Origin of the sequence: Lactiplantibacillus sp. YT640, assembly GCF_049745435.1 — a bacterium.
GTDB classification, from domain to species: Bacteria; Bacillota; Bacilli; order Lactobacillales; family Lactobacillaceae; genus Lactiplantibacillus; species Lactiplantibacillus plantarum.
In genome coordinates this window covers 1-57671 of record NZ_JBMNVY010000012.1, presented here as the reverse complement: position 1 = coordinate 57671, position 57671 = coordinate 1, and the positions used below count along the sequence as shown (strand labels likewise).

The following is a 57671-nucleotide window of genomic DNA, read 5'->3' as shown; positions in this document are numbered from 1 at the left end:
CCCCTCACACTCTAATAAAAAAGCCCAAGACATCCGTCTTAGGCCGTTAGCGTTGTTGATTAATCCGCGCGGTAAACGACTTCAAAAACTTCACTGACCATCGGTGTGTCCGATGAGAGGTTTTTGCCGTGTTCTTCTAACGTCGGGGTGAATTCTGCCGTCTTACGCTTGCGCCAATCACCAATTGTGCGATCACCATCGCCTTCATGGTAAGCGTGTTCTGCCGAGATGCGATAAAACGGAATGAGTTCAGACACCACCGTTTTCAGAATCGCGACCGGTTTCATGTCACCATTTAGCAAGACGTTGTAGTCGCCAACTTGTGGAATGGCAATTTGTTCCGCGGTATAACTGTCCAGCGGCGTGGTTGTCGCTGTCTTCGTCCCAGCCAGAATTGCGTCGGCTAAAGCAGTCACTTCGGCAGGGTTATTTTGTTGACCGAACCAACGTGTTTGATAAGAAGCCCCGTTTGTGTCGGTGCTTTCGTTATAAGCATGCCATAATTGTTCTGCTGATTGAGCGGGCATAAAGGTCACCTAATTTCGATTAGAATTATTGAATTCGAATGCATGTAACCGAATTCACAATTCAAGTATAGCATGACATTTCTGAAAACGACACGTTCGACACTGGTTTTTCGGGGAAAATTAAGTTAGTCAACTATTGACCGACATTTGCTATAATATACGTACGAATTGGAGGGCGAAAATCAATGGAAATTACACCTGTTAAAATGCTGGATTTACCACAAATCATGGCGATCGAAAAATCTGGTTTTTCAGAAGCAGAGGCTGGCAGCGAGGCTGCTTATCGCGAACGCATTGAGAAATTAGCGGATACTTTTCTGGTCGCCCGCGATGGTGCAGTCGTACTTGGCTTTATCGTGGGACCAGCTGTCGGTGCCCGCTATATTGAAGATGAGATGTTTGTAGAGACACCGACTAACTTACCACGTGGCGGCCATCAGCTGGTTTTCACGTTGGCAGTTTCGCCACTAGCACGTCACCAACAGATCGGTAGTCAATTATTGACCGCGCTAGCTGAGAAGGCTCAAGCAGACGGGCGGACAAGCATGGCGTTGACTTGTTTGGAACGACTAATTCCGTTTTATGAACGTAATGGTTTTATTAATCAAGGTGTGGCGAACTCCGAACATGCTGGTGAAACTTGGTATAATTTAGAGAAAGTCTGGGATTGAATCATGAAATTAGCAACATTACAAGCACAATTACCGGATTTTGAGATCCGATTACTAACTTTAGCTGACCAGGAAGCATTGCTAGAGCTGGAACAAAGTAATCCGCGCTATCATCAATATTTCTCACCGGAACCACTAACGATGACTGAGGTACAACATGATTTGACGGCCCACCCGGACGAGTTAGCGGCGGCACAAAAACAGGTTTTTGGTTTTTACTTAGCACACCGTTTAGTAGCCGTTTTAGATGTACTCAATCAGTATCCACAAGAACAATTTTTATTCGTTGGATTACTCATGGTCAATAAGGCTTACCAACGTAAATCAGTGGGCCGAGTTATTGTAACCGGACTGATGCAAGCGGCACTTCAAGCGAATATAACGGCGATCCAACTAACGCGCGTTACTGCTGATGAAGGGGTCGCAAGCTTCTGGCAGAAACTCGGTTTTGAAGCTGGTAACCAGCTGTTCTTACCTTTAAAAGCCGGTGGTCGGTTAGCGGTGACGACGATGACACGGCTACTCCAATAGAATTCTCATGGAACTCTTAGCAATAAGGCCTAGTAAGCGATATCAGACATGTTAAACTCGTGATGACTAATAAATAGAAATGAGGTTAACACGATGATTAAGCATTGGGGAAAGGCCGAAACTGGCATGTTGATTGCAGCCGTATTGTTATTAATGGTAATTTTTACCTTTTTTGAAATTACGGCTAGTTTAACAGTTAGTGTCATTGCTTTTCCGATTAGTTTGATTGTGTTGATGGCGATTATGGAATTCGCCGCAACGGAATTACGGCGCAAGTAAGTGACTCGCAGATAGATCGTAACCTAATATCGTGCTTGTTTAGCAGGAGCATGTATATATAGAAGCCCGTATTTACCACGATTGGCAGATACGGGCTTTTTTCGTGACGGCTGAGGACTATTCCTACTAGGTCTAAAGGACACTGTTTGGACTGTACAAGTGGCCTGATTTTAACGTTTTCTTAGCTTGTTTATAACTGTACTATACTGTACTATTTAACGTAAGCGAAGTAACGACTGTGTATTAAATGGAGGTGGGCCATGCAAATTGATCATGGAAGCCGACAACCGTATTACGCTCAGATAGTAACCGGTATTGAACAAGATATTGCTCATGGTGTGTTACAAAGTGGTGAACAACTGCCGTCGGTGCGTGAAATGGCTCGTCAACACTTGCTGAATCCGAATACGGTCAGTAAAGCCTATAAGCGACTGGAGACACAGCAAATTATCGAGACGGTTCCGGGAAAAGGCACGTACGTTAAAGTGGTGGATTCAACGCTGTTCCGACAAGAATTACGGGAACAGTTTACACAAATTGTCAGGCTAGCGGGTCAAAGAGGCGTCAGTATTGCTGAATTGCATGGCTGGCTTGATCAAATGGGGGAAAAATAATGAGTTTAGTGATTAATCAGTTAAGTAAGCGCATTGACCATCACCAGACGTTAGATGGCATTAGTTTTGAGATTGGACTTGGTCAAATCGTCGGTGTTGTTGGCCGTAACGGGGTTGGGAAAACAACCCTTTTTCGGACAATCAATGGGCAGTACCTCACGGATCATGGTCAGGTCCTGGTTGATGGGCAAGAGGTTGTTGATCAACCGGAAATGCGGACGCAACTGTGTTTTATTGATCCACTGGCAAATTTTTTTAAAGGCGCGACGATTGCGCAAATCCAGTGGTATTATCAAGCTGCTTACCCGGACTTTGATAATGCCGAATTTGCGCAATTGTTAGACCGTTATCATCTGACGTCCAAACAAAAATTACGCCATTTCTCTAAGGGAATGTTTGGTTTGTTTACAATCATTCTCAGTGTTGCGACGCAAGCGCCGTATCTCTTTTTGGATGAGCCGCTAGATGGTTTGGATGTCCTAATTCGAAAAAACATTCTTGGTATTCTAATTGATGAAGTGGCTACGGGAAACCGTTCAATCGTGATTGCGTCACATAATTTGGCTGAATTAGAGGGGGTTATTGACCGCGCGTTGATGCTTAAACACGGTCGCATTGTCAATGACTATCAATTAGAAGCCATGCGACGAAGTGCACGAAAAGTTCAATTAGTGTATCGTGACAAGCAGATTCCAGCCGTTGTTAAACAATTAGGCCATATTGTACACGTTTCTGGTCGGGTTATCGTGGTAGTGTTTGAAGATTATAATGCTGAGGTCCAGGCGCAATTAGCGACAACTAACCCGGTATTTCAAGAAGATTTACCACTCTCATTAGCAGACTTGTTTATGGCTAATCTGACGGATGAAGCTGACTTTGAATTATTATCTTAGGGGGACGATAAAATGACGAAACGAAAGTTATGGCAGTTGTTATGGCGCCACTATCGCACGTTGTTATTAACGGCGGGCGGTGTCTTACTACTAGTAGGCATAAAGGAAGGCTACAGTATTGCCCATAATCCGTCACGGTATGTTGCACAAAATGTCAGTAGTTTTGCGTTGATGGAAGCCACTCATCTTCGGATGGAAACGGTGGTCGCCATCATCGTTAGTCTGGTGCTAGGAGTCGCACTATTCTTAAGCGATAATTTCACGAATTTTAATCAATATTTATTTAGTTTGCCGGTCGCTCGAAAGCAAATTTATCGGCGTAAGATCGGGTTACTTATTGGGATGTTGGTCAGCGCATACATGTTGGCGGAAGCTGTTTTTGGACTGATTGCTTGGCGCGTGTTGGCTAAACAGCAGGTGCGGATTGATTGGCTTACGACATTGTATGAAGAACTTGGAATCCTGGCAGTAATGTTAGTGTTTGGATTATTAGCCGCTACGTTCGGGTTATGGGTTGGCCATATCTTTGCGAGTGCGCTTGCGACATTTGTCTTCGTTTGTAGCTTGCCCTTTGCATATGATGGCTTGATCAATCTTGCTGCAGGATTAACGAAGCTTAAATATGAGCAGGTGGATGTTTTAGGTCAGCTGCCGAGCTGGAAACCCGGGGGCTTACTAACCACTTGGGTGATTTGTGGTGTTATCGGTGGCGGCCTGTATTTGCTTAACCGCTGGGCGTTTGAGCATTTATCTTTGGAAAATAGTGGGGATTTTTTCCGCTTTCCGCAGTGGCGCGGAGCCGTCCTGGGCTTTTCAATTATTTATCTAATTGTTGCAATTTGCTGTTCACAATTTGGTAATGGTGTTTTAGGGTTGCTAACGGATAACTATCATGCGCATATGCCATTATCGACTGGGATTATAATGGCGCTGGTCGTTGCCTATCTAACTTGGAGTTTGGGGCGGTGGTTTCTGTACCGACCGGATCGTTTTCGCGATGCGTGGACGGTTAAGAAGTTGGCTTAACTTGGTCATAAATCTAAAATGCGCCCGTTGAAGTTAAGCAGACTGACTTCAGCGGGCGCATTTGTTAGCGGCAATTTTAAATTTATTATCCTGATTGATGAAACTTTAGCGAATCTTAGTTAAGCGTTTTGCAACGGTCTTAATATTTAGTAGATCCCAATCTTCCAAGTTGTGTGAAATCGAGTTATGCCCCCATGTTCCACAACCGAGTGTTAAGGATGGTGCGACGTTATCATATTTATAACCAATGGCACCTTGTGAAGACGGCACGTTGATCAATGCTCGACAAGCAGTCATTTCTAAGGCAAACTTGTTCATAACAGCTTCGTCGGTCGTATGCAAGGCGGCCGTATGTCCCAGTCCGCCAAGTGCTAGGCTGCGTTTCATCAGGTTGAAGCCGGCCTCAGTATCCTTGGCATGAACGACGGCGAGGACTGGTGATAACTTTTCTCGTGATAAGACTTGGTCACCACCGATGCTAGGCAATTCAACTGCTAATACTTTGGTATCGGATGGGACATCAAAGCCAGCCCACTGAGCGATTTGCCATGGCGTTTGCCCAGCTACTTTCGGGTCAACAGCCTGTTTATCCAGGTTCATGACAGTTGCTTCTAAGGCCTTGAAGTTCTCGGTACCGACAAAGTACACACCGTTGTGACTTAATTCACGTTTAACTTGATCATAGATCTGATCAGCAACGATTAAGTTTGATTCGGAAGCACAGATCATGCCGTTGTCGAATGACTTGGAAGTGACGACATCACTGACTGCCTGTTGAATGTCTGCGGTTTGCTCGATGAAGCATGGCACGTTACCAGGGCCAACACCGAGTGCCGGTTTACCAGTTGAATACGCGGTCTTGACCATGCCGGCACCGCCAGTTGCAATAATGGTAGCGACGCCCGGATGGTTCATCAAGGTGTTGGTTGCTTCAAGGCTAGGCGTCTTGATCCACTGAATCCAATCCTTAGGAGCGCCAGCGGCAATAGCAGCATCGCAGATGATTCGGCCAGTTTCAACACAAGATTTTTGTGCAAAGGGATGGAAACCAAAAATAATGGGATTGCGAGTCTTTAATGCTAACATGGCATTGAAAATGACGGTTGATGTTGGGTTGGTAACTGGGGTGACCCCCGCAATAATTCCAACTGGTTCAGCAACTTTCATCACGCCACTGACTGGATCGTCATTAATGATACCGACCGTCTTGTCATCCTTGATGTAGTTATAAACGTTTTTGGCTGCAAAGTCGTTCTTCGCAACTTTATCACGATAATTTCCGCGACCCGTTTCTTCGACGGCCATAGCGGCCAGCATGCCACGAGCAGCGTGGGCAGCGCGGGCCATGGCAGCGACAGCCTGATCAACTTGACTTTGGTCCATGACTTCAAGACGGTTGGCAGCTAACGAAGCATTTAAGACTAACCGATCGATTGAACGTGATACGGTTGTTTCTTCCATTTCTTTCAGCATTCACGGTTCCTCCTATGCAAAATCAACTTGTTTCTTATTTCACAATCACTATTATAAATACTTTTTCACAAATGTAAATAGCTAATATTTAATTTCATAAATTGCTTTTAAAACACTATAATTATTGATTTAATAGCGTATATAAATGTAAATAAACTGTTCGCTTACATTTTCACCGAACGGATTGCTGTTATAATATTCACAATTAATTATTGATTAAATTCAAAGCAACTTTTGGCTTGATCTGTAACTGATTTTATATAAATGGAAGGGCTTACAAACGGGCGGTTGTCAAATAAGCAAGAATTGACGGGGAATCGTTGGTTAATAAATATGACAAATCGGTTATCACTCCTATGTAAAATGTGCTAAAATGAATGTGATTCAAAAATCGTATCTCTTAATTAACCTAGGAGGGTTATTTTATGTCATTTGTAAATGCTGTTGATATGACACAAGACGCATACAAGAACCATTATGCTATTGGTGCGTTCAACACAAACAACCTTGAATGGACTCGTTGCATCTTGAAGGGTGCTCAAGACACTAACACCCCAGTTATTATCCAAGTTTCAATGGGTGCTGCTAAGTACATGGGCGGCTACAAGCTCGTTATGGACTTAGTTGCTGATGAAATGGAAAGCATGAACATCACTGTTCCTGTTGTTATGCACTTAGACCACGGTAACTACGAAGCTGCCAAGGAATGTATCGAAGTTGGTTACTCATCAGTTATGTTTGATGGCCATGACCTACCATTTGCCGAAAACTTAGAAAAGACTAAGGAAATCGTCAAATTAGCTCATGCTAAGGGCATCTCTGTTGAAGCCGAAGTTGGTTCAATTGGTGGTGAAGAAGACGGTATCATCGGTGAAGGTGAATTAGCTGATGTTGAAGAAGCTAAGACTTTAGCTGCTACTGGTATCGACATCTTAGCCGCTGGGATTGGTAACATCCACGGCAAGTACCCAGAAAACTGGACTGGCTTACACTTCGATCGTCTTCAAGAAATCTCAGAAGCCGTTAAGATGCCATTGGTACTTCACGGTGGTTCTGGTATTCCTAAGGACCAAATCGTTAAGGCTGTTGAATTGGGTATTAGCAAGGTTAACGTTAACACCGAAAACCAAGTTGCTTTTGCCAATGCAACTCGTGCTTACATCGAATCTGGCGCAGACCAAATCGGTAAGGGCTACGACCCTCGTAAGTTATTGGCACCTGGTAAGAAGGCCATCGTTGATGTTGTTACATCACGGATTGGCTGGTTCAAGACTCCAGCTGTTAAATAATTGGATTTTTGATTCAGAAAAAGTCGACTCCTCGGGGTCGGCTTTTTTCCTGCGCTTTTTTGGAGAACTTGGGACTGACTTACCACCTGGGAGTGCCAGTGTTAGTGTGCCCTTTTCCGGTTGCTATTATCGGGGAACCGATTATAGCGTGATTTTTAATTTTGCGGTTTGTTAAAATAATCGTAACTTAATGGGATGCTGTTGGTATCCAATTGAATGAAGGAAAAAGTGAGGTCAGTGATTCTCGAATGCCGAGGGTCACTGACCTCATTTTGGTGTTAAGAACGGATAACTAAACATTAATCGCGTCTTGCAATTGCTGCTCATTGTAAAAAATTAATACGATAAACATCACCACGTAAAGTAATAATGGTAACCACGCATAGTTCAGGGTAATCATATGCTGAGTGGCGATATTTTGCGCATGATTGGCCGTGTAGCCGCTTAGATGAAAGAGTCCGGCGGTGACTAGGCCACCAAGTCCTAAGCCGACATTGACGCCGAAGTCATCAGTAGAGGCTAAAATACCTTCTGCTTGAATGCCAAGCGCCGTGCCATAACGGATCGTATCAGCAATCATAATTGAGACCAAACCAATGATGAGACCGTTACCGACAGCGTTGATCAACGTACCACCGAAGACGAAGGCCAGTTGATTGATGGCTGTCCCGAGACCGAGGATCAGTTGTCCCACAGCGGCGATTGCGATACCCGCCAACATGGTATTCTTTTTCCCGTGGTGGTTGGCTAAGCGGACAATCAAAATGACACCAATCAGTGACGCAAACGTAAAGCCGTTAACGACTGGCACTAAGTCCTCACGCTGAATCAAGTATTTAAAGTAGTAGATGGTCGTTTGATTCTTGATGGCGGTTGTTAACCAATACAGTAAAATCACGCTGGATAAAATAAACCACGGCTGGTTTTGCTTGAGCATGCCCCACACCGCACTGAGTGATTGGTGCGGACGCTCAGGTTGACTAAAGCGTTCCTTGACTTGGAAGAAGGTGTTGAGGATCAGTACCAACGAAATAATGCCAAATAGAACGATTGTCAGTAAAAACCCTCGTTGCTGATCACCCTGACCAAATAAAGCAACTAGTGGCAAGGTGAAGACAGCGACGATAATTTGAACGCTACTACCGAAGAATTGGCGAATCACGCCTAGTAAGGTTAATTCACGTTCATTCTGGGAGAGTGCTGGTAAAATCGATGTGATTGGTAGGTTGACGGCGGTATAGAAGAATCCTAACCCTAAATAGGTCACATAAGCCCAGACGAGTTTACCAGTTGCTCCGAAATTCGGGGTCACAAAGGTCAAAACGGCGAACAAGACGTAGGGTAACGCGTACCATAAGAAAAACGGGCGGCTTTTACCGAAGCACGAATGGGTATGGTCAATCATGACGCCGATAATCAGACTTTCAACGACATCGGCTAAGCGCGCAACGACAAATAAAATCGCCGCTGCACTCGTGGATAGGCCGTAAACATCGGTATAGAAGAATAATAAGTATGTGGTCATCATCTGAAAGACTAAGTTATCCGCGGCATCACTGAGCCCATAACTAATTCGTTCCGGCCAAGCTGTTTGCCAAGGTTGTTTCAATATTAACACCTCTAAGTATGGTTTTGCACAATCTAATTCTAACCTAGTTGCACGCTTAAACCTAACGGAAAGGTTTACAAAATTGATTAGGTCTTAGATTGATCAGAAAAAAGCCTGCAGGTGGCGTTCGTCAACCTGCAGGCTGTGCATTGTTTGTCCTGATTAAAAGCTACTTAGTTGTTAATTTGCTGACCTTGGTGAGTGCTGGGATTAAGCCCAAGCTATCTAACGTTTGGTTTGGTAAAACAACGGTGTTGGCATTGCCGTCCGCTAAGGCTTTGACAGCTTCCGTGTTTTGGAAGATAAAGTAGTTTTCGGATGATTGTGCCAAGGCTTCGTTTAAGATCCGCGTCCGGTAAGCATCAGCATCTGCTTCAGTTTGAACGGCTGTTGCTTTCGCCTTTGCACTATTCACTAAAGCTTCGTTTTGGGCTTTATTGGTGGCTAATAAGGCCCGGTTATTGGCTTCATTTTCCAGTGTGATTGACTTACTCTTACCTTCAGCAGTTGCGATGGTGGCATCCCGTTCCCGCGTAGCTTGCAGGAGTTTATTCATGGAAGCCTGAATATCTGCCGAAGGGTTAACGGAATCAATATTGACCCGGTCAACGTTTAAACCGTAGCCCGCCGTAACGGAGGAGATCTCCTTGAAGAGGGCGGCATTGATTTCTTGCGTCCCATTCAGGACTTCGTTTAATTCTTTGTTCCCAATGATACCACGCAGTGCCGCGCGGGTATCTTGAATCATACTACGAACGGAGTCTTCGTTTTTAAAAACGAAGTCTTCAATATTAGTGACGTGGTACTTAAGCGAAATCTTAACTGAGATTTCAGCGTTATCTTTGGTGATAACGACTTGTTGATTAAGATCAACGGGTGTCTGAGCCGTGTTAACGGTGATGACACGTGAGATGAACGGTTTAATAAAGTGAAAGCCGGAACTAATGACGCGCTCGAACTTTCCAAATGTTAAGACGACACCTTGGTTCGGTTGGGTGATGATGCGGATGGAAGCGATTAGGACTAAAACGACCAGTAGAATGACAATAATTGCAACGATGATACCTACCATAATAATTTCCCCCTATTGTTGTGGTGCGATAATCGTTACCGTTAGACCATGAGCACTGACGGCCGTGATTTCAACGGTATCGCCGGTGTGCAATGGTGTTGCGGCGTGCAAATGGTACAAGATGCCATAGAATGCGACGCCGTCAGTTAGATCGGTCGGTTTGATAATGAAGCGCTGACCGATTAAGCGCTGATCTAAGTATCCCTCTTGCATAGATGACCCACCTTTAATGTGATAATAATTAAATTATATGCTGTTTTTGGTTAGATTGATAGGGCCGTTATAAAATAGTGGGTGAGTTTTGGATTGTTGATAAAGTATGGCGATAAATGGTGAATTCATGCTGCATATCGCTCAGTAACTATTTGGATAAGCTCGTTTTAGAGGGCGGTTCAGTAATACGGAGTTAAAGGAGCGCTTGAAGTATTTAAGCCGACAAAAAACCTTCGTACGGGAATACGAAGGTCAAAAGGAGTAGGTCAGCATATGACGGGGAATCATATGCTGATAACTTGATGAGCGTTTATTCATATAAGCGGGGGGACGTTCACATGCCGCTCATCAAGCTGTCAAAGTTGTTACGCTTTGACGGATTTCATTACTTTGGAGGAGTAAATGAAAAGAATGTTAATTATTATAGTAGCAATCTTGGAGGGGGATCCTTAATTGCTATAGATACATATTAACAACGAATTGTGAAGAAAATGTGACGATGATTTTTCAAATTTAAGAATTATTGATTAGATTACGAAAAGATTTATGACTATTGATAAATTTATCGGCAATTAAAATTGCGTAAGAATTATCTGTCAGCGCTTTCGCAATGGTGGCTTTTTAAATTAGAGCGTGTATCATTAATAATGATCACGGAAATTAAAGACAGGAGATGCTTGCATGTACGAACAAGCTTGTACCACAATTTTAGTTGGGAAGAAGGCGACCGTTGATGGTTCAACGATGATTGCCCGCAATGATGATACGTTTATGCCGATTACACCGCAAAAATTTATCGTCCATCCCGCCGTTCATGGTCGCAACGAAACGTTAACTTCTGGGAAGAATGGGTTTACCGCACCACTTCCAGCAGATGGCTACCGTTACCAAGCTGTCCCGAACATTGAAGTCGCCGAAAAGGGTGTTTTTGAAGAAAATGGCTTTAACGAAAAAAACGTTGGTGTTTCTTCAACTGAAAGTGTTTATGGTAATGAACATACGCTGACTTTTGATCCCTTCGTGCCGAATGGTCTCGCAGAAGATTCATTGCCAACCATGCTCACGCCGTTCATTGATTCTGCCCGTGGTGGGGTTGAATACTTGGGCCAGTTGATCGCTAAATATGGTTCGCCAGAAGGTAACGGTGTTTTGTTCAATGATAAAGATGATGTGTGGTACATGGAGATCGTCACTGGTCACCACTGGGTTGCACAACGGATTCCGGATGATGCTTACGCGGTGGCTGCCAACCAAGTTGCGATTCAATGGGTTGATTTTGATGATCCCGATAACTTTATGTGGTCTGATGGTATTCAAGAATTTGTTGCGGAACACCATTTGAACCCTGACAAGGAAGGTTTTAACTTCCGTCATATCTTCGGTACTGATAATGAAAAAGACCGGCATTATAATACTCCCCGGGTCTGGTACGGCCAACGTTATTTCAATCCAGAGATCGAACAAGATCCACAGTCGAGTGAGCTACCGTTCATTTGTCACGCAGCCAAGAAGATTTCAGTTGCCGACGTTGAATTTGTACTGGGTTCTCATTATAACGAAACGAAGTACGATCCCTTCTTGAATACACCAGAAGCTAAAAAGTTTCGGCCAATTTCAATGAATCGGACGCAGAATTCACACGTTATGCAAGTGCGGAATGACGTACCAGCAGAACAAAGCGCGATTATGTGGATGACATTTGGGGTACCAGCTTTTGCGCCATACCTCCCATTCCATGCGAACGTTTCTGAAACTGATCCTAGTTTTGCGAACACCCCGCTAAAACATGATATGAATAGTGCTTACTGGCTCTACCGGACACTATCAATGATTGTTGAATCACACTATGCTGATTTCGTTCAGGATGATATTGATTATTTGAAAGAATGTCGAATCGAACTGGGTCAATTTGTGGCTGCGACCGATAAACAAGCGGCGAAGTTATCTGGTGACGAGTTAACGGCTTTCTTGACTGAACAAGATAAAGTGATGGTCGCAAAGATGCGTGATAAAGCCCAAGCTTTGATTGGTCAATTAGTCACCAAAGGTTTAACGCTCTCGAAACTAACCTATAATGTTGATATCAATCTTTAAACTTTCGTTATGACGGTATCAGCGTGTATAATTAAGTTATTAAGAGGACAAGGAGCTGATGGCAAATGGATGAAAATGTCTTATTTAATCCTGGTGACGCAATTTCAGAATCGCATGACTACAATGAAGCGCTCCGTAGTGCGGATATTTATAATGCGCGTCACGGACGTAAGCGCGGACTCATGATTGCGCGGCCGCTAGAACAGGATCACGGTTATTCGGTTTTTTACGCGGATGACTTACTGACAGCAGATACGCCAAGACCAGAAGCACGTCAATATCACGTTGAAAAGCGTATTCCAAAAGAATAGTGCAATCATCCCATGATCAGTAACAAGGGTCATGGGATTTTTTATTTTCTAAACAGTAACCCATGATGTTGATATTGGGTTACTGTTGTTTTATAATAGCGTTTAAATTGATTAACAGGGGTGCGATGATGACGAATCGACAGACGATTAAACACCTGACCCAGACGGCGATGGTGACCGCTTTGATTATTGTATTAGGTTTCTTTCCGGGAATTCCAGTGGGCTTTATTCCCGTCCCGATTGTGTTGCAGAATATGGGCATCTTTTTAGCCGCCGAGTTACTTGGCCGCAAATATGGGACGATCGCAGTTGGATTGTTCTTAGGATTAGTGGCACTGGGACTACCCCTATTATCTGGGGGGCGTGGGGGTGCCGCGATTTTTCTCGGGCCAACGGGTGGCTATCTCGTTGCTTGGTTGCTGGCACCAATGCTGATTGGAACGTTGATCAAAATAACTCGGGCGATGACAAGTGGTTATTGGTGGCTAGAAGTTGGCATTGTCTGGTTGGCTGGTATCTTATTTGTTGATGTAATCGGTGCTAGTTGGCTAGCTGTTCAGTCTCATATGACTTTGACGGTCGCCTTGCTGTCGAACGTGGCCTTTCTTCCTGGTGACATCATTAAAGGGACTTTGGCCGTATTTATTGCCCGGCGTGTGCGGGCCATCGTTGATTTTGGATTGCCAGCTTAGTAAATAGCTAATGTGATTGGCAGGTCAGGAGGTCATAATGACAACTAAAGAACAAGTCTTAACAATTTTATTGCGTCATCATGGTGAGTGGCAATCGGGGGACCAGCTTGCCCAATCAGTCGGCTGTAGTCGTGAGAGTATTTGGAAGGCAATCAATGCTTTGAGAAAGCAAGGACACCAGATTGAGAGTCGTAAAAACCGGGGCTACTGTTATCTGGGAAGCCGTAATTTGGATGCCAAAGCCATTCAAATCTATGGGCAACGGCAATTTACGGGGCCCCTTGAAGTGGTCGCCCAGACGCCGTCCACTCAGATTCTAGCTAAGAGCTTTTTAAGTCATCATCAGCCACAGTTTGCCGCCTTCTTCGCGGACGAACAGACGGCTGGCTATGGCCGTTTGGGCCGGGACTTCTATTCACCGGCCAAAACTGGACTGTATTTTAGCTTGGTTGTTCCTAATCCCACGAATGCATTGGTCAATGTGGGTTTACTGACAACTGGTGTCGCGGTGAGTGTCTTGAATGTTTTACAGCAATTTTATCCTAATAAGAACTTTGGGTTGAAATGGGTCAATGATATTTATCTTGATCAGCATAAGGTCGGGGGCATTATCACAGAAGCAAGTTTGGAATTAGAATCGACTTCCGCAACGGCCTTTATTGTCGGTGTGGGGCTCAATTTAACGACCACCGATTTTCCGCGGGAATTGCAAGCCCGTGCCCAGGCGGTCGACCCGAGCATACCAGTGGATCGCAATCGGTTAGCAGCGGCCTTATTATCAGCACTAGTAGCGCTATCAAAATGCTACGCTACGGCCGACTTTTTGCGAGCATATCGGGCTAAATCACTAGTGTTGGGTCAACAAGTGACACTTCAAGTGGGCGATTCCGTGGTGAATGGGGTGGCTGAAGATATCGATGAACATGGTGGCTTAGTGGTCCGCATGTTGACCGGGGAGCGGCGGACATTTACGAGTGGTGAAGTGATCAGGGTAGGGTTACCAGTATGACTGAGTGGGTACCAGTGATTTACGGCATCGGTTTAGACGCTGCCGGTCGGTGCCAACATTATCACCTTGAAACTGATATTGCGGCATTGTGGTGTCGGCGATGTCAACGCTATTACGCGTGTTACCGGTGCCATGATACGTTGTGCCAGCATACTTTTGTGGCCAGCGCTCCGACGGATTTAGCCGTGATGTGTGGTGCTTGTCGTTATCGAATGACGGTTGATCGGTATCATGAGGGGCAATGCCCGCACTGTCACCGGCCATTTAACCCGCGGTGTCGGTTGCATGACCAGGTTTACTTTGAAAAGTAAAATTGAGACGTATTTTTGGTAGTTTTGGCTGAATTTAGTGATTAATAGAAAAACAATTAAAAAATTGACATATTCTAATTAAAAACTCATAATTAGGCTTGAGAGTATGGTTGATTGTAAATTAGTACTGACAACCATTGACAGAAGGGAAGCACTAATTTTGAAATTTGAAGAGTCCAAAATTTTACAGCAATTACCAAAACAGTTCTTTGCGAATCTGGTCAAAAAGGTCAATGCCAAAGCGGCGGCCGGTGCGGATGTGATTAATTTAGGTCAAGGCAATCCTGACCAACCCACCCCTGAGTTTGTTGTTAAAGCAATGCAGACTGCAACTGCCAATCCCGCGGATCACAAGTATTCGTTGTTTCGAGGTTTGCCGCGATTCAAACAAGCCGCGGCTGATTTTTACGAACGCGAGTACGGTGTGAAATTAGACCCGGAGACTGAGATTGCCGTATTGGGTGGCAGTAAGATTGGGTTGGTCGAGTTACCCTTTGCCTTACTAAATCCGGGCGATACAATGATCTTACCTGACCCCGGTTACCCAGACTATTTATCTGGTATTACGTTGGCACAGGTGAAGTTGGCTTTACTACGGTTAACAGCGGACAATCATTTCTTACCGGATTATCAGCAGGTTGATCCACAAGTGGCTGCGGCGGCCAAGCTGTTGTACCTGAATTACCCGAATAATCCCACTGGTGCTGTTGCAACGTCGCAGTTTTTTCAAGACACGGTGGATTTTGCAAATGAACATCAGATTGGTATCGTTCATGACTTTGCTTATGGTGCAATTGGGTTCGATGGTCAGCGACCAGTGAGCTTCCTACAGACATCGGGGGCTAAAGACGTTGGAATTGAGATGTACACGTTATCTAAGTCCTTTAACATGGCAGGTTGGCGCGTTGGTTTTGCCGCTGGTAATGCTGACATGATTGAAGCCTTAAATTTGATTCAGGATCATCTGTTTGTTAGCGTCTTTCCGGCCATTCAAGATGCAGCGATTGCAGCCTTGAACAGTGACCAACAGACGGTCCACGAACTGGTTGGGCTGTATGAACGACGCCGTAATCAGTTCTTTACGGCGGCCCGCAAGATTGGGTGGGAGCCCTACCCATCAGGGGGCTCATTTTACGCTTGGATGCCAGTCCCTGAAGGGTATACCAGTGAAGCATTTGCCGATTTGCTGTTGGATAAAGCGGCGGTTGCGGTGGCGCCAGGAAATGGCTTTGGCGCGGGTGGCGAAGGCTATGTGCGCGTTGGACTCTTGATTGATGAACCCCGCTTCACGGAAGCCTGTCAGCGAATTGCAAAACTGCACTTATTCGATCGTTAGGATGACCTCTTAGCATTAATGATGACAGTCAGTCACTTGCTTAGCATAATTCATGCAACGGGGGCGCAACTCGTTCTTGATTGCTCGGAAATATTGAGCTGTAATAACGGTATCAAAATAACGCAACTGGCATGTGAATGCCAGTTGCGTTATTTTGATTCGAGGTATTGAATTATTATAAATTACCGGTGCTCTTTAACCGCTTCTCTAACAGGTACGCGTCCATGTACCCAAAGGATAATTCAACGACCTGATCGAGTTCGATCATCGTGCCAACATGATTAATTTGATTATCATCATCCACGTTATAGAAGATGAAGTGCCCGTTCGTTAACGTTCCCGGATAGCCAGTCATTGCTGGCAACATGGGGTTTTCTGTCGTGATGTGAACGAGGTTATTGAAAGTTGCGGCTTGTCGCAAAATTGAATCAAAAAGATCAGTTGTGGCGTCAAATAACCGTTCGTCGTTTAAGACGGGTTGAACATTTAACTCATACTGGCGATTTAATTCAATAAAGCCACGCATCGTTTGTAAATAGTCGGACTGGGTTGTCACCGATTCAATTAGTGAACGGCGACAAAGAGTGTAGCCCCCAAATTGGCCCGTCATATCGATCAGATTGAGCAGGACACTATCAGCGTTCAATGCGTTAATGAAGCCAACAAAGAACATGTCAGACCCGTCTGCTGACCGAATTGCAATCAGTTGGTGCTCATTTAAGGCGTTGTTTAAAGTATGATCAACGTCGTCAAACTCGCTAACTTTGATGGTTGCTCGATGCGTATGGATGGTCTTGACAAAGGCGCTTTCCAATAAGAGCTCATTGCCGCAGAACTCTAAGATCTGAATAGCAGCCAATGGAATTTCCTGTTGCCCGTTGTTTTTAAAGTTAAATTTGTCAAAAGTTTTAAAGGTAATCGTTTGGTCAGTGACTTGTTGGACCTGACCTTCTAAATAATTTTCGTTGTCTTCGAGGACTAGTAGCACAACTTGATGATCGGTTTGGGCTTGGGTGACTAACTGTGTTAGGACTGGCCGTTGATCGTCTAAAGCTACGGTTGGTTGTGGCACACTGTTCAAACCTTCAGTAGTTGCATTTTCAAGGCGAAAGGCCATGTTATCAAGGTCTTCACTCATCATTTCAACTTCATCAATGACGTCGTAGCGCATGAAGACGGCGCCGTCCTGGAGCCCAGCATCATCGTAAGTATTCACGACAACGCCATCAGGTGCCAGACGGTCGATGTAGCCGGTGTAAACCACTTCGCTATTGGCTTGATATAGGTTGATGAGGTGAACCTGTTGTGCGGCTAATTGTAAATTCTCAATAATTGAACTCATCGTGTCTAACCCCCTTAGTTAATGTTCCCTCATCATAGCACTTTTTGAGGTGAAGACGCCATTATAAGTCATTATTCAGCTGGTTTGGTAAGTGTGTTATGACTAGGTAAGTAAACGGATGCTCACGTGCTATTCAGGTCGCTCATCTCATTAGAAGGGCCTTGTTCTGCAAATTTAAAACCGTTTTCGCTTGCACCCGGACGCTGTCACCGGCATTGAGTGCGGCTGTTTGGTATGTGTGCAACACAACACGGTTCTGGTCATCGCTACATAAAAAATAGTGTTCCGATGATGCGTTCACAGCTAGTGATCTTAAAGTGCAATTCGATATTCAAATGATGATTGCCAAAATAAACGCATACGGTTTTTTTAAAACACAACAAATGTAAGGGCTTTCTTTACTTGCGAAATAGGAGTATCGGTCAATAAGTATCTATTGATAATAGGTAAATATTTAATAAAAAATGTTATTTTCGGTGCTATTAACGAGGTTTATCGTTATAATGTAGTCTGCGGTTTATCTTGACCGTAAATCTGTCATGACCTTTCAAGAGGCGCTTGATCGTGTTGCGACATACATTTAAGGAGTGCACTATGTTTACGATGTTTAAGACGATTGGCGATCAGTTCGCCAATTTCAAGATTATTCGGCGAATGGCGAAGTATGATGATCGGGCCACATACCAAAGCCATTACCTTGGGTTAGCGTGGGAATTTCTAAACCCACTGATTCAAATCGGAATTTATTACTTAGTATTCGGGGTCGCGTTAAAACGTGGCGATCCGATGCCAGGAATCCCGTATTTACCATGGATGGTTGTCGGGATTGCACCATGGTTATACATGAACAAAACGACGCTGGACGCGTCTTCTAGCATTTATCGTCAGGTTGGGTTAGTTTCAAAGATGAAATTCCCAGTCAACGTATTACCGTCAATTAAAATTTATGGTAACTTATATAGTTTCTGGACGATGATTGCTTTTGGAATCTTCCTGATGTTCGTTAATGGCATTTGGCCCTCAGTTTCTTGGATTCAATTTATCTACTACTTTGGTTGTATGATCGTATTAATGTATTCACTTGGGATTTTTAATGCCACGGTCAGTGTTCTGATTCGTGACTGGCATATCACACTTCAATCCGTATTGCGGATGCTGTTCTATATGAGTGGGGTGCTATTTAACTTTACAACGTCTAACTTCCCCGCAGTTTTTGTGCGCCTACTAGAACTAAATCCGTTCTACTACGTGCTCAACGGAATGCGGGAATCGTTGCTTAATCGTGGTTGGATCTGGCAACAGCCTAATATCACGTTGACGATTGTCTTTTGGCTCTTCAATCTCGTTGTGATTCTGACTGGAACGTATCTCTATAACAAGTTCCGTTCGAACTTTGTGGATTTGATTTAGGAGGCGGAACTGATGGAAAATCAATATAAGGTTGAATTGCATAATGTCACTAAAGAATATGATTTATATCGTAGTAACAACGATAAGTTAAAACACTTTTTTAACATTGGTAATGTTGATGTCCCGCGGTTTTGGTCGCTAAAAGGGGTCAGCTTAAACGTTAAACCAGGTGAAGCGTTGGGTATTATCGGAATCAACGGTTCTGGTAAGTCAACGATTTCGAATATCATTTCGGGAATCATTCCTCAAACGACTGGGACAGTGGATGTGCACGGTGATACGTCCATTATTTCAATCGGAGCCGGCTTAAAGTGGAATTTAACCGGTGATGAAAACATTCGGTTGAAAGGACTCATGCAAGGGTTGAGTATTAAAGAGATCCAAGCGGTTCGTGATGATATTGTTGATTTCGCGGATATTGGTGATTTTATTGGTCAACCAGTTAAGGACTATTCGACCGGGATGCGGTCACGATTGGGATTTGCGATTGCGGTGCATATCAATCCCGACATCATGATTATTGATGAAGCACTCTCGGTTGGTGATGACACCTTCTATCAAAAATGTGTGGATAAGATTATGGAATTCAAGAAGCAAGGGAAGACCATTATCTTTGTCAGCCATAATTTACGGCAAGTGGAATTACTTTGTGACCGGGTCGCTTGGATGCACTTTGGGGATCTTTTAGAAGTCGGCGAGACCAAGGAAACTGTTGATCATTACCGGAAATTCTCTAAGGATTTCAAAGCGCAAACGGCGGCTTATCGTAAGAAGTATCAGGTCGGTAAGAAGAAGGAACAAGCGGACTTTGACATTGTCGCTTATGAACGACAATTAGTCGAAGAAAAGGCTAAGGATAGCGATAAGAGTAAGCAGGCAGTTAGCCGTCAAGTTCATCGGACGCTATACAAGCAAATCTTGCCAGAAAAGATGACGATTGCCACCAAGCTCGTCATGTTAGTGGCAATTGTCCTGTTCGTCTTCTTTGCGTTAGTGAATGTTTCAGGTCACTCGGTTACTTCGGCGATTGAGAATCCGACAGTACTGTTACATCCAGTCAATCATTATATTAAAAGTCAGTCGGTCTTATTCAATAGTAAGTGACGGCGGCTGGTTAGTGGTTGCATTAAGTTAACATACTAATATCGATGGGTGATTGCGATGGCAATCACCCATTTTTTGCGTGAATTCAAGCTGGCTTTGGTTGGAATAAAGTACAATACAACGTCGCGCATTATTCGGACTGGGGGCCGCTGATGCTTTAATTCGAGGGGATAAGCTTGGGCTGACCGTACTACCAATTTGAAAGGAAAATGTCTAAACTTCAATGCACAATTTATGAGTTGGTTTCGGGTTAAATTAAGCTTGATTTTTTGTAATGCTTCAGCAATCTAGTTATATTCGTTATAAGCATTAGATTATTTTCCGCCTGGAATACCATTTGGTGGGTTATCTTAATACTAGAGCATAAAGGGGGTCATATCATGGATATGCCACTATTCTTAAATGTTGTCGCCTATGTGCTATTAATATTGGTATTACAATATATCAAATTCAAATTTCCAGACAGTACCTTTATCCGTTTCTTTCAAAAATACGGGTGGTGGTTAATTGGGCTATGTTTTGTCGCAATACTGGTGATTTTGGCCGGACCGCAATTTCAGAACCCCTTTAATGCGTTAGATGTACCGGCTATTGGGGTCATGTTAGTATTCGGGTACTTCTTTATTAAAGATAAAAAATCGAAACATAAGTGATGATTAAATGAGATAGCACCTCAAACGATGATGTCGTCCTGAGAGGTGCTATTTTTTTGCCTAAAAATCGATTTGAGAAGCGCTGATGTTTAGCCGTTTTAATCTAGTATTAAACGTGAACTGGGTTATTCGGTAACGGAGGGGCATAATTAAAAAATCAGTTTGGAACCTTGCAATATATCTAAAAGATATATATATACTTAACAGCGCGAAGGATTGGTGAATTTAATGTATGAATTGTTTATTTTAGGACAGTTGATGGATCATCCGATGACGGGCTACCAGTTGCGTAAAGCGCTGGTAAACGTAGTCGGTTCAGAATTAACCATTAGTTTTGGCGCGTTGTACCCGTTGCTAGATAAGTTAGCCGCGGCTGAAGAATTAACACTGGCGTTTAAGCGGACCACTAATAAACGGCCACAAAAGTTAGCCACGATAACAGCGGCTGGTCGCACGCAATTTTGGCAGTTAGTTATGACGCCAGTCGCGCTCAACAAGCAAACGCAGTTAACGTTTCAAATAAAGCTGAATTTTTTACATTTATTAAGTCGTGATCAGCAGCAAGTAATCTTGTTGGATTTTCAGCAATTTGCACGGGGACAGGTCGCACGCTTAACGGCGCAGCACAAACGGGTGATGACGAATACCCACATGCTTGCCGCTGATATTCAAGATGCGTTGATGGTCAATGAGTTACAACGGGTACGAGCCCAAGCACAATTAGACTGGCTTGACCGCCAGTTGCGCAATGGAGGGGAAGTTAAGGGATGAAAACAATGTCGTTTGCGACTGATCCACAAATTCAAAAGCATCGCTGGTGGATACTGGTTGCGGTATGTTTATTTACGTTCATGTCAACGTTAGATGGGAGTATTGTGAACATTGCCTTGCCAGTCATGAGTAAGAATTTAGCGATTCCAATGAATCAGGCGGAATGGGTCGTCTCAATTTATTTGATTGTGATTTGTGCGTTATTGTTATTATTTGGTAAATTAGGTGATATTTACGGTAAGATTCGGGTGTTTAAAATCGGGTCCTTACTATTCATTATTGGCTCATTATTGTCAGGATTCAGTGTGGGGTTACCATTTCTACTAATTGCACGCAGTATTCAAGCAGTCGGAGCGGCAATGACGATGAGTACGAACAACGGGATTATTACCGAAGTTTTCCCGTTTAAGGAACGGGGCCGGGCGCTAGGTATGATTGGCTCATTCGTTGCATTGGGGAGTATTGCTGGCCCCGGTATCGGTGGTTTGATCCTAGCTCATTTGAGCTGGGGCTATATTTTCTGGATCAACGTTCCGGTGGGAATCTTGGCGATGATTTTAGGTGCAATGATTTTGCCAAAAGACGTTACGACGACGCAACAACCATTGGATAAGACCGGGGCGGGGCTATTTGCCGTACTCATGATTGCACTATTTGCAGGTGTGTTTATCGGGCAACAGATTGGGTTCTTGCAGCCGGTTATCTTAGCCTTGTTTGCAGTGGCAATTGTGACGCTGATTATTTTTGTTCGCGTCGAGTTGCGCCATGAAAATCCGCTGCTAGCGCTACAATTATTTAAGAATGCCTGTTTTAGCATTAGTATCTTATGTGCGTTATTAATTTTTATTGCGAACTTTTTCTTTAACGTGATTGCCCCGTTTTATTTAGAAAATGCTCGGGGGCTAGCGGCAAACTATGCGGGCTACGCCTTGATGGTATTCCCCATCGTACAAGTGGTGGTCGCCCCGATTGCTGGGACGATTTCTGACAAGATCGGACCAGAATTGTTAACGTTCGTGGGATTGGTCCTGATTTCAATCAGTCAAGTGGGTTACATGGTTGTGGGGCTAGCAACACCACTTTGGTTCTTCTTATTATTCGTCGGATTAGTTGGATTTGGCAATGGTATCTTCATGGCACCTAATAATTCGATCGTGATGAGTTCAGTGGCGGTCAAGGACTTGGGCGTTGCTGGCGGGATTAACGCGTTGGCACGTGAATTAGGCATGATTGTTGGAATTTCGGTTGCCACGACCGTACTATATTCGGCAATGAGTCAATCAGCGGGGTATAAGGTTACGTCATACCTGCCAGCTCACCCGGAGATCTTTATTGATGGTATGCACATTGCGTTCATGGTCTCGTTAGGGATTTGTTTAGTTGCGACGGTCATTACTGGCGGGCGGTTACTAAAACATCGACGCACGGCACCTGCCAAGTAAACATTAGCAAATCAAAAAACGTGTTGCGAGAAATCTGAGATGATTTCTTGCGACACGTTTTTATATTCTTGCATCCTTGATGTTGCTGAAAGGGGGTCTGGTTAAATCAGGCTTGTTTTAAAGATCCAGGGCATAAGCTCACTGAAAAAAACCTCGGATTAGCGCCGTTATGACGCCAAACTCGTCGTTTAATTCCCTAGTTAGGCTAATCCTCAGTCTTCTCCCGTCTGATTTATGCCCGCTTGTGATACTGAGCATTGATAGAAATGCCATGCGACTGCTTTCTCGAACGCACTGAAACCTGTGCATATTACGCCCATGATTCCGATTATCGGAATCGTTGTTGCTTATCTAGCAGTTGCGCTAACTGACCACGAAATTCATCGCTATGGTGTTGGATGTTCGTCAAGTCGTGACTCATTTGAACGGTGTAGTCAGCGACTTCGCCGTGTTCGCCTTGATCGAGTCCGAGTTCTTCCTCTTGTTCGTCAACGCGCATTCTGATGACTCGTTTCAATAGTACGATAATGACGATGCAAACGATGGTAGTAAAGCCAATGGTAAAGATCGTTGCTAATAGTTGTAATCCGAATAATTTAAAGCCGCCACCATAGAAAAGACCGTTTAGAGAAATTGTGTTATTAACGGCTTTGCTAGCGAATAGCCCAGTCATGATACTGCCGACCATGCCGGAAACACCGTGGCATCCAAAGGCATCGAGTGCATCATCGATACCTAAGCGTGGTTTGATGAACGTAATGAAGCCGTAACTAGTTAATGTGGCGATAAGGCCAATCCAAAAGGCACCAGAAATGGTGACGTAGCCACAAGCAGGTGTAATCGCAACGAGACCACAAAGGGTACCGGTGCAGACACCGACTAGGGTTGGTTTGCCCTTGGTTAGCATATCAACGACCATCCACGTCATCATGGAAGCGGCGGTGGCAACGGTCGTGGTTAAGAAGGCTTGGATGGCGATGTCGTTCATGGCAAGCGCCGAACCGGCATTGAAACCGTACCAGCCGATCCATAAAATAGCGGTCCCCAGCAATACCCATAAGATGTTATAGTGCTGGGTCATATCCTTGCCATACTTGTGGCGGGCACCTAAGAATGCTGATAAGACTAAAGCGGTGATACCAGCATTGATGTGGACGACGGTACCACCAGCGAAATCGATGACGCCAAGTTTAGCTAATAAACCGTTATCCCAAACCATATGAACCATTGGATAGTAGATGAGGAGTGACCAGAAGATGATGAAGGCTAATAAGAATTTAAAACGGATACGGCCGACCACCGCGCCAACAAATAGTGCTGGCGTGATAATGGCAAACATCATTTGAAAGATGAGATATAAACCGTTGGGAATCTTTGTCGCGGTAAGCGCGGTCAAGTCCACACCATGCAACCAAGTGGCTTTGAGATTACCGACAAAGCCACCTAAATCACCGGAAAAAGATAGTGAATAACCGAATGCGAGCCATAACAAGATTGCTAAGCCACAAATCATGAAGACGGATAACATGGTGTTAACGACATTCCGTTTGGAAACTAAGCCACCGTAGAAAAATGCTAATCCGGGCGTCATGAATAATACCAATATACTAGATAACACTAAAAACGTTGAATTTGCAGCGTTCATACTCCCAACCCCTATCCATACCATTTGATGTTAGAAATTATAACATTGATTATTGAGCGACGCACTCTTTTTTTGTGTTTAGGTTAAATATTAAACTTACAAACGGGCTTTGGTGTCATTATGGAACTGTTGATGTTAGATTTTGTGACGCAAAACTATTGAAAACATGAGTGGACTCCTTGTAAATTCTTAGCAAAAGCCGGTCAAGGTTGCTTATTGGCAGAAATGTAGGAAGTGACTTCCAAGAGTGGTCGCGATTAGTTCGGTAATGAAAATAATTAGGCAATGGGGGGGCAAGTGATTAATTATCTTAAACTAATTAGGGGAATTGGTAACTATAGTGCGTGCTATTGCTTAAGAAAATGATGATATGAAAGATAAGGCGCTTTCAGCAGTTGACCATTAGTAACCGGAGCAGTAAGGTTATCACCACATAAATTAAAAGATGATGAGATTATTACATAACGTCTTAATAATTAAAACGGAGGTTCAGCTTATGCGAAAATATGCGATTATTGGGGTCGGTCACGTTGGAGCGACTATTGCTTATACATTAGTTTGTAAAGGAATTGCGGATGAATTAATCTTGATTGATACCAATGCGGCCAAGGCCCGCGCAGAACAACTAGATTTACAAGATGCTCAAGCCCGGTTAGATAGTCGAACGATTATTAAGATTAATGATTATCATGAATTAGACGACACGGATATCTTGTTTGTTACTAGCGGCAACATTCACGCGTTAGACCACGCTTCCGGTAACCGGTGGGCTGAATTTGAATATACGAAGCAAATCGTTCAAGATATCGCGCCGAAAGTTAAAGCAACCAAATTTAATGGCGTGGTCATCGATACAATGAATCCGTGCGACGCAATTACTCACTATTTCCAACGCGCAACGGGATTATCACGCCAACAGGTCTTTGGGACTGGGACTTTCTTGGATACGGCGCGCATGCAAAAGGTTGTCGCAGAAGCCTTCAACTGTGATCCAAAAAACATTAGCGGGTATGTTTACGGTGAACACGGCGAATCACAATTCAGCGCGTGGTCAACGGTTCAGGTTAACGGTATTCCAATTACATCCTTAGTTGATAAGTATGATTTGGACTTAGATGCACTTGAGGCAGCTGCACGCCATGGTGGCTGGGCGGTTCATTCTGGTAAGGGGTATACCAGTTTTGCCATTGCTACTTGCGCGGTTAAATTAAGTGAAGCGGTCTTTGCAAATGCTCGCTTAGCATGCCCGGTCTCTGCGTATAGTGAGACCTTTGGGACGTATGTTGGTCAGCCAGCAATCATTGGCAAAGATGGGGTCGAGAGTGTGACGACGCTTGCTCTGACTGCTGATGAACAAGCTAAGTTCCGTAATTCAGCGGACACGATTATCGAGAAATTCCACGCCTTTGATGACGTTTTAAGCGATCAATCAGTAAAAAAACGTCAACAAGCCTAAAAAGTGACGGTTGTTAATTGTCTTGTTTGGCAAACTTCTACCAAAATGTTAAAATTTTACTAAGCAGAACGTTGACTGCATTAACTATATGGTGGGATGAATATGCGCCGACAATTAACAAACCGGCAACGGTGGTTCGTGATTGTGATCGCGACGATTTTGGGAGTAGGCTGTGCCTTGCTTGGTCAATGGGGCCAGTTCTTCGGAGTCATCGCAGCAACGTTTGCGCTAATGTTGTTAACCAGTGGCTGTTTGACTTTTTGTCATCGCCGCGGGTGGCAACCTGGAAGCGGCATGTTGCTAGCATTAGTCACGGCTACAGGGTATGTACTAGTTATTTTAGGAAGCTATGGTTATTTACTGCACAGCTAAGCGCAGCACTTTGATACGAGGAATCGACCGTATCAAAGTGCTTGTTGTCTGCAATCATTTTTAGCGTGCTAATTAAGTTATGTTTCAACAATGATTACGGCCATCGGTGCTCATAAAAAAGGTCGCGACTCATCATCGCGGCCTTCCTGGGTGCGGTATTGATTGTAAACATCAAAGTGGGGTCACCGCACCCAAGGTATTAATGGCAGACCTAGTTGGATAGCTTTACCTAAAGCCTGCCAACAGGTAAGCGGTAACGCAGACGCACCGCCGCGCTATCGGCTGCACTAATACCGTTATAGCGATTATCAGCTAACATGACACTGTGGCGATCACGGCTGTGTTCCAAACCAATAGTATGTCCTAACTCGTGTTCAGCCACGTGGACTTGATCCGTATAAGAATAGTGGTAGCGTACAAAATTACGTGTTAACAAGTACACTTGCGCTTTTGTGTAATAACCATTGGTATAACCGGTCGAAAAAGTAATACCAGCTAAGCGATAATACTGCCCACTGGTGGCATTACTGGTCCCCAAAGTAATTTGATGATGAGCAGTGGTTCCCGGCACGAATTTAAAGTGACCAGTCGCATTCCAGGCTTGGATGGCCGCTTGATAGACGTGCCGCTCGTATGATGATGCTTGAATGACGTAGGTCACTTGAGCGTGTGGCCAACGACTCCGTGAATATGGTGTCGCAATCGATTTTGCGTTGGCAATTGGTGTCAGCCCAAGACCAAAAATCACGGTTAATGTGGTTAAACCTAACTTAGCACTGTACTTATTCTTCATTGTTGTAACCCTCTTTCCCCCAAAAACGAAGGTCGCCATCAATAATTGTATTTTAAAACGTTGCTGAGATAGGGGCCTCATCCTAGACCCGAATTTGACCAAAAATCGTGTGATTTGGTTGCGATTAAAGTTAGTTAAATAGGTTATCGCGTGCTATGATGAGAATATCTTGTGATGATGGAAGGAAATTGATATGACGATTAAACAGGCAATTGTTCAACAAGCTTTGACGTTAATAAAACCGCAAATGGTTGTTGGTTTTGGTGGTGGCTCGACGGTTGGTGAACTGGTCAAGGAGGCAGCCAATCATGTGAATGATATTACGGTCGTCACCCCATCACCGACGACCCGCCAGCTTGCGACCGTTCTCGGGTATACCGTTGTAGATACTGCATATTGTGACCGGGTTGATATTGCTTTTGACGGCTGCGATCAGTTAGATCATTACGGTAACGCGCTCAAAAGTGGCGGTGGAATCCATGCTAATGAGAAGATTATTGCCAGTTTGGCGGATGAATATTGGCTGTTAACGATGCAGGATCGGTTAGTCGATCAATTTGATATCAAGACGCCACTAGTCTTAGAAGTACTACCAGCGGCCTTATCGTTAGTCATGCGGACGGTGAGTGATCTTGGCGGTCAGGCAACCATTCGAACTGCTAATAATCGGGATGGCTTCACGTTAACCGATAGCGGCAATTTATTGATCGATTGTCATTTTCCAACGTATGCCAAACTTACGGACCTGAATGTTGAATTGGCAACTTTGGCTGGTGTTGTTGAAACGAGCTATTTTGATCATTTGGTGACGAATGCTTGGTTGGGCGATGCAACCACGAATACAGTCAACGCGCTATTTTAAGTGTTATCAGGGACGACAGCATGACCTTAATGATTAGCAATTGAGCACTGAAATTCGTTTGACACTTTTTTAAAATAATTCTAAACTGAAGGTGACGTATAAAAGCGCCACCATTTTTTGAATCTAAGTTATTTTAAATATCTAAGGGGATGTCAACATGGCAAAAAAAGTCTATACTGATTATTTTTTTGATGAACCTGCTTACAACACACATGACGGTGGCTATATTCCACTAGTTACACCGAAAGTCGAGCCACAACCGTTAGCGATTCCGCCGTTATTGAAGCCGGATCGCCAGACGGATACGGATGATTACTATACCGTCACGGCACAAGAAAGCGAAACTCAGTTTTTACCTGGTAAGAAGACTAAAACGTGGGGCTATAATGCGGGCTTCCTAGGCCAAACTATCGTCTTTCGTAATGGTAAGCAGACCCATATTGACTTGGAAAATAAACTCCCAGAATTGACGACTTTCCATTGGCACGGCTTGAATGTCCCAGGGCCCATTACCGATGGTGGCTGCCACGCACCGGTCTATCCCGGTGAAACGAATCACATTGACTTTAAAGTACATCAACCAGCTGCGACTACGTGGTTACATGCTCATCCGTGCCCATCGACTGCGACGCAGGTCTGGAAAGGCCTAGCAACGATGGTGATTATTAAGGATGACGTTGAAGATCAGTTACCGTTACCACGTAATTATGGTGTGGATGATATTCCGTTGGTATTACAAGACCGTGAATTTCACGATGATAACCAATTTGATTACCGGGCGGACTATGATCCAGATGGTGTTCAAGGGCATACGGCGTTAGTTAACGGGACGGTCAACCCATATTTTGATGTGACGACGCAGCGGGTGCGGCTACGAATCTTGGATGGGTCGAACCGGCGTGAATGGCGTCTGCACTTCAATGACGATTTGGAATTTGCACAAGTCGCTTCCGATGGTGGCATTTTGCCGGCACCGGTTTATATGACTAAAGTGATGATGACCTGTGCGGAACGGGACGAAATTGTCGTTGATTTCGGTCAGTATCAGCCGGGCGATGAAGTCACGCTGATGACGGATGATACGCCGCTATGTCGTTTCCGAATCAAGTCGTTCGTACCGGATGACACCAAACTACCAGAACATTTAGTTGATATTCCTGATGAAACCCCAACACCTGACTTACCTGTTCGCACAATCACGATGGATGGGATGGATGATGAAGTCGCGCTGGATGGTAAGAAATTCGATATGAGTCGCATCGACGCTCGGCAGAAAGTTGGGGATGTCGCCATTTGGGAAATCCGCAACACCAACAGTACTGAAAACGGCATGGTTCATCCATTCCACGTTCATGGGACTCAGTTTAGAGTTTTGGCACGGAATGATGGTCCAGTTTATCCTAATGAACATGGGCTGAAGGATACGGTCGGTGTCAACCCTGGTGAAACGGTGCGGATCAAGGTCAAATTTGAGCTGACAGGAGTTTACATGTATCACTGCCATATCATCGAACATGAAGATGGTGGTATGATGGCCCAAATTGAATCATATGATCCACAACACCCACAAACTTATCATTTAATGGATATGGACACCTTACGGAATGCTTTTGCGAAGGAACAAGGCATCAAGCCCGAAGATGTTTGGATGCCCGGTATGTAAGTGTAGATTAAGCTAATTTGGTAATGAGATGTGAATAAAGTCTGGTTGCAACCAGCAAGTTATCTGCTTGGTCGTAGCCGGGCTTTATCATTTAAAAGCACCTCGGGGTCAAAACGGTGGCAGTTTTGACCCCGGATTTACCATGTTTTAATCATGATTTGTGACGAATTAGCTCGTATAAAGACAAGTAAGTCTGTATTTCTACAGTTTAGGCGCAGTAACTGGTACAATTCAAGTAAGGACCGAAAAAAGGAGGGGATTAGGATGCACGTTGCAGCAATGATTATGGCGATCTTGGTTGCCGTTGAACATTTATTTATTTTGTGGCTGGAAATGTTTAATGCGGATAGTGAAATGGCCGCAAAAGCGTTTGGAATTCCACGGCAAACGCTACAGTCGCCGTCAGTGCAATTATTGTTTAAAAATCAAGGGTTATATAACGGTTTCTTGGCCGTCGGTATTTTATACAGCTTGTTTGTGATTCCGGCCGTCGCGAGCGCCGGTGCAACCCTGTTTTTCTTAGCCTGTGTGATGGTTGCCGCGGTTTATGGTAGTATTACTGTCAGTCGCGCGATCGTCGTGATTCAGGGGCTACCGGCATTAATTGCGTTTATTCTGATGTATTTTGCTTAGCTGGTTCTTTGAAGTAATGCCATTATATTAGTGTTAATAAAAAACGTTGCTACGTGATTCTGTAGCAACGTTTTTGGTTGTCTAAGCTATCCATATTATATGGCAGATTGGATTACACTTTGCCAATGACCGTCGTTTTAGCAGTTGCTAGCACGTGACCGGCAATGGCATCATGAAATTCGTTGAGCCAGTATCCAGGTTGGAGGTCTAACTCAGTATCAAGTGCAAATAGTTTAAATGAATAACGATGATCCTTGTCAGGCGGATACGGGCCGACGTAGTGTTGGCTAACTTTCGGATCAGTCTCGTGAACATAGGCGCCCGCTGTGGAATTATTACCTTGGACCATCGGAATAGCACCGGTCTGACTGGCATTTTCAGGGATGTGGGTCGTGGTTGCCGGTAAATTGGCGGCAATCCAATGAATCCAGGTGAAGCCACCTACCGGAATTGCATCGTGGTCAACGAAAGTGAACGCCAGTGAATGGGTGCCAGCTGGCACATCACTAATGTCAACGGGAAACGAGATGATGGGGTGGCCCTTATACGTTTGGGTAACGGCCGCTTGTTTGGAATAGGTGGCTGCAAGGGCGCCATTGATGGTCGGAATTGATAGTTGCATTGCAAATCCCTCCTCGTGTAATTAGTCTTATTATAACGCTAATAGTCGCTGGCGTAGTGCTGGGTCAACCGCATAAATATAAAGCCCATAACGACCACGTTTCATCAAGACGTTGATTGAGTTAAAGATAATCTGCTGTTTAAGGGGACGCAGATCGCCTAAGTCTGTCCGGTTTTTGAACGCTTCTTGATCTTCATAGCGTTCAGGGCGAACGACAATCCGATCATGGTCTTCATCATAGCCCACAGAAGGGCCAAGAATGACCCCCGCATAATTCAAATCAAACCCTTGAATGGTATAAATAGAACCAACTTCATTCAGTGTCTCAGGTCGTAAGGCCCAAGGATCATCAGTTAAGTTGACTTTATCCCACGGAAGCTTCAATTGTCCGGCCGTCACGTACCAAGTGCCATGATTAACGACGTACGGGAAGTCAGCGGTTGCCACCATCCGAGCGAGTCCATACTGCTGGTCGCGTTGTTTGATCAGGTCGTATAAGGGTTGCCCGTCATCAAAAAAGCGTAGATCAAAGTTATCGCTAACGGGTTTTGGTTGTAATTGCCCGCGGGTAAAACCATCGATCCAGTCGACAACATCGGCGCCGCCAGTGACCCGAAATTGCTCGTCTAAGTTGTAGTTCGCGTGCGGGTACTGGTCTAAAAATGGCTTGAGATCGTTGCTGTGCCAGTAGCTCTTTAACTTCAAGACTTGACGGGTGTCGAAGACGAGGACAACGACGCGACTATGATTGATCAGTTCCGTTAACTGGTTGTGACCTGTAAAGCGGTTATAGCGGTCTGGTTGCGTGAGTAATAGGTGCGCTTCGTCGATAAAAACAACGTCTGCTTGCCGGTGTTCTTTTGCCAACCGGTTGATCAACGGAGTGGGCTTTTGGAAGTCTTTTTTGCGCAAGACGGGATCTTCACCAGCTAAGCGCTTATAAATTTTGAGCATTTCATTGTGATTGACGACGAGATAGTTGTCAGTGGCCTGCAAATCGTTTGGTGTCAAGCTACGATTGAGGGCTTGTAGCCGAGCAAACGCGGCGGCTAATACGGCACTCTTGCCAGTTCCTGCATCACCATGAATAACAAAGAGGCTGGGCTGTTTTTGCTGGCGATGGGTACGGATAAAAGTTAATAGTTGGTGCTCTAATGATTGTTGTGCCGGTGACAACGCAGCTTGATCATTTAGCTTGAACGTTGCGGCACTGATTGTAGATGACATATTTTTTCACTCCCAAACACATTATACCTGCATATTGGGGCTAATTGAAATGAGAGTCATTACAGTTGGTGGTAGAATAGAATTATGACAAAGTGTGGGAGGAAGTAACATGAAACTTGATTTTTCGGTGGCGGTGCATAGTATCCTGTACCTTGATGCACACCGTGATAGTAAGGTCGCTAGTCGGGAACTCGCGCAGTCACTGCATCTTAACCCGGTGATGATTCGCAATATTTTATCAGTTCTACATAAGCATGGGTATTTAACGGGGACGGTTGGTAAAAATGGGGGCTACCAATTAGACTTGGCGTTGGCCGATATGAACCTCGGCGATCTATATGATTTAACCATCCCCCCCACAATTAGCTATGCGCGCTTCATTACGGGACCATCCAAAACGGATGAACAGGCTGATCAATCCCCGATTGCGGCCAATATTAGTGAAACGTTGACGGATTTATTTACAGTAGCTGACCGTCAATATCGGGCTTACTATCATCAGTTTACAATGGCTGATTTACAAGCCGACCTGAACCACCACGGTACGTTTTTACAACACGAACAAGATTCAGAATCTTAAGTAAAAAGCGTCACTTGATTGAAAAATAAGGCGATTTTCGTTAATAACCTTAATTTGAAACGGGTTTGCCATTCAGGATTGTCAGGGCTAATTATCGGTGCTATCTTAGATGTTATTATGAAAGTGGCATTGAGATTGAAAGGGGCCTTGGCAATGACAGCACGGTTAGTGTTAATTCATGAAGTTGGTCGTTATCGAGAATTATCGGAACAACGGTACTGGTTAGAATCCGCCGATTTTTGGGGTGTCGATGGGCGTGGCGCGACGGTCAATGAGGCCGTCGGTAACTTTTTGACCAACCTCGTGCAATATTGCCGCGACTATTACCAACGCGGCTTGTGGCAACTTGATGATCGGTTGTTACAGCTAGACCACGTTGATACAGTGTTAGCGTACGCGCAGGCAGGTAAGTCACCAGCACCATTATTTTTGTTTAAATTAGTTCCGGCGGATCATGAGTTGGCGTCTGCTTAAACGAAATATTGACGAATTCTTAAAGAAGCGTTCATACTTCCACCACACTCCTGCGCTAAACTATGCGTTATAATCAAAGCGTAAATTAATTGGAGGGTGTTGTATGGAATTAGATAAGATTTATCAGTTAATGGACAAGTTTGAACAAAGCAGTTTAACTAGTTTTGAGTATCGGGACCAAGATTTTGAAATTCAAATGGGTAAGAAGGGACACGGCAAGACGACGGTGACCCCGCAGCCGGCGCCACTTCCCAATCAGCCGGTGATTGACCCAACGCCGGTCACACCGACACCGGTCTCAACAGTTAGTACCCCAGTTGTTGCGGAGGCGGAACCAACCCCAGTGGCGACCAGTACGGCTAGCAATCCGACGAGCGTTGTAACACCTGATCCTGAACCAGAACCAGCGCCGATTGATCCTAAGGAATGCGTGACGGCACCGGTCGTAGGAATCTATTACCCAGCGCATTCTTCAGAAGAAGCGCCATACGTTAAGTTAGGCGACCACGTTAGCGTTGGTCAACAAGTCGGCCTCATTCAAGCGATGCAGATGATGCGGCCAGTGGTTGCTAAGCAAGCGGGGACGGTCAAAGCCTTCCTAGTGAAGAATGGTGAAGAAGTCAACTTCGGTCAACCATTGATTCAATTAGTCCCAGATACGCCGGATGACATTTAATCAGGTACGGTCAGTGGTTGCTGAGCGTATTAAGCACTTTGAGTAGCACTACGTTTTGATAAAAGCGTAACGCAAACTAAAAATGAACCACTTCAAGCGCACATGATAATTGTGCAAGCTGAAGTGGTTCATTTTTTAGCTTAATTAATGACGATTGGTAGTGGTTTATTTAGGTTGGTCAATGGCTGCCACGGTTTCTAGGAACCACTTGTTGAAAGCAGCCGCATCAATATCGACACAAACGGTCGCGTTGGTTTTGCCGTCATGGTAAGCACCACGAATATCGCCAACGGTCTCGCCATTAGCGGGGCCCTCCGTCTGGACATCAATCCACATCTTTTCAGTCGTGAAGGCTTCTGGATGTAGTAAGTAGAAGAGCGTATTGACATCATGCATCGCAACGCCAGTCTGGTTGCGGTCGTTGTAATGACCAAAGAGGGCGTGGAGCATTTCGCCAGTTTTACCGAGGGTCGGTAACTGTTCAATCGATTCGCGCGTTAAAAGGGCCTTCATCGTCACGTCTAAGCCGACCATGGTAATTGGAACGCCGGATTGGTACATGATTTCAGCCGCGTGCGGGTCGGTAAAGACGTTGAACTCTGCGGCGCTGGTCATATTACCTTTGCCTAAGGCCCCACCCATCGCAACGATTTCTTTAATGTGTGGCATTACTTCGGGGTAGGTCTTAAATAAGAGCGCAATGTTGGTATAGGCTCCCGTTGGCACTAACGTAATCGGTTGTTCAGCAGCCATGATGTAGTCACGGAGCGCTTCAACGGCTGTTTCTGGTAATGGTTCCGCAAGGTCAGTCGGGAAGTCGTAACCCGGCATTCCTGAAACACCGTGAATTCGGACGGCATCTTCAAACGGTTTGATCAGCGGTTGGGCAGCCCCACCCGCTACGGGAACGTCACTGTTAAAGAAGCGCGTTAGTTTGAGCGCATTCAGCGTCGTTTTGTCGACCGTCACATTGCCGGCGACCGTTGTAATTAATTGTAAGTCCAAGTCAGGATGATTTAACGCAAAGGTAATTGCGGCGGCATCATCAATACCAGGGTCAGTGTCCATGATAATCTTTGTTGACATGTTCATTCCTCCAATTAAATTGACGTGCTTGAAATTAGTTCTATTTTAGCATACTACGGGCAATGAATTCGATTGCAATTGTGAAGGGTTTGACGTAGCATGACAGTAAATACAGTTAACGATGGAGGAACGGATTATGAGTCAACCACGGGTCATCTTAATTACGGGCGCATCTTCGGGGATCGGTAAAGCAACTGCTTTGAAGTTACAAGCTCAGGGGAACATTGTGTACGGAGCCGCACGGCGGATTGAAAAAATGACGGATTTAGCAGCGGCTGGAGTGCACGTTTTAAAAGTCGACGTGACGGATGAAGCGACGTTAATCGCGGCTGTCAAGACGATTCAGGTCGAACAGGGGCGCATTGATGTCCTAATCAACAATGCGGGGTATGGCTCATACGGTTCCTTGGAAGACGTTCCGGTCGCAGAAGGCGAGTACCAATTCAAGGTCAATGTCTTTGGTGTGATGCGGTTGACACAATTAGTTTTACCGTTGATGCGGGCACAACATCGTGGTCGGATCATTAATGTTTCTTCAATTGGGGGAAAGATCTATCAGCCTTTAAGTGCTTGGTATATGGGGACCAAACACGCAATTGAAGGGATGAGCGATTCGTTACGGATGGAAGTCGCACCATTTGGTATAGATGTTGTCATCGTTGAACCTGGTGGAATCAAGACTGAATGGGCTGGTATTGCGGAAAAAAAGCTGTTGGCAGTTTCCGGTGAGACAGCCTATCATGAACAAGCCGTTAAGGTCGGTGCGATGCTGTCATTGTTCGATCAGTTTGCTTCCAATCCGGGAGTGATTGCTAAACTGATGGTTCGCGCTGTCAATGATGTGAAGCCCAAGACTCGCTATCACGCAGGTATGGGCGCGGGGGTCTCATTAACGGCTCGTCAGTGGTTGAGTGATCGTCAGTTTGACCGCATGATGAACTCAGCCGTCAATGGTGCGGCTAAGCTGTCAAAAGTTACGCGGCGTAAGGACCGGCGAACCGGGAGTCGGCATTATCGGCATGGAAAAATACCCGCTGATAATAATTAATCTGAATAATGATGCTAAGAAGCGAGCCCAACGATCACAGTTGTTATTGTGGTAGGGGTTCGCTTCTTTATTTCAAGTCTAAACTTTAAGCTTCCCCCATGTAGCATGGGAGAGATAGGGTCTCGTTAGTTATTATTTTAGCTGGTGCTTGGATGATGACAAGCAGGTGGATTCTTGTTCGGCAGCAATGATCGTCCTATTCCGACCTCCGGGGCTGGGTGACAATTGCCGGAACGTAAGCCGACATCGATTTGAGCCCGTGCACAAACCCGCCCGGTCTCAAATACGAGTCTTATTCTAAGCCGGAAGTAGCCCACTTCCGACTAAGAATAATTTGGCTACTGAGCATTGTCACCCAGCCCCTCCGGTCGGTAAGCCGCTCGAATGGCTGATGAACGGCCACTTAACTTGGTATAATTGGTCGCTGACTATTTTGATAATGGAGCCTTAAACTAGAGGTTAGGGTTACATTAACCACTTTGTTGAAACGTTTGATTACTACTATGGTGATTCCGAAATAGTAAGCTATCACAATGTCACTTTCTGCCTGACAGTTGCTCGACAAAATTACTGTTTATGAAGAACAATGATGAGTCCAATAAAAGTTGAGTGCCTCACCGTCAGCCATTCGAATACTATCCCGACTGGAAGGCGTTTCTGACAATGCCCAGTGGTGAAATTTCACTTAGCAAGCGTCTTGTTCTTGGTTAGTGAAAGGCCAGTATTTGAGACGTGGTGTTTCGACTTAAATCTGTGCCCACCACGTTCCGGCAATTGGCAGAAATGCCTGGAAGTCGGTGTAGGACGAACTAACCAAACATGTTTACGCTAACCCGAACTTTTCCAGCGGGCCTAAGCTGGCTGCTTTGGACTTAGGTTTGCACCGCCATTATAGCTTCGTCATCACCGCCGTTAGCGTAGTCGTTGCGGTGGTCATCGCGGGATCGTCCACGGGGTGGTAGGTGATGGTGAGGTTGGGAAATTCTTCGATAATGGGAATCAGCGTTTGCCATTGGGGTAGGTCTGGCTGGTCGGCTTCGGGAACGTCCCAGTTGTTTTGCCGCCAGCTTAAATAACGTTGTTCGCTAATAACCGCCGCCACTTGTTCAGTTGTGGTGTGAACATGAACGGGTAAATCATGACGTTTCAACGTGGCGAGTGCGGTGGTCAGAGCACTCAAGGCCAGTGAAGTTTCGGTATGTCCGTAGCCACCGTCGTTTAGCGCCTTTTGATGGTCAGCGTATCGCAGAATGACGACCCAGGCAGCGGGGGTTGTTGCGGTGATGTTGGTCGATTGGTGGTTGGTACTTGCAAGGTAAAGATGAATCGTAGCCATTGTTGGGGCCTCCTTAGTTGTAATGATAATCCATTGAGTGGTTCATCTAATAGTTTCGTAAAAACTAGCCAGCTTCATTTTAAATTAATGAATAACTTTAACATGAAACTACAATAGTTACAAAATTTAGTGAATTGTCAGTGCGTATTACTATGATTTTTGGCGGATTATGCTACGATTAAATACATGGATAATTAAGAAGTTATTAAGTAATAAAGGTGAGCACTGGAGGTTAGCATGCAGACATTAATACAGACGTTTATGGATCGACGCGGGGATTTGCTGACTGCGCTATGGCAACACTTGGGGATTTCATTAGCATCATTAGTCATCGCAATGGTAATTGCGATTCCGTTGGCTATTTGGGTCGTTCGACGACCACGGTGGGCCGAGGGATTGTTACAGCTCACGAGTGTCTTACAGACGATTCCGTCTTTGGCACTGTTAGGGTTATTGATTCCGTTAGTTGGGATTGGAACGGTGCCAGCAGTAATTGCGCTGGTGATCTATGCTTTACTGCCAATTTTTCAAAATACTTATTTGGGTATCTCAGAAATTGACGCCTCAATTGAAGAGGCCGCCGATGCCTTTGGGATGTCACGAATGCGTAAGTTGTTTAAAGTTGAACTACCCATTGCCCTACCACAGATCATTGCTGGGATTCGGACCGCGCTCGTCTTAATTATTGGGACGGCTACTTTGGCCGCTTTGATTGGTGCTGGGGGTCTCGGGACCTTTATCATGCTCGGTATTGACCGTAATGATACCTCGTTATTATTGATTGGGGCTATCTCATCAGCATTGTTAGCAATTCTGCTGAGTGCGCTCGTTCGGTGGTTTCAAACGGCTAAACCACGCCACGCCTTAATCGTCTTTGTCGGTATTTTAGCTTTACTAGGTGGTGGCGGGGCTTATAGTGTTTATGCCAATCGAGTTGAAACAATTACGATTGCAGGTAAACTCGGTTCCGAACCAGAAATCTTGATTAATATGTATAAGCAGCTGATTGAAGCTGAAGATGAGCATGTTCATGTGACGCTCAAGCCTAACTTTGGCAAGACCACGTTCTTATTCAGCGCGTTAAAGAATAATCAGGTTGATATTTATCCTGAATTTACTGGCTCGGTGCTGGAGACCTTAGTTAAGGGAAATAACCCAGCTGGTCAAACAGCTAATCAGACCTATCAGCTCGCCAAACAGCGCCTCGCTAAACAGGAACAAATGACTTACTTGAAGCCGATGCAGTATAACAATACGTACGCATTGGCAGTGACTAAGAAATTTCAACAAGAACATCATTTGAAGACAATCAGCGACTTAACGCAAGTTGAATCGATTCTGAAACCCGGAATGACCCTAGAGTTTATTGATCGTAATGATGGCTTAAAAGGAATCAAGAAGACTTATGGGTTAGACGTGACTGCCAAGTCGATGGAGCCGGCGCTACGCTATGAAGCCATCAGTAAGGGGAAAATCAACTTGGTAGATGCCTATGCGACGGATAGTGAATTACGGCAGTATCACTTGGCCTTATTGAAGGATAACAAGCACTTCTTCCCAACGTATCAAGGGGCACCGTTGATGAAGACGAACTTTGCCAACAAACATCCTAAGGTCGTTAAAGCGTTGAATAAGTTAGCAGGAAAGATTTCAGAAACTGATATGCAAGAAATGAACTATGAAGTCAATGTTAAGAAGCAGTCCGCTTCGACGGTTGCACATCGCTATCTTGTGAAGCACGGCTTATTGAAGGAGGGACGTTAAATGACAACGGCAATTGAATTTCAACACGTCCAGAAAGACTTTAATGGGCAGACCGTGATTCCCGACCTTAATTTAACGATTGACCAGGGTGAGCTATTTGTTTTGGTAGGGACTTCTGGGAGTGGCAAAACGACGTCACTTAAAATGATCAACTGCTTAGAGCCACTGACGGCTGGTAAAATCCTAGTTAATGGTACTGATACAACCACGATACCAGTCCGAAGTCTACGGTGGCAAATGGGGTATGTCTTACAGCAAATTGCCTTGTTCCCAACGATGACGGTGGCGCAAAATATCGCCGTGATTCCAGAAATGAAAGGGACAGCTAAGAAGGAAATTAATCAAACGATTGATGAGCTATTGGCGGAAGTTGGCCTCGATCCAAAGGAATACCGTGACCGGATGCCGTCAGAATTATCCGGTGGTGAGCAGCAACGCATCGGTATCTTACGGGCGATTGCGGCGCAACCAGATATTGTTTTGATGGATGAACCATTTAGTGCGTTAGACCCCATCTCGCGGCAACAATTGCAAGACTTGGTCTTACGGCTACACGCCCGCTATCACAACACGATCGTCTTCGTGACGCATGATATGAATGAGGCGTTGAAGTTGGGTGATCGGATCGGTGTCATGCAACACGGTCAGTTAATACAAGTCGATACGCCGGCTGCTCTGGCTCAGCATCCAGTGAACGACTTTGTGCGGAACTTCTTTGGCGCGAGCCGAGCTAAAAATGTCTATGATGTCTACGTTGGGCGTGTAGGGCTTATTCAGGGTTATCTCACAGAAGAACCCAGTGTTGCGAGTGGTCGGATTCAATCGTTAGACGTTCAAGCCACGTTACGCACCGCCTTTACGGCATTGACAGATCACGATTATGTGGCGGTCACGGAAGAAAATCGGGTTGTTGGCTATTTGGATCGCCAACGAATCGTGGCTTACTTGAGTCAACATGAAGAAGTATCTTAATCGTCAATTAAGGATGAATCAGTTACACTAGGTTGTGATAATTGATGGTCGCTAATGAATTTAAGGAGGAATTTCGAATGGCGGAACAGTACGATGTTGTTGTGATTGGTGGCGGACCAGCCGGCAATGCCATGGCTAGCGGATTAAAGGCCCAGGGCAAGACAGTGTTGATCGTTGAAGCGGATCTGTGGGGCGGCACTTGTCCTAACCGCGGTTGTGACCCTAAGAAAATCCTGTTAAGCGCCGTCGAAGCGCGACAAGCGGCGCAACATTTACAAGGGCAGGGCCTGATTGGCGCGCCCAAAATTGATTGGCCAGCACTGATGGCGCATAAACGAGGCTATACGGATGGCATCAACGATGGGACGTTGAACGGACTAACGGGGCAAGATATTGCGACGTTACATGGCCAAGCACACTTTCAATCCGACAATCAGTTAGCGGTCGGGGATCGAGTAGTCAGTGCGACTGATTACGTGATTGCCACTGGTCAGCGTCCGGCGATTCTACCGATTACCGGGCACGAATACTTTAAGACGAGCACTGACTTCTTAGATTTGGACCAGATGCCTAAACGCGTGACATTTGTAGGTGGTGGCTACGTAGGCTTTGAATTGGCGACGATTGCGAATGCCGCTGGCGCTGATGTGCACGTGATTCATCATAATGACCGCCCGTTAAAAGCTTTTGATGCAGATTTGGTTAAGGATTTGATGGCCGCAATGACAGCTGATGGAATCACGTTTGACTTGAATACGGATGTCCAAGCAATTACTAAAACGGCGACCGGTCTACAATTGACAGCTGATAATTTCGAGCTGACAACGGATCTGGTCATCAGCTCAGCGGGACGGATTCCGAACGCGGACCAGTTAGGTCTAGCCAACGTGGGCGTTACCTTTGATCGGCATGGGATTCAAGTCAACGATCATTTGCAGACGGCCAACCCGCACATTTATGCCATTGGGGATGTCAGCGATACACCGGTACCGAAGTTAACGCCAGTTGCAGGTTTTGAAGCGCGTTATCTGGTCGGTGAGTTGACGCATCCCGGCGCAGCCATAAAGTATCCCGTTGTGCCAACGCAGGTTTTTGCAGCGCCCAATTTAGCGCAAGTCGGGATCAGCGCGGCCGTGGCGACTGAGCATCCAGATGAGTATCGTGTCAATACACTTGATATGACGAAGTGGTTCACTTATTACCGCTTTGGCGCACAACAAGCCCAAGCTAAAGTAGTGGTTGCTAAAGCGAGTGGGCAGGTTGTGGGTGCTACCCTTCTAAGTGATGTTGCCGACGAGATGATTAACTACTTCACGTTGTTAATTGAAAAACACGTGACTTTACCAGATTTACAACGGTTGGTATTGGCTTACCCAACGCCGGCTAGTGACTTACAATATTTGTATTAATGTGTGGTTGAATTAAATCAAAGTCCAGCTATTCAGCTTAACTGAATATGTCAGCACTAACGGAGTGACCAGGAATGACCGGTCACTCTTTTTTTGTTTGACCGGCGTTTGGAGTGGAATACGAAGGCCAAATGATGTCGCAAACAGACGGTCGTCATTTTCGTTGTGCGACTATCTTGGCGTGTAAGTACTGTGAAAAAATGTCAAAATTGTAGCTCGTCGCGGTGGCACTAATGTTAGCAAATTAATTATTTTATAGAACTAGAAGCGATCGCTTAAATGCTACGATGCTTGCTATGGCAGTATCGAACTGTGACATAGTACAAACTAGTTTTAAAGTAAATTCAATTGTGCAAAATTTAATTTATGCAAATCTATTCACAAAACGGTCGCGACATGGTATGATTCAATCATCAATTATGATAGCGTTTTCATAAAACTGTTATGACTAAGGAGTGACACACCATGACCGACAAGTACATTATGGCAATTGACGAAGGGACAACCAGTACCCGCGCCATTATCTTTGACCATGCGGGCCATAAAGTGGCCGACTCACAACGGGAATTTCCACAATATTTCCCGCAGCCGGGCTGGGTCGAACATAATGCCAATGAAATCTGGAATGCTGTCTTGTCTACTATTGCGAATGCCTTCATTGAATCGGGAATCAAACCCGCTCAAATTAGTGGTATTGGAATTACGAATCAACGGGAAACAACCATCGTTTGGGACAAGCAAACTGGCTTGCCAATCTATAACGCAATCGTGTGGCAATCACGGCAAACCGCGCCGATTGCTGAGAAGCTGGTTAAAGATGGCTATGGTGATTTGATTCATCAACATACGGGACTCGTCACAGACGCTTACTTCTCGGCAACTAAAATTCGCTGGATCTTAGACCACGTGAAGGGGGCCCAAGAACGAGCTGAAAAGGGTGAATTACTCTTTGGAACGATCGATACGTGGCTCCTATGGAAACTTACCGGTGGGGCCACCCACGTGACGGATTATTCCAATGCCAGTCGGACGATGCTCTTCAATATTCATGATTTGAAGTGGGACGACCAGATTTTGCAATTATTAAATATTCCAGCGGCGATGTTGCCAGAAGTTCGCACTAATTCTGAAGTTTATGGCAAGACCAAGGACTACCATTTCTTTGGGTCGGAAGTTCCAATTAGTGGGATGGCTGGTGATCAACAAGCGGCCTTGTTTGGTCAACTGGCGTTTGAACCGGGAACCGTGAAGAATACTTACGGGACTGGGGCTTTTATCGTGATGAACACCGGTGAAAAACCCCAATTATCCGATAATAACCTATTGACCACGATCGGTTACGGCATCAACGGTAAAGTGTACTACGCCTTGGAAGGGTCAATTTTCGTTGCCGGTTCAGCGATTCAGTGGTTGCGTGATGGGATTCGCCTGGTTGAAAGCGCTCCTGATTCTGAACGGGCGGCGCGCGAATCGCATAATGAAAATGAAGTCTATGTGGTTCCGGCCTTTACTGGTTTAGGGGCACCATATTGGGACTCTGAAGCACGTGGCTCAGTCTTTGGCTTGACGCGTGGCACGACTCGTGAAGATTTTATTAAAGCAACCTTGCAAGCATTGGCTTACCAAACGCGGGACGTGGTTGAAACAATGAAGAAAGATTCCGGTATTGAGATTCCAGTATTAAAAGTTGACGGTGGCGCTGCTCGTAATGACTGGTTGATGCAATTTCAGGCGGATATCTTGGATACGCAAATTATGCGGGCTGCTAATCTGGAAACGACAGCGCTTGGTGCTGCCTTCTTAGCCGGGCTTAGCGTTGGTTATTGGCAGGATTTGGAAGAATTAAAAGCGTCGTATAAGCCCGGCACGAGTTTTGACCCTGAGATGGGGCCAGCTGAACGGACGAACTTATACGAGGGATGGCAGGCAGCGGTCAAAGCGACCCAAGTCTTTAAGCACACCCCATACCACGCAGGAAAATAGAGGAGGACAACAACATGGCATTTTCAGCAACGACGCGTCAACAAAATATTGAACGCTTACAAAATGAAACGTTAGATTTACTCGTTATCGGTGGTGGGATTACCGGTGCCGGTGTCGCCATTCAATCAACTGCAATGAACATGAAGACCGGGTTGATCGATATGCAAGACTTTGCAGAAGGGACTTCATCACGGTCGACGAAACTGGTCCATGGGGGCATTCGCTACTTAAAGACGTTTGACGTGGGGGTAGTTGCCGATACCGTTAAAGAACGGGCGGTTGTCCAGGGGATTGCGCCACACATTCCTAAGCCCGACCCAATGTTATTGCCGATTTATGATGAGACGGGAGCGACCTTCGACCTCTTTTCTGTCAAAGTGGCGATGGATCTGTATGATAAGCTCGCCGAAGTTAAAGATCCTAAATTCACCAATTATACCCTTTCACGCGAGGAAGTCTTACAACGGGAACCACAGCTGAACCCTAAACATTTAGTTGGTGGCGGTGTTTACCTTGATTTTCGGAATAATGATGCGCGCCTAGTGATTGAAAACATTAAGAAGGCTCACGAAAATGGTGGGATTATGGCAAGTCATGTGAAGGCGACCGGCCTCTTACATGATGATGATGGCCGGATCAATGGTATCACCGCTGAAGACTTATTGACTGGTGCATCGTTCGAGATTCATGCCCGAATCGTCATCAATACGACCGGTCCATGGTCAGACACGATTCGTAAGATGGACCATACTGAAAAGTATCAATCCCAGATGCGGCCAACCAAGGGTGTACATTTAGTCGTTGACGCTGAGAAACTCCCAGTGCCACAACCAACCTATTTTGATTCTGGTGATCAAGATGGCCGGATGATCTTCGTGGTGCCACGTGAAAACAAGACGTATTTCGGAACGACTGATACGGATTATCATGGTGATCTGAAACACCCGACCGTTACGCAAGAAGATGTTGACTACTTGTTGGAAATCGTCAACCGTCGCTTTCCAACTGCTAAAATCACCTTAGATGATATTGAGGCTAGTTGGGCCGGATTGCGGCCACTGATTGCCGCTAACGGTAGTTCCGATTATAACGGTGGTAATTCAGGGAAAATCAGTGATAAGAGCTTCAAGGAAGTTATCAAGGTTGTTGATCAGTTTGAAAGTCAGGAAGCCAGTCGTGAAGATGTCGAAAGTGTCCTGAATGACTTGGAAACTTCCTTGGCAGAGGACAAACTCAGTCCGTCAGCGGTGTCACGCGGTAGTTCGTTGACTAGTAGTCCAGACGGGCTGTTGACCCTTGCTGGTGGGAAGATTACTGATTACCGTAAAATGGCTGCGGGTGCCATGGCGCTGATTGCCAAGATTTTAGCAGATAAGTATGATGCCCACTTTAATGAAATCAATTCGAAGAACCTCCCCGTTTCTGGTGGCGATATTGATCCGCACAACGTGGATGCAACGATTGCATTTTATGCTAAACAAGGGACGGATAATGGTTTGACGAATGATGAAGCGTTGCGGATTGCAAATATGTACGGTTCCAATGCTGCGCGGGTCTTTAGTTTGATTGGTAAAGTTGAACCGACGCATGGTCTGAGTTTAGCCGAAACGATTAGCTTACGTTATGCTTTGGATGAAGAAATGACCCTGACGCCAGTCGACTACTTGCTGCGGCGCACTAATCACTTGTTATTCATGCGAGATACGCTGGATGGCTTAAAGGATGGCGTCATAGCGACAATGGCCGATTACCTTGGTTGGGATGCTGCAACGGTCAAAGCACAAACCGAATTATTGAATCAGACGATTGCTGAATCGGACTTAACAGCACTGAAGCAGGGCTAAGGAATGGGGTGGTCATGATGAAAGATCCATTAGCACTACAATTGTTGGGGGAATTTCTCGGGACCTTTATCTTGATTCTGTTAGGTGATGGGGTTGTAGCTGGGGTAACGCTCAATAAATCCAAAGCGCAAAATGCGGGCTGGGTCGCGATTACCTTAGGTTGGGGATTTGCAGTCACGATGGGCGTCTATGCGTCCAGCTTTATGAGCCCCGCACATCTTAATCCAGCGGTCTCACTAGGAATGGCAGTGGCCGGTAAGTTCCCATGGGCCTACGTGATTCCATATAGTGCGGCTCAGATTGCTGGTGGGGTGATTGGTGGCCTCGTGGTTTGGTTGCACTACTACCCACACTGGCAAGCAACTAAGGATGCTGGCGCGATTCTCGGCATTTTTGCAACCGGTCCTGGTATCCGGCGATATTTCTGGAACTTTATCAGTGAAGTGATTGGAACGTTCGTCCTAGTCTTTGGCTTGTTAGCCTTCACGAAAGGCCAATTTACGGCGGGATTGAACCCGATTGTTGTCGGAATTCTGATTATCGCTATCGGGCTGTCTCTGGGTGGAACGACCGGGTATGCAATTAACCCGGCCCGGGATTTAGGTCCCCGCATTGCGCACGCGGTATTGCCCATCGCCAATAAAGGAACTTCTGATTGGGCCTACAGTTGGGTGCCAATCGCTGGACCATTGGTTGGTGGCGCGTTAGGCGCACTGTTGTTTAATGTATTGCCATAATTTTATGACTGATTTGATATAAACCGTGAGGACTGTTGGAATTGACAACGGTCCTCACGGTTTTATTTGTGAGTAATGGTTGAAATTCATGCTTTCATTAACTGAGTAAAACGGCAATAGATAAGCAGACTAAGACGTCGAATACCGTCACCAATACCATTGACAATCAAGCGACCATCACGGTACATCATTACATGACCGATTCTACTGATAAAGTTGCTCCTGATGAAACAGTCAAAGTTGGTTACGGGAAAGCTTATGATGTTACTAAGCAGGTCAAAACGATAACTGGATATAAGCGTAATGCCACATTGGATGAACATACCCGTGGCACTGCTAGCAAGACTACCAAAGAAGCCGTGATGTATTATGATCCGTTGCCATACAACATTCATGTCAATTACTTGTTAACGGATGGGCAGAAGCTGGACGAATTGGATGTCACTGGTCTATATGGTGATACTTACACGACTGAGGCAACTGATTTCGAAGATTTGTACACAGTTGATACTGATCGCTTACCGACGAATGCCCAGGGAACGGTAACGGAAAAGCCAACAACGGTCAATTATTATTACCAACCAACGACTGGGCAGTGGGTTGACGTTGGTAATCAAAGTAGTGTTTTAGTACGACAAGATACGAAGCATAATGTCCGTTCTGTCTCGCAGATTTATGCCAACGATAGTGGCTTTACGGTCAAATATAATCAGGATGCTGCTCAAGTTGCGATTGCGGCTAGTGATACAAACGGTACCCAAGATAACAGCTTAGTCTTTGATTATAATTCGAAGTATACGTTTGAATTATCTAAGAATGAGACTGTCACTTTTAAGGTTGATGATCAAGGCCAAGTGACTGCGACTAGAGTGTTAGGCGCAGAGCAAACGGTCACGACTTTTGATAAAAGTGGTCAGCTTAAGACAGTGACCACGGTGACTAACGCGAATGGCACTAAGAGTCAGCAGACCAACACGGTTGACGGGTTGAAATCAATGGTGACTGGCGAACAATACGACTTAGGATTGTTGAATGGGTTGAAAGTTACCGCACAAAAAGAAATCAATCCGAGTCAAGCAGCAACGACTGAGTCCAAGACAACGACTGATACTAGTCAGTCTGGTAGTAATCAGTCGACAAGTACGACAGCGACTGACCAAACTGAGACTAATGAATCAACAGCTGGTAGTTCGACCAACGCAACGAACGCGTCCAGTAGTGTCGATGCAAGTTCAGCGAATAGTCAAGGCGACACTGAGGCTACAAGCCAGTCGGGTACTAGTGCAAGTGCTGATTCAAAGACGGATAGTAGTGCGGCATCAAGCACTAGTCAAACTACTGACGGTGAAACAACCAATACCGATGATACGACCACTGGAACAACTACTGACAGTGGACTGGGTTTCAAGTCACCATTTACTGAGGATCAAAACACAAGTAGTGCACTGGGCAGCGCCCAAACTTCGAGCAGTCTCAATAGTGATACGAGTGCAGCGGTACAAGCATTGATTGCAGAACCCAATTCCACGCCGGTTGTCTTGGGTGAGGACGCTTCTTTTGAGGAAGGCGTGCCAGTCAATGATCCGGTATTCAGTAATGATGAAGGGGTTTCGCCGAACAACAATCCAAGCAGCGCAGCAACGCCCCTTGCGCAAGCTACGAATACCCGGGCGCGTCTGACTCAAAATGGCAAACTGTTATATGAAGGAACGCTGCAGGCTGATCAAGGGGAACAGAACCTTTATGTGTCGCCAGATACAACCGTTGAAGTTGATGGTGGGGCCGATGGTGACGGCTTTTACCTAGATACCTATGATGGTGATAAGGGAATGGCCTATACATTGGGTTCAGGCTATGCGTGGGCAGCCGAAAACAATGATGTGACTGCGGCACCAGCAAGTAGTGCGACGACCAGCTCTGAGAGTGCTGCCAGTGAGTCGAGCACTAATAGTAGTGATAGTAGCCGTACAGCTTCAAGTGCGGCCGACCATTCGACTAGTTCGGCAAGTATTAGTGATGCGAGCCAATCAAGTCATTCAACTAGCTCAAGTGAAAATAGTCGTTCAGAAAGCTCATCAAGCTCAAGTACGACCGGTGATTCGGCTGACGCGGATAAACAGGCCGCAGCTCGTTCCAGCCAAACTCAGTCGAATAGTGTTAATGGTAGCAGTCAAGCAGTAGGCTCTAGCACGGTCACTAGTCAATCGTCAGTACCAACTAAAGCTAATACGAAGCAGGCTTCATCCACGCCAACGACCAAGGCTAACCGAGCAACTGTCGTAGCCGCTACCAGTTCTACAGCGCCACGGCAGTCGCGGGCTACGACGGCAAGTGCGTCAGTTCCAAGTGTAACCTCAGCAAGTGCTGCGGCGGCAAGTCGTGCTAAGCAACGATCGGCGTTCAAGAAGCAACATCCAATCTTGAACCAAATTTTGCCTAAAACGAACTCCGCGGTCGCGACCTGGTTGGTCTGGCTAGGAGTGGGTTTATTGATACTCACGGTAGCGATTACGATGGTTATTAAGAAACGAGGGCGTGACTAATATGATAAAATTACGCCAGGTTCTTAAAAAAATCCTCATTGGCCTAATGGTGTTTGTTCTAGTTTTCACGGCTTTTTCCAGCTCGGTCGACACAGTCTCCGCACATCGCCGTGGTGTGACCCACACTCGGAAGCATAAGGTGCGACATAGCGCTAGTGGTCACGCCAAGAAGTCTCATCGTGCACATCGCAAAGCTAAGCGCAGAGTCGTCCACCGTAAAGCACCGCATCGGCGGAAAGTTGCGGTAAGGCATAAGAAAAAAACGCCAAAGCGTCATAAAAAGGCGCATAAGAAGAAGGCCGTTAAGAAACATAAGAAGTCGCACAAGAAGTCACACAAGAAGAAAGCGGCCAAGAAACATAAGAAGTCGCACAAGAAGAAGTCTTCTAAGAAGCATGGCAAGTCGCACAAGAAAAAATCTTCGAAGAAGCACGGCAAGTCCAATAAGAAAAAGTCTTCCAAGAAACACGGCAAGTCGCACAAGAAGAAGTCTTCTAAGAAGCACGGCAAGTCCAATAAGAAAAAGTCTTCCAAGAAACATGGCAAGTCCAGTAAGAAGAAGTCTTCCAAGAAACATGGCAAGTCGCACAAGAAGAAATCTTCCAATAAGAAGAAATCTTCCAAGAAGCATGGTAAATCCAGTAAGAAGAAATCATCTAAGAAGCACGGCAAGTCTAACAAGAAAAAATCTTCGAAAAAGCATGCATCCAAAGGTAGTGCTGTAATTGCCACGCTTAGTCGTAAGACCGGTATCAGTAAAGGCATCATTTCGCTTTTGACGGATCTAGTTGGGTATAATGATATTTATACCATGATTACGGGAAAAGATGCCGCTACCGGTAAGAAGCGCTCGCGGTTGGTAGGAGCGGCTTGGACAGCCTTGAACTTTGTGCCTGTCTCGAAAGTCGCTAAGTTAGCAAAGGCCGCGAAGGTTCTGGCAACTGCTAAGAAGGCCGAGAAAGTTGCGAAGAATGGTGGCCGGATCAAACGGGCCGCCCGAGCAACTAAACTGGCGACAAAGCGAGCGGCCGAGAAACTAGCTAAACGAAAGCCCGCCAAAAAGACTGCGAAAAAGGCAGCTGAGAAGGCTCGTAAAGCTAAAAAGGTCAAGACTGCCAAAAAAGCTAAGCATCAACAGGCAAAGCCCAAAAAGACTTCCCATGGCACGAAGCATAAAACGACCAAGAAGCAGCAGAAGCGATATAACAAGAAAAAAGCTGCGGGCAAGGCTAGGAAAGCTTCGTATGCACGGAAAAAGGGCGGTACTAAAAAGAAGCCGGGCAAGCGTAAGGGTGCTAAAGCTAAGACTACAAAACGAAAGGCTAAGAATAAGGTAAAAAAGGACCATAAGGCTAAGAAAGCCAGTGGGGCTAAAGGGTTTAATATTGACGAAATTCATCCCAAATTAAAAACAGAGCCAGATACTGCATTCTTTTGGTCTGGTAGAACAGATGGCGTTGGTGGAGCTGACATAGCGGCTGATGTAGCTAAAAGTAAAGGTGGCGTTACTTTAGAATCAACAATAGGAAATAAAAATATTAAAATGCCAGAATGGGACTTTAATAAACCTGAGTCAATGAAAGCTTGGGATTTGGCTTCTGGTTCGTATGCAGAACAAGTTTCTGGTGAAGTTCGTGCGGTAGTTGGTTCAGAGTTGAGAAAAGGGAATATTTGGGAAAACGTTGAGCTACCTAGATTAAAAAATAATCCTAAAGTAACGAAAATAACAACGATTGATCCTAAAACAGGAATTGAAAAAATAATTTTTGAGAGGAAGTAAGTTAAATGAAAATTACAGGTAGTAGTTCACATGTGAAATTTGATTTGGAGAATGAGTATGCGGTGAAGGCAGAGGGAGAAATGTTAGTGGGAGGTCAATTTGTTGTATTCAAAGATTCTATGAAGAATTGGGAACCGCCACATGAAGATGAAAAGCTTTCCGAAGCTGAAGTACAAGAAATTATTCAACAGGTAAAACAGAATACAAATGAAAACACAGTACAAATTTCATTTGAATAAAAAAGTATTAGAATTAGAGTAATCGGTTAATTCTGTGAGGTAAAACAACTTTTAACGAAGGAATTAGGTTTTTAATACGCTATTTTGCTAGATTTTGAGGGCGAAGTAGAAAAGATTTTAAAGAACAGATTCAAATGCTAAAGCAAACGATGGGCATGTTATGCTGAAAAGGCTCGAGGAACAAGTTAAAGTGCTAGCTATTTAGTGAGTTCCTCGGGCACCAACAAACTGACTTTCTTTATAGTGTTTTATGGATTAGAAGAGTCATTTTTCTCATTTTCTTCCGCTTCTTGTAGAAGCAGAAGCAAACAAAATAGTTCGGTTGAAGATCCAGAACGTTGATGAAATTACGCGTTCTGGACTTTTAGACTGTTACCAGTATTAATCAAGGTATCATTTCATGTCTAACGGATCTAGTTAGGTATAATGATATTTATACCATGATCACGGGGAAAGATGCCGCTACCGGTTACAACTTGGTCACGGGGACACGATGATACTTTGCTTAGGGTCCGCGATGGTAAAATAACTGATGGTGGTATTAATAGTCGACCAGTTCCTGCTATGAAAGATGGAATGCATAAAGTTTCTTGGTATATCAAGAATGGAGTGAAGTTACCTTGACAAAAAGATTAAGTGAACAGGAAAGTTACTTTTCAATGTCTGAGTTTTTGGAATCCTACTATTGGGCTAGTAGAGACGATGATCTTGGAAGTCTATTGGGGAGTGTCACACTTTGGAGTGATGATGGGGAATTGTTTGATCAGGCAATTGCGGAAGACTGGCATGCTTTCTTTAGCGACGTGAGCAACGAAAATCACACTGTGTTTGAGAGCTTTCAAGCCGTCAAGCAGTTTGTGAATGAATATTTGCCGGATATCGCAGCAACGACACCAGTATCAGGAAGCTTGACATATAACATTAGAATAATTTGTGAGATGACAGAATCTCAACGAAATCAGGAACCCGTGTGGCAAAATTGGGTCGCGGCTGTTAATTGGATTACGAATCCTAATGTTGTGCCAGTCAATGAATCGCCCTTTCTTAAAACGGGGCAATCATTGCCTAATCCAAAGGAAAAGGGTTTTCGGCAAAATCAATTTCCAATTGCCAAGGTTTTGCCAGCGCCACGACCAGAAATTCCGATGGGGCCCAGTCTGGAAAAGGTGAACTTGACACAGTCGTATTATGCGTTTGTGAAATTTTTACAGCATTATTATCAGGTTAGTGATGATAGTGAATTGGGTAATTTTTTGCAGCAAAATAGAGCTATCAGTGAAAATAATGAAGAATATCGCTATTGGAAGGGGAAGTTTTCGAGATGCTCTGGTAATAAAAAGCTATTAGATATTTTGAAGGCCTTCTTAATGGTAAGGGATTATTTTGAAATTGAATTTCCGGACAATGCACTGCATACGCATCCTGTACGTAAATTGAGTTGTAATCTCTGGAAGGCAGCGTATCTGCCACACAGCCAACGTATTCAGACTGAGGTTTGGCAGAATTGGTTAACGGCAGTTCATCAAGTAATAGAGTAAGTGACAATGTCATTTGATAATCAGTTGAGTTCTCAATTTAAAGATCAAGAGGATAGTTATAATGCGATTATTTTGTTGTATGATTATAGCTATGATAAAGAACAAGTTGTTAGGAAAATTGCTACAGGTGAGAACTATCGTATTAATTACATAGGAACAGTAATTTATGAAGATGAATAACTAAAATAACATACATCGCACTGTTTTAGTTAGGGTCTCCGGTAGCTAGTGGTGATGAAGTAATGTTAAGAATCTAGCTTATTTGAGAATTGATATTTTCCTGAATTTTAAACTTGAGTTCAATCTCGAATTGTCAAATCAAGTGTAACACCCTCGAGTCATTCTTAAATAGTGGGCTGATTAATATCTGTAGAGCCATCCATTGATGGCTGATGGGCAAGTGTTTGCCGTGGCCAGTATTTCAAAGCATCTTTGATAGTTTGAATTCTAGTGATAGTTAAGGCTTGTATGCACGGACTTTCCTTATAGAATAAACTCCCTGATTTACTATGACTTATTTATTTGGAGGAGCGTCTGGCTAATGGGTAAAATGAATTAGTCAGTAGAAATAACTGGTATCCGATGAGAAATAATTGCCGGGTACCGGTTATTTTTTAAGAAAATATTGAAGGAGTTTCAAGCTAACCCAAATAATTTTGGATTTGAGACACCTTCAGCTAATAGAAATCATAAATATGAACAATAAAAAGGAGAAGAAAAAACAATGAAAATATTAAATGTTTTTGATGCAGTAAGGGATGGCACGTTTCAAGACTTTAAAAATTTTTATGAAGGAAATATTAATGTGATTAGTGGAAACTTGGATTTGAATTTATTATGTATGGCAGTTACTAATGATAAAAATCCAGAAGAAAAACTTCAAATAATAAAGTTCTTATTTGCTGAAGGAATAGATGTGAATTATGCTACACAAAAAGAAAAACGAAATGCACTTCATTTATTTTATTTTTGTGTTTTGCGACCTACTATAGAATATGAAATGGAAATAACAAATCTTTTCATTAAACATGGAGTGAATGTAAATGCGACAGACAAATACAATGCAATTCCATTGAAATATGCTATTACAATAAATAATTTGCCAACTTCGGACAATAAAGAAATGTATCAGTTGCTGCTGAATAAAGGATCAGATTACAATTTGAAAGATGGATTTGGCAAATCATGTTTAGACTATGCGAAAGAATATTCTTGGAGAAATGATTTTTTAGATATTGTAAAAGAGTATGAAAATAGCAAAAAATGATTGGAGATTGAAAAATGGCAACGATTATAATCATTGGAGTAGTAATCATAGGAATTACGCTGGGCTTAGGATTCTGGAGTTATTTACTGGGAAAAAGGAATCAATCTAATTTTGTTGGCACTATCATTCCAATAGCTTACTTTGTCGTTCGGACAGTTTTAGCTGTGACGACACAAAATATGACACGTGGGCTAGTATCGTCATTAGTCGGTAGCTTGTTATTCAGTCTGGTTTACTATGGTTTATTTGCTTGGGGGAAGCACCGGACTAATAAGTAATATGGATTAGTCAGATAAAAATAAAATAACCGATATTCGATAAGGATTAATTGCCGAGTATCGGTTATTTTATAGAAAAGTTTAGACAAGTTGAGTTATGAGGGTAGGAACGACATATGTTGGTATTTATTGTGATTGGATTGATTACGGGGGTAATCACGATTGGCTTGGGCTATTGGAGTTATGCATTAGGGAAACGCAATAAGTTGAATTTAGTTGGTAGTGTCATACCAGTTGGTAATTTGGTGATTACCGTTGTTTATGCCCTACTGTTTGTTGGGGGACGACAACGATTCAATAAGCAAAAGCAAACAAAATAGGTCGGCTGAAGATCCAGAATGTTGATGAAATTACGCGTGCTGGACTTTTTAGACTATTGCAGGTATTAATAAAGGCATTATTTCGTTTTTGACGAATCTAGTTAGGTATAATGATATTTATACCATGATTACGGGGAAAGTTGCCGTTACCGGTAAGAAGTGTTTATGCTTAGCAGGTGTGGCTTGGACATCCCTGAACTCTGTGCCTGTCTCAGGAAAGCAAAGAAGTGAGGTAGAATATATGGATGTTGATGAGAATTGGTGGCATGAGAGCGTACTAAAAGAGTTCCATAAAGGTGGTAAGCCTAATCCAGATTTTAATCCTAAAGCTGCTAAGAATACCCATATCCCTGTCGGTAAATAGAGAAAGAGTAGAGAAATATGAATATAGAAGAAATCAATTCAGAAATATTAAAGGTTAACAATTATTTAAAAAAATGTTTATGGATGGATTTTGAATTTGCTAGTGTGGATGGTGGAGATATTGTTGCAGCAGGTAGAATAGATACTTCATATGATGAGTTTTCTATTAACATTGATTTCAGGAAACCTTATTATCTGTCTAGTTTGCTGTATTGGAACTTAAATAATTCTAAGCCATTTATAGAGTTGGTAGCAGGCAAAGAAATGTGGAAAGTCATCGATAAATACCAAGTAGAAGAAGGAAATTATATATTTAAGATTAATGCTGAAGATTTTGACACAGCACCAATAATTATTGCTAGTAAAGGTCTTAAAGCTGAAATAATAAATAAAGATCCATTTTAAAAACAAGAATCCCTGAGTTATTAAATCAAGTACAATACTTTCAACTCGTTCTTAATCAGGATTTTAGCTGATTAGCCCATTCCAGATGGCTTTGGATAACTTGAAGACCAGTGATGGTTCAGGAGCGCATCGATTGGTCCTTGGGTATGAGTTTCTGGTTCAACTGTGGCTTTTGTTAGTCCAGTGTTCCACGATTAGTATGGTATACCATTGTGCTAATCACTTATGACAAGTCTGAAAATTCTTAGCTATTATCAAAATTTGCAGCTTTTAAATGTTCTGGACCATATCCATGATTTGCTGGATAAGACAGTGATGGGTATGGCAATGGAAAGGGTGATGTTGGACCTCGTAAAGGTATTCAAAAATAGTAAAAAATGACAATGATTATCATTATTTGAGCAGTCATCATAGGAATTACGCTGGGATTAGGATTATGGAGTTATTGGTTGAGAAAAAGGACCCAAACTAATTTAGTAGATGTCATTATTCCAGTAGCTTATTTTGCCGTTCGAGCAATCTTAGCTGTGATGACACAAACTGCGACACATGGGCTAGTATCGTCATTAGTCGGTAGCTTGTTATTCAGTTTGATTTACTATGGCTTATTTGTTTGGGGGAAGCACCGGGCCGATAAGTAATATGAATTAGTCAGATTAAAATAACCGATATTCGACAAGGGCTAATTGCCGAGTATCGGTTATTTCATAGAAAAGTTGAGTTATGAGGGAGGCAACAACACATGTTGGTATTTTATCGTCCGGTTAGTCTTTGTGCGGGTACTTGGTGACGGCATTTGAGAACTGATAACTAGTTTAGTTGGTAATTTGGTGATTACCGTTATCTATGTCCTGTTGTTTGTTTGGAGACGACAACGATTCAATAAGCAAACAAAATAAGTCGGTTGAAGATCCAGAATGTTGATGAAATTACGCGTTCTGGACTTTTTAGACGATTACTGGTATGAAAATAAGGGCATCATTTCTAACGGATCTAGTTGGGTATTAATGATGTTTATATGAGGTCAAGAAAATGAGTGGAGATAAAACTCCAAAAAGTATTGAAGAAGAGTTGACGCCTGCTCAAAAGAAAAGTGTAAATAATAATGTTGCTGATCATTTAACGGATGGAGATTTTAGTGGAACTAGAAGAGACTCAGAAGAAAATCCTGTTCCAAAAACAGACGCACCCGGGGAATACTGGAACTACTTAGATGAAATGCTAAATACGTACAAATCTATAAAGAACTCAAAAAGAAGAATTTATGAAAATATATAATAAATTCAAGGAAAAAGCATCTGATCTATAGTTTGTTATAACAGAGTTATTATCTAAAATGTCAAATTAACTGATTCCGATTCTCGTTAGTGCCATATTCTCTTGGTGAGTAAGAGATGTGCAAAATAGACCGTTGCGCAGGTCACTTGGGATAAGTCCGCAAGTTTGGACAGGTTGAAGGAAAAAATTAAATGTGGATGATGATTGTGGTATTGAAAAATGTTGGAACAAAGTGACTGAACTTTTGTCTCTTAATGAGGATATTACAATAAAGTATTTAGAAGATTGTGATGCGGACGGACTTATATTGGATCAGTGAAGTTTTTGAGGATATTTCTGTCAATTTGAAAAGTCAAAAGTTTATTGATTGTTTAAGGAAATTGGATAAAAAGTTTCCAGGATTAGAAATGGCACATGACATTGATATTGCTGAAAGTTATTTTTAAAGGGGTATGTAAACAGCATAGGCGGACTATAACATTAATGGAAAAGTATATCGAGTCGCATATGGGGACAACGGTTTCGTCGTATCGTTTCATCCAATGTGAGAATAAGTAATACGAGAGGAGAAAATATGAGTAATTTAGAAATATCAAAAAATTGGGAAGATAATAATTTATTAGAACTAAGTATTAATGCGAAATCAAAATTTGTAACAATCCATCAACTGTGCTATGTACAAGATACAGATTTAAAAGAAATTGGCGAGAAAATTATTGCATATTCTTTCGACGCTAAAGAAGAAATTTATGTGGAATTTGGTGAAAAAGAAGGAAATTTTACACCAGCATTTTCTTTAAGCTTTTTACCGGCCGATAATTCTGGGCGTGTAAAAATAGAGATTGATATGGAGATTGACGATAATCCTGATAGAAAGCATAGATGTAAATTTTATATTTATAGTGAGTTAGGATTGATTGAGCAATTTGGTAGAAGCCTTATTCTGCTATCTGAAAATAAAAATGAAGATATCGCATTGAATGTTAGAAATTAAAGGCGATTTTTATAATCAAATTAGCCACTAATTTTTCTACTCCGGGTTCTCAAAACAAGTGTAACACGTACGTTAAATAGTGGATCAGTTAATAAAATAACCATCTATGATACCTGATAAGTAAGTGTCTACCATGCGTATTGGTTCAAAACATCTTGAATGGATTGGATTTCAGTAATAATTAAGAATCGCATAAATTATCTTTTGGAAATAAAATCGCGAATTTACCGGTTTGGATTTACGCCTAATCCGTGTTTCCAAGGTGAGTATGGGTAGGGGAAATAGGCCTCGATGGTTTTTTGGGGGGTAGTTTTTTATGTATTACACTTTAATTTTAGATTCGGAATGGATTGAAGTCAATATTTGAGACAGATTTTAAGAGACATTCAGAACCGCGTTTACCTTCCACAGCTCAAATAAATCATTAATCGCGATTAATAACTTATTTGAACCCTGGNTGGATTGAAGTCAATATTTGAGACAGATTTTAAGAGACATTCAGAACCGCGTTTACCTTCCACAGCTCAAATAAATCATTAATCGCGATTAATAACTTATTTGAACCCTGGAAAGCATTAAATCAGGCGGCCATTTGGCTCGTAAGTGTTGCAATTTCAACTTGTAAGGGGGTCTGGTAGCCCAGTGAACTATGAATTCTCTTCCTATTGTAGAAAGCATGCACATATTCAAAAAGGACGGCAGCGGCAGTTTCATAATCTTCAAAGACCGGCACTGGATAAACACATTCCTTTTTGAGGGAAGCGTGAAAGGATTCCATTGGCGCATTATCATACGGACAACCCTTACGGCTG

58 protein-coding genes and 3 pseudogenes are annotated in these 57671 nt (G+C 44.0%); 48 read left to right on the top strand and 13 right to left on the bottom strand.

Going from position 1 to position 57671, the window contains the following annotated elements; genetic code table 11:
• Positions 1 to 59 precede the first annotated feature (59 nt).
• A complete protein-coding gene (locus tag ACOV1R_RS09275) occupies positions 60 to 527 on the bottom strand; it encodes an ASCH domain-containing protein (RefSeq protein ID WP_003641896.1) in 468 nt (155 codons plus the stop codon).
• Positions 528 to 712: 185 nt separating this feature from the next.
• Between ACOV1R_RS09275 and ACOV1R_RS09270 the strand changes: the two genes are divergently transcribed.
• From ACOV1R_RS09270 to ACOV1R_RS09245, 6 genes are all read left to right on the top strand, one after another.
• A complete protein-coding gene (locus tag ACOV1R_RS09270) occupies positions 713 to 1198 on the top strand; it encodes a GNAT family N-acetyltransferase (protein ID WP_003641897.1) in 486 nt (161 codons plus the stop codon).
• A 3-nt stretch (positions 1199 to 1201) separates the two neighbouring features.
• Positions 1202 to 1729, top strand: coding sequence for a GNAT family N-acetyltransferase (locus ACOV1R_RS09265; protein ID WP_097558091.1), 528 nt, complete (start codon positions 1202 to 1204; stop codon positions 1727 to 1729).
• Between the two features lie 93 nt (positions 1730 to 1822).
• Positions 1823 to 2008 carry a hypothetical protein gene (locus tag ACOV1R_RS09260; protein ID WP_003641899.1) on the top strand — a complete coding sequence of 62 codons (186 nt, stop codon included), beginning with the start codon at positions 1823 to 1825 and terminating at the stop codon, positions 2006 to 2008.
• 260 nt (positions 2009 to 2268) lie between these two features.
• Positions 2269 to 2622, top strand: a complete 354-nt coding sequence (locus tag ACOV1R_RS09255) for a GntR family transcriptional regulator (RefSeq protein WP_003641900.1) — start codon at positions 2269 to 2271, stop codon at positions 2620 to 2622.
• Positions 2622 to 3515: an ATP-binding cassette domain-containing protein gene (locus tag ACOV1R_RS09250; protein WP_015379734.1), complete on the top strand. Its 894-nt coding sequence runs from the start codon at positions 2622 to 2624 to the stop codon at positions 3513 to 3515. The genes ACOV1R_RS09255 and ACOV1R_RS09250 overlap by 1 nt, the downstream gene beginning before the upstream one ends.
• 12 nt (positions 3516 to 3527) lie before the next feature.
• Positions 3528 to 4541, top strand: a complete 1014-nt coding sequence (locus tag ACOV1R_RS09245) for an ABC-2 transporter permease (RefSeq protein WP_003641902.1) — start codon at positions 3528 to 3530, stop codon at positions 4539 to 4541.
• Positions 4542 to 4646: 105 nt separating this feature from the next.
• Here the strand turns inward: ACOV1R_RS09245 and ACOV1R_RS09240 are convergent, their stop codons facing one another.
• On the bottom strand, positions 4647 to 6014 hold the full coding sequence (locus ACOV1R_RS09240) for an aldehyde dehydrogenase family protein (protein ID WP_015379735.1): 1368 nt from the start codon (positions 6012 to 6014) through the stop codon (positions 4647 to 4649).
• A gap of 425 nt (positions 6015 to 6439) precedes the next feature.
• Between ACOV1R_RS09240 and fba the strand changes: the two genes are divergently transcribed.
• The gene (fba, locus tag ACOV1R_RS09235) at positions 6440 to 7303 is read left to right on the top strand and encodes a class II fructose-1,6-bisphosphate aldolase (RefSeq protein WP_003641904.1); all 864 of its coding nucleotides are present in this window, start codon (positions 6440 to 6442) and stop codon (positions 7301 to 7303) included.
• Positions 7304 to 7595: 292 nt separating this feature from the next.
• Here fba and ACOV1R_RS09230 read toward each other — a convergent pair whose 3' ends face one another.
• From ACOV1R_RS09230 to ACOV1R_RS09220, 3 genes are all read right to left on the bottom strand, one after another.
• A complete protein-coding gene (locus tag ACOV1R_RS09230; protein WP_097558092.1) occupies positions 7596 to 8912 on the bottom strand; it encodes an MFS transporter in 1317 nt (438 codons plus the stop codon).
• A 169-nt stretch (positions 8913 to 9081) separates the two neighbouring features.
• Complete coding sequence (locus ACOV1R_RS09225) at positions 9082 to 9984, bottom strand: SPFH domain-containing protein (protein ID WP_003643746.1); 903 nt, start codon at positions 9982 to 9984, stop codon at positions 9082 to 9084.
• Positions 9985 to 9996: 12 nt separating this feature from the next.
• A complete protein-coding gene (locus tag ACOV1R_RS09220; protein ID WP_003643747.1) occupies positions 9997 to 10197 on the bottom strand; it encodes a hypothetical protein in 201 nt (66 codons plus the stop codon).
• Positions 10198 to 10878: 681 nt separating this feature from the next.
• Here ACOV1R_RS09220 and ACOV1R_RS09215 point away from each other — a divergent pair.
• From ACOV1R_RS09215 to ACOV1R_RS09190, 6 genes are all read left to right on the top strand, one after another.
• Positions 10879 to 12291 carry a C69 family dipeptidase gene (locus ACOV1R_RS09215; protein WP_015379736.1) on the top strand — a complete coding sequence of 471 codons (1413 nt, stop codon included), beginning with the start codon at positions 10879 to 10881 and terminating at the stop codon, positions 12289 to 12291.
• 65 nt (positions 12292 to 12356) lie between these two features.
• Positions 12357 to 12602, top strand: coding sequence for a hypothetical protein (locus ACOV1R_RS09210; RefSeq protein ID WP_003641910.1), 246 nt, complete (start codon positions 12357 to 12359; stop codon positions 12600 to 12602).
• Between the two features lie 128 nt (positions 12603 to 12730).
• Positions 12731 to 13294, top strand: coding sequence for a biotin transporter BioY (locus tag ACOV1R_RS09205; RefSeq protein ID WP_097558093.1), 564 nt, complete (start codon positions 12731 to 12733; stop codon positions 13292 to 13294).
• 37 nt (positions 13295 to 13331) lie between these two features.
• Positions 13332 to 14303 (top strand): biotin--[acetyl-CoA-carboxylase] ligase, encoded by a 972-nt coding sequence (locus tag ACOV1R_RS09200; protein WP_128485137.1) that lies wholly within the window; start codon positions 13332 to 13334, stop codon positions 14301 to 14303.
• On the top strand, positions 14300 to 14614 hold the full coding sequence (locus tag ACOV1R_RS09195) for a CHY zinc finger family protein (RefSeq protein ID WP_015379739.1): 315 nt from the start codon (positions 14300 to 14302) through the stop codon (positions 14612 to 14614). The genes ACOV1R_RS09200 and ACOV1R_RS09195 overlap by 4 nt, the downstream gene beginning before the upstream one ends.
• A gap of 160 nt (positions 14615 to 14774) precedes the next feature.
• Positions 14775 to 15950, top strand: coding sequence for a pyridoxal phosphate-dependent aminotransferase (locus ACOV1R_RS09190; protein WP_016511446.1), 1176 nt, complete (start codon positions 14775 to 14777; stop codon positions 15948 to 15950).
• A 175-nt stretch (positions 15951 to 16125) separates the two neighbouring features.
• On the opposite strand, the gene ACOV1R_RS09185 is transcribed toward ACOV1R_RS09190, so the two are convergent.
• A complete protein-coding gene (locus ACOV1R_RS09185; RefSeq protein WP_011100969.1) occupies positions 16126 to 17292 on the bottom strand; it encodes a hypothetical protein in 1167 nt (388 codons plus the stop codon).
• 594 nt (positions 17293 to 17886) lie between these two features.
• On the opposite strand from ACOV1R_RS09185, the gene ACOV1R_RS09180 reads away from it, so the two are divergent.
• From ACOV1R_RS09180 to ACOV1R_RS09160, 5 genes are all read left to right on the top strand, one after another.
• Positions 17887 to 18702 carry an ABC transporter permease gene (locus ACOV1R_RS09180; protein WP_003641920.1) on the top strand — a complete coding sequence of 272 codons (816 nt, stop codon included), beginning with the start codon at positions 17887 to 17889 and terminating at the stop codon, positions 18700 to 18702.
• 12 nt (positions 18703 to 18714) lie between these two features.
• Positions 18715 to 19806 carry an ABC transporter ATP-binding protein gene (locus ACOV1R_RS09175; protein ID WP_003641921.1) on the top strand — a complete coding sequence of 364 codons (1092 nt, stop codon included), beginning with the start codon at positions 18715 to 18717 and terminating at the stop codon, positions 19804 to 19806.
• Between the two features lie 380 nt (positions 19807 to 20186).
• The gene (locus ACOV1R_RS09170) at positions 20187 to 20459 is read left to right on the top strand and encodes a hypothetical protein (RefSeq protein ID WP_015379742.1); all 273 of its coding nucleotides are present in this window, start codon (positions 20187 to 20189) and stop codon (positions 20457 to 20459) included.
• Between the two features lie 228 nt (positions 20460 to 20687).
• Positions 20688 to 21230, top strand: a complete 543-nt coding sequence (locus ACOV1R_RS09165) for a PadR family transcriptional regulator (protein ID WP_003646434.1) — start codon at positions 20688 to 20690, stop codon at positions 21228 to 21230.
• Positions 21227 to 22672: an MFS transporter gene (locus ACOV1R_RS09160; protein ID WP_097558094.1), complete on the top strand. Its 1446-nt coding sequence runs from the start codon at positions 21227 to 21229 to the stop codon at positions 22670 to 22672. The genes ACOV1R_RS09165 and ACOV1R_RS09160 overlap by 4 nt, the downstream gene beginning before the upstream one ends.
• 328 nt (positions 22673 to 23000) lie before the next feature.
• On the opposite strand, the gene ACOV1R_RS09155 is transcribed toward ACOV1R_RS09160, so the two are convergent.
• On the bottom strand, positions 23001 to 24317 hold the full coding sequence (locus ACOV1R_RS09155) for an ammonium transporter (protein WP_016511449.1): 1317 nt from the start codon (positions 24315 to 24317) through the stop codon (positions 23001 to 23003).
• Between the two features lie 496 nt (positions 24318 to 24813).
• Between ACOV1R_RS09155 and ACOV1R_RS09150 the strand changes: the two genes are divergently transcribed.
• Positions 24814 to 25773: an L-lactate dehydrogenase gene (locus ACOV1R_RS09150; protein WP_015379746.1), complete on the top strand. Its 960-nt coding sequence runs from the start codon at positions 24814 to 24816 to the stop codon at positions 25771 to 25773.
• 102 nt (positions 25774 to 25875) lie between these two features.
• Positions 25876 to 26145, top strand: a complete 270-nt coding sequence (locus ACOV1R_RS09145; RefSeq protein WP_003641927.1) for a hypothetical protein — start codon at positions 25876 to 25878, stop codon at positions 26143 to 26145.
• A 229-nt stretch (positions 26146 to 26374) separates the two neighbouring features.
• On the opposite strand, the gene ACOV1R_RS09140 is transcribed toward ACOV1R_RS09145, so the two are convergent.
• Complete coding sequence (locus ACOV1R_RS09140) at positions 26375 to 26938, bottom strand: M57 family metalloprotease (protein ID WP_003643762.1); 564 nt, start codon at positions 26936 to 26938, stop codon at positions 26375 to 26377.
• A gap of 193 nt (positions 26939 to 27131) precedes the next feature.
• Here ACOV1R_RS09140 and rpiA point away from each other — a divergent pair, with 193 nt between their 5' ends.
• From rpiA to ACOV1R_RS09125, 3 genes are all read left to right on the top strand, one after another.
• On the top strand, positions 27132 to 27800 hold the full coding sequence (gene rpiA, locus ACOV1R_RS09135) for a ribose 5-phosphate isomerase A (RefSeq protein ID WP_016511451.1): 669 nt from the start codon (positions 27132 to 27134) through the stop codon (positions 27798 to 27800).
• Positions 27801 to 27957: 157 nt separating this feature from the next.
• Entirely contained in the window at positions 27958 to 29463 is a 1506-nt protein-coding gene (locus ACOV1R_RS09130; RefSeq protein ID WP_003641930.1) for a multicopper oxidase family protein, read from the top strand.
• 264 nt (positions 29464 to 29727) lie between these two features.
• A complete protein-coding gene (locus ACOV1R_RS09125) occupies positions 29728 to 30096 on the top strand; it encodes a DUF1304 domain-containing protein (protein WP_003643763.1) in 369 nt (122 codons plus the stop codon).
• Between the two features lie 112 nt (positions 30097 to 30208).
• On the opposite strand, the gene ACOV1R_RS09120 is transcribed toward ACOV1R_RS09125, so the two are convergent.
• Both ACOV1R_RS09120 and ACOV1R_RS09115 read right to left on the bottom strand, forming a co-directional pair.
• Positions 30209 to 30718, bottom strand: coding sequence for a YbhB/YbcL family Raf kinase inhibitor-like protein (locus ACOV1R_RS09120; RefSeq protein ID WP_016511452.1), 510 nt, complete (start codon positions 30716 to 30718; stop codon positions 30209 to 30211).
• 30 nt (positions 30719 to 30748) lie between these two features.
• Positions 30749 to 31945, bottom strand: a complete 1197-nt coding sequence (locus ACOV1R_RS09115) for a DUF2075 domain-containing protein (RefSeq protein ID WP_011100975.1) — start codon at positions 31943 to 31945, stop codon at positions 30749 to 30751.
• Between the two features lie 109 nt (positions 31946 to 32054).
• Between ACOV1R_RS09115 and ACOV1R_RS09110 the strand changes: the two genes are divergently transcribed.
• From ACOV1R_RS09110 to ACOV1R_RS09100, 3 genes are all read left to right on the top strand, one after another.
• Positions 32055 to 32525 carry an RrF2 family transcriptional regulator gene (locus ACOV1R_RS09110; protein WP_003646440.1) on the top strand — a complete coding sequence of 157 codons (471 nt, stop codon included), beginning with the start codon at positions 32055 to 32057 and terminating at the stop codon, positions 32523 to 32525.
• A gap of 153 nt (positions 32526 to 32678) precedes the next feature.
• On the top strand, positions 32679 to 32999 hold the full coding sequence (locus tag ACOV1R_RS09105) for a hypothetical protein (protein WP_225867872.1): 321 nt from the start codon (positions 32679 to 32681) through the stop codon (positions 32997 to 32999).
• 103 nt (positions 33000 to 33102) lie between these two features.
• Entirely contained in the window at positions 33103 to 33675 is a 573-nt protein-coding gene (locus ACOV1R_RS09100; RefSeq protein ID WP_003643766.1) for an acetyl-CoA carboxylase biotin carboxyl carrier protein, read from the top strand.
• A gap of 165 nt (positions 33676 to 33840) precedes the next feature.
• Here the strand turns inward: ACOV1R_RS09100 and rihC are convergent, their stop codons facing one another.
• Positions 33841 to 34761, bottom strand: coding sequence for a ribonucleoside hydrolase RihC (rihC, locus tag ACOV1R_RS09095; protein WP_003646441.1), 921 nt, complete (start codon positions 34759 to 34761; stop codon positions 33841 to 33843).
• 136 nt (positions 34762 to 34897) lie between these two features.
• Here rihC and ACOV1R_RS09090 point away from each other — a divergent pair, with 136 nt between their 5' ends.
• The gene (locus ACOV1R_RS09090) at positions 34898 to 35809 is read left to right on the top strand and encodes an oxidoreductase (protein WP_003643768.1); all 912 of its coding nucleotides are present in this window, start codon (positions 34898 to 34900) and stop codon (positions 35807 to 35809) included.
• A gap of 889 nt (positions 35810 to 36698) precedes the next feature.
• Here ACOV1R_RS09090 and ACOV1R_RS09085 read toward each other — a convergent pair.
• On the bottom strand, positions 36699 to 37145 hold the full coding sequence (locus tag ACOV1R_RS09085) for a ribonuclease H (protein ID WP_003646442.1): 447 nt from the start codon (positions 37143 to 37145) through the stop codon (positions 36699 to 36701).
• Positions 37146 to 37382: 237 nt separating this feature from the next.
• Between ACOV1R_RS09085 and ACOV1R_RS09080 the strand changes: the two genes are divergently transcribed.
• The 21 genes and pseudogenes from ACOV1R_RS09080 (at position 37383) to ACOV1R_RS08980 (ending at position 56859) form a co-directional block, all read left to right on the top strand.
• Positions 37383 to 38909, top strand: a complete 1527-nt coding sequence (locus ACOV1R_RS09080) for an ABC transporter permease/substrate-binding protein (RefSeq protein WP_003646443.1) — start codon at positions 37383 to 37385, stop codon at positions 38907 to 38909.
• Positions 38910 to 39881 (top strand): ABC transporter ATP-binding protein, encoded by a 972-nt coding sequence (locus ACOV1R_RS09075; RefSeq protein WP_003641941.1) that lies wholly within the window; start codon positions 38910 to 38912, stop codon positions 39879 to 39881. It begins immediately after the preceding gene.
• 77 nt (positions 39882 to 39958) lie between these two features.
• Complete coding sequence (locus tag ACOV1R_RS09070) at positions 39959 to 41290, top strand: dihydrolipoyl dehydrogenase family protein (RefSeq protein WP_054519219.1); 1332 nt, start codon at positions 39959 to 39961, stop codon at positions 41288 to 41290.
• 465 nt (positions 41291 to 41755) lie between these two features.
• Complete coding sequence (gene glpK, locus ACOV1R_RS09065; protein WP_003643773.1) at positions 41756 to 43273, top strand: glycerol kinase GlpK; 1518 nt, start codon at positions 41756 to 41758, stop codon at positions 43271 to 43273.
• A 14-nt stretch (positions 43274 to 43287) separates the two neighbouring features.
• Positions 43288 to 45117: a type 1 glycerol-3-phosphate oxidase gene (gene glpO / locus ACOV1R_RS09060; RefSeq protein WP_003643774.1), complete on the top strand. Its 1830-nt coding sequence runs from the start codon at positions 43288 to 43290 to the stop codon at positions 45115 to 45117.
• A gap of 14 nt (positions 45118 to 45131) precedes the next feature.
• Entirely contained in the window at positions 45132 to 45854 is a 723-nt protein-coding gene (locus ACOV1R_RS09055) for an MIP/aquaporin family protein (protein WP_003641945.1), read from the top strand.
• 107 nt (positions 45855 to 45961) lie between these two features.
• Positions 45962 to 48397, top strand: a pseudogene (locus ACOV1R_RS09050) (MucBP domain-containing protein); the annotation flags it as partial.
• Between the two features lies 1 nt (position 48398).
• Entirely contained in the window at positions 48399 to 50177 is a 1779-nt protein-coding gene (locus ACOV1R_RS09045; protein ID WP_208226634.1) for a pre-toxin TG domain-containing protein, read from the top strand.
• A 5-nt stretch (positions 50178 to 50182) separates the two neighbouring features.
• Positions 50183 to 50416 carry an Imm74 family immunity protein gene (locus ACOV1R_RS09040; protein ID WP_003646448.1) on the top strand — a complete coding sequence of 78 codons (234 nt, stop codon included), beginning with the start codon at positions 50183 to 50185 and terminating at the stop codon, positions 50414 to 50416.
• 374 nt (positions 50417 to 50790) lie between these two features.
• Positions 50791 to 50886: pseudogene (locus tag ACOV1R_RS09035) on the top strand (pre-toxin TG domain-containing protein); the annotation flags it as partial.
• A 150-nt stretch (positions 50887 to 51036) separates the two neighbouring features.
• The gene (locus ACOV1R_RS09030; protein ID WP_016511937.1) at positions 51037 to 51954 is read left to right on the top strand and encodes a hypothetical protein; all 918 of its coding nucleotides are present in this window, start codon (positions 51037 to 51039) and stop codon (positions 51952 to 51954) included.
• Positions 51955 to 51960: 6 nt separating this feature from the next.
• On the top strand, positions 51961 to 52134 hold the full coding sequence (locus ACOV1R_RS09025) for a hypothetical protein (RefSeq protein ID WP_016526893.1): 174 nt from the start codon (positions 51961 to 51963) through the stop codon (positions 52132 to 52134).
• Positions 52135 to 52678: 544 nt separating this feature from the next.
• Positions 52679 to 53221 carry an ankyrin repeat domain-containing protein gene (locus ACOV1R_RS09020; protein WP_016511577.1) on the top strand — a complete coding sequence of 181 codons (543 nt, stop codon included), beginning with the start codon at positions 52679 to 52681 and terminating at the stop codon, positions 53219 to 53221.
• A 14-nt stretch (positions 53222 to 53235) separates the two neighbouring features.
• Positions 53236 to 53499, top strand: coding sequence for a hypothetical protein (locus ACOV1R_RS09015; protein WP_016511578.1), 264 nt, complete (start codon positions 53236 to 53238; stop codon positions 53497 to 53499).
• Between the two features lie 116 nt (positions 53500 to 53615).
• A complete protein-coding gene (locus ACOV1R_RS09010) occupies positions 53616 to 53819 on the top strand; it encodes a hypothetical protein (protein ID WP_003643788.1) in 204 nt (67 codons plus the stop codon).
• A gap of 124 nt (positions 53820 to 53943) precedes the next feature.
• Complete coding sequence (locus ACOV1R_RS09005; RefSeq protein WP_003646452.1) at positions 53944 to 54183, top strand: hypothetical protein; 240 nt, start codon at positions 53944 to 53946, stop codon at positions 54181 to 54183.
• A gap of 17 nt (positions 54184 to 54200) precedes the next feature.
• Positions 54201 to 54587, top strand: coding sequence for a hypothetical protein (locus ACOV1R_RS09000; RefSeq protein WP_064578404.1), 387 nt, complete (start codon positions 54201 to 54203; stop codon positions 54585 to 54587).
• 407 nt (positions 54588 to 54994) lie between these two features.
• Positions 54995 to 55228, top strand: coding sequence for a hypothetical protein (locus tag ACOV1R_RS08995; protein ID WP_313771394.1), 234 nt, complete (start codon positions 54995 to 54997; stop codon positions 55226 to 55228).
• A 54-nt stretch (positions 55229 to 55282) separates the two neighbouring features.
• A pseudogene (locus tag ACOV1R_RS08990) lies at positions 55283 to 55486 on the top strand (hypothetical protein).
• Between the two features lie 133 nt (positions 55487 to 55619).
• Entirely contained in the window at positions 55620 to 55865 is a 246-nt protein-coding gene (locus tag ACOV1R_RS08985) for a polymorphic toxin type 28 domain-containing protein (RefSeq protein ID WP_003646456.1), read from the top strand.
• A 574-nt stretch (positions 55866 to 56439) separates the two neighbouring features.
• Positions 56440 to 56859, top strand: a complete 420-nt coding sequence (locus ACOV1R_RS08980) for a hypothetical protein (protein WP_003643792.1) — start codon at positions 56440 to 56442, stop codon at positions 56857 to 56859.
• A gap of 580 nt (positions 56860 to 57439) precedes the next feature.
• Here the strand turns inward: ACOV1R_RS08980 and ACOV1R_RS08975 are convergent.
• Positions 57440 to 57671: IS3 family transposase (locus ACOV1R_RS08975; protein WP_347071368.1), on the bottom strand; the 232-nt coding region annotated here is incomplete at its 5' end.

Excerpts from the sequence above, each read along its gene's own strand:
- ACOV1R_RS09250 (WP_015379734.1), top strand. The coding sequence starts at position 2,622 with ATGAGTTTAGTGATTAATCAGTTAAGTAAGCGCATTGACCATCACCAG.
- ACOV1R_RS09155 (WP_016511449.1), bottom strand. The coding sequence starts at position 24,317 with ATGAACGCTGCAAATTCAACGTTTTTAGTGTTATCTAGTATATTGGTA.
- ACOV1R_RS09100 (WP_003643766.1), top strand. The coding sequence starts at position 33,103 with ATGGAATTAGATAAGATTTATCAGTTAATGGACAAGTTTGAACAAAGC.
- ACOV1R_RS09265 (WP_097558091.1), top strand. The coding sequence starts at position 1,202 with ATGAAATTAGCAACATTACAAGCACAATTACCGGATTTTGAGATCCGA.
- ACOV1R_RS09070 (WP_054519219.1), top strand. The coding sequence starts at position 39,959 with ATGGCGGAACAGTACGATGTTGTTGTGATTGGTGGCGGACCAGCCGGC.
- ACOV1R_RS09040 (WP_003646448.1), top strand. The coding sequence starts at position 50,183 with ATGAAAATTACAGGTAGTAGTTCACATGTGAAATTTGATTTGGAGAAT.
- ACOV1R_RS09090 (WP_003643768.1), top strand. The coding sequence starts at position 34,898 with ATGAGTCAACCACGGGTCATCTTAATTACGGGCGCATCTTCGGGGATC.
- fba (WP_003641904.1), top strand. The coding sequence starts at position 6,440 with ATGTCATTTGTAAATGCTGTTGATATGACACAAGACGCATACAAGAAC.
- ACOV1R_RS09275 (WP_003641896.1), bottom strand. The coding sequence starts at position 527 with ATGCCCGCTCAATCAGCAGAACAATTATGGCATGCTTATAACGAAAGC.
- ACOV1R_RS09150 (WP_015379746.1), top strand. The coding sequence starts at position 24,814 with ATGCGAAAATATGCGATTATTGGGGTCGGTCACGTTGGAGCGACTATT.
- ACOV1R_RS09085 (WP_003646442.1), bottom strand. The coding sequence starts at position 37,145 with ATGGCTACGATTCATCTTTACCTTGCAAGTACCAACCACCAATCGACC.
- ACOV1R_RS09270 (WP_003641897.1), top strand. The coding sequence starts at position 713 with ATGGAAATTACACCTGTTAAAATGCTGGATTTACCACAAATCATGGCG.
- ACOV1R_RS09000 (WP_064578404.1), top strand. The coding sequence starts at position 54,201 with ATGAATATAGAAGAAATCAATTCAGAAATATTAAAGGTTAACAATTAT.
- ACOV1R_RS09120 (WP_016511452.1), bottom strand. The coding sequence starts at position 30,718 with ATGCAACTATCAATTCCGACCATCAATGGCGCCCTTGCAGCCACCTAT.
- ACOV1R_RS09020 (WP_016511577.1), top strand. The coding sequence starts at position 52,679 with ATGAAAATATTAAATGTTTTTGATGCAGTAAGGGATGGCACGTTTCAA.
- rihC (WP_003646441.1), bottom strand. The coding sequence starts at position 34,761 with ATGTCAACAAAGATTATCATGGACACTGACCCTGGTATTGATGATGCC.
- ACOV1R_RS09175 (WP_003641921.1), top strand. The coding sequence starts at position 18,715 with ATGGAAAATCAATATAAGGTTGAATTGCATAATGTCACTAAAGAATAT.
- ACOV1R_RS09165 (WP_003646434.1), top strand. The coding sequence starts at position 20,688 with ATGTATGAATTGTTTATTTTAGGACAGTTGATGGATCATCCGATGACG.
- ACOV1R_RS09160 (WP_097558094.1), top strand. The coding sequence starts at position 21,227 with ATGAAAACAATGTCGTTTGCGACTGATCCACAAATTCAAAAGCATCGC.
- ACOV1R_RS09025 (WP_016526893.1), top strand. The coding sequence starts at position 51,961 with ATGTCATTTGATAATCAGTTGAGTTCTCAATTTAAAGATCAAGAGGAT.
- ACOV1R_RS09240 (WP_015379735.1), bottom strand. The coding sequence starts at position 6,014 with ATGCTGAAAGAAATGGAAGAAACAACCGTATCACGTTCAATCGATCGG.
- ACOV1R_RS09145 (WP_003641927.1), top strand. The coding sequence starts at position 25,876 with ATGCGCCGACAATTAACAAACCGGCAACGGTGGTTCGTGATTGTGATC.
- ACOV1R_RS09045 (WP_208226634.1), top strand. The coding sequence starts at position 48,399 with ATGATAAAATTACGCCAGGTTCTTAAAAAAATCCTCATTGGCCTAATG.
- ACOV1R_RS09205 (WP_097558093.1), top strand. The coding sequence starts at position 12,731 with ATGACGAATCGACAGACGATTAAACACCTGACCCAGACGGCGATGGTG.
- ACOV1R_RS09185 (WP_011100969.1), bottom strand. The coding sequence starts at position 17,292 with ATGAGTTCAATTATTGAGAATTTACAATTAGCCGCACAACAGGTTCAC.
- ACOV1R_RS09255 (WP_003641900.1), top strand. The coding sequence starts at position 2,269 with ATGCAAATTGATCATGGAAGCCGACAACCGTATTACGCTCAGATAGTA.
- ACOV1R_RS09130 (WP_003641930.1), top strand. The coding sequence starts at position 27,958 with ATGGCAAAAAAAGTCTATACTGATTATTTTTTTGATGAACCTGCTTAC.
- glpO (WP_003643774.1), top strand. The coding sequence starts at position 43,288 with ATGGCATTTTCAGCAACGACGCGTCAACAAAATATTGAACGCTTACAA.
- ACOV1R_RS09015 (WP_016511578.1), top strand. The coding sequence starts at position 53,236 with ATGGCAACGATTATAATCATTGGAGTAGTAATCATAGGAATTACGCTG.
- ACOV1R_RS08980 (WP_003643792.1), top strand. The coding sequence starts at position 56,440 with ATGAGTAATTTAGAAATATCAAAAAATTGGGAAGATAATAATTTATTA.
- ACOV1R_RS09115 (WP_011100975.1), bottom strand. The coding sequence starts at position 31,945 with ATGTCATCTACAATCAGTGCCGCAACGTTCAAGCTAAATGATCAAGCT.
- ACOV1R_RS09055 (WP_003641945.1), top strand. The coding sequence starts at position 45,132 with ATGATGAAAGATCCATTAGCACTACAATTGTTGGGGGAATTTCTCGGG.
- ACOV1R_RS09260 (WP_003641899.1), top strand. The coding sequence starts at position 1,823 with ATGATTAAGCATTGGGGAAAGGCCGAAACTGGCATGTTGATTGCAGCC.
- ACOV1R_RS09110 (WP_003646440.1), top strand. The coding sequence starts at position 32,055 with ATGAAACTTGATTTTTCGGTGGCGGTGCATAGTATCCTGTACCTTGAT.
- glpK (WP_003643773.1), top strand. The coding sequence starts at position 41,756 with ATGACCGACAAGTACATTATGGCAATTGACGAAGGGACAACCAGTACC.
- ACOV1R_RS09210 (WP_003641910.1), top strand. The coding sequence starts at position 12,357 with ATGGATGAAAATGTCTTATTTAATCCTGGTGACGCAATTTCAGAATCG.
- ACOV1R_RS09105 (WP_225867872.1), top strand. The coding sequence starts at position 32,679 with ATGACAGCACGGTTAGTGTTAATTCATGAAGTTGGTCGTTATCGAGAA.
- rpiA (WP_016511451.1), top strand. The coding sequence starts at position 27,132 with ATGACGATTAAACAGGCAATTGTTCAACAAGCTTTGACGTTAATAAAA.
- ACOV1R_RS09005 (WP_003646452.1), top strand. The coding sequence starts at position 53,944 with ATGATTACGGGGAAAGTTGCCGTTACCGGTAAGAAGTGTTTATGCTTA.
- ACOV1R_RS09220 (WP_003643747.1), bottom strand. The coding sequence starts at position 10,197 with ATGCAAGAGGGATACTTAGATCAGCGCTTAATCGGTCAGCGCTTCATT.
- ACOV1R_RS08985 (WP_003646456.1), top strand. The coding sequence starts at position 55,620 with ATGAGTGGAGATAAAACTCCAAAAAGTATTGAAGAAGAGTTGACGCCT.
- ACOV1R_RS09245 (WP_003641902.1), top strand. The coding sequence starts at position 3,528 with ATGACGAAACGAAAGTTATGGCAGTTGTTATGGCGCCACTATCGCACG.
- ACOV1R_RS09170 (WP_015379742.1), top strand. The coding sequence starts at position 20,187 with ATGGATATGCCACTATTCTTAAATGTTGTCGCCTATGTGCTATTAATA.
- ACOV1R_RS09195 (WP_015379739.1), top strand. The coding sequence starts at position 14,300 with ATGACTGAGTGGGTACCAGTGATTTACGGCATCGGTTTAGACGCTGCC.
- ACOV1R_RS09080 (WP_003646443.1), top strand. The coding sequence starts at position 37,383 with ATGCAGACATTAATACAGACGTTTATGGATCGACGCGGGGATTTGCTG.
- ACOV1R_RS09180 (WP_003641920.1), top strand. The coding sequence starts at position 17,887 with ATGTTTACGATGTTTAAGACGATTGGCGATCAGTTCGCCAATTTCAAG.
- ACOV1R_RS09215 (WP_015379736.1), top strand. The coding sequence starts at position 10,879 with ATGTACGAACAAGCTTGTACCACAATTTTAGTTGGGAAGAAGGCGACC.
- ACOV1R_RS09010 (WP_003643788.1), top strand. The coding sequence starts at position 53,616 with ATGTTGGTATTTATTGTGATTGGATTGATTACGGGGGTAATCACGATT.
- ACOV1R_RS09125 (WP_003643763.1), top strand. The coding sequence starts at position 29,728 with ATGCACGTTGCAGCAATGATTATGGCGATCTTGGTTGCCGTTGAACAT.
- ACOV1R_RS09200 (WP_128485137.1), top strand. The coding sequence starts at position 13,332 with ATGACAACTAAAGAACAAGTCTTAACAATTTTATTGCGTCATCATGGT.
- ACOV1R_RS09140 (WP_003643762.1), bottom strand. The coding sequence starts at position 26,938 with ATGAAGAATAAGTACAGTGCTAAGTTAGGTTTAACCACATTAACCGTG.
- ACOV1R_RS09075 (WP_003641941.1), top strand. The coding sequence starts at position 38,910 with ATGACAACGGCAATTGAATTTCAACACGTCCAGAAAGACTTTAATGGG.
- ACOV1R_RS09225 (WP_003643746.1), bottom strand. The coding sequence starts at position 9,984 with ATGGTAGGTATCATCGTTGCAATTATTGTCATTCTACTGGTCGTTTTA.